The 56,822-nt window shown below is 70.3% G+C and carries 51 protein-coding genes (1 of these 51 cut by a window edge); 36 read left to right on the top strand and 15 right to left on the bottom strand.

Translation table 11 applies throughout. From position 1 onward, the window contains the following. Together AC3WXD_RS17445 and AC3WXD_RS17440 are read right to left on the bottom strand one after the other, a co-directional pair. Positions 1–587, bottom strand: partial view of an ABC transporter ATP-binding protein gene (locus AC3WXD_RS17445; protein ID WP_492324282.1) — the 5' portion only. Its footprint begins 121 nt before the window's first position; the window shows 587 of its 708 coding nt (coding positions 1–587); the start codon lies at positions 585–587; the stop codon falls past the left edge of the window. Position 588: 1 nt separating this feature from the next. Then, positions 589–1,797 (bottom strand): efflux RND transporter periplasmic adaptor subunit, encoded by a 1,209-nt coding sequence (locus tag AC3WXD_RS17440; RefSeq protein ID WP_492324281.1) that lies wholly within the window; start codon positions 1,795–1,797, stop codon positions 589–591. A gap of 368 nt (positions 1,798–2,165) precedes the next feature. Here AC3WXD_RS17440 and AC3WXD_RS17435 point away from each other — a divergent pair, with 368 nt between their 5' ends. Next, positions 2,166–2,939 carry an SDR family NAD(P)-dependent oxidoreductase gene (locus tag AC3WXD_RS17435; RefSeq protein ID WP_029043464.1) on the top strand — a complete coding sequence of 258 codons (774 nt, stop codon included), beginning with the start codon at positions 2,166–2,168 and terminating at the stop codon, positions 2,937–2,939. A gap of 22 nt (positions 2,940–2,961) precedes the next feature. On the opposite strand, the gene AC3WXD_RS17430 is transcribed toward AC3WXD_RS17435, so the two are convergent. Genes AC3WXD_RS17430 through AC3WXD_RS17420 form a run of 3 tightly spaced genes read right to left on the bottom strand, consistent with a single transcriptional unit; the run spans position 2,962 to position 6,169 of the window. Next, the gene (locus tag AC3WXD_RS17430; protein WP_492324280.1) at positions 2,962–4,401 is read right to left on the bottom strand and encodes an FAD-binding oxidoreductase; all 1,440 of its coding nucleotides are present in this window, start codon (positions 4,399–4,401) and stop codon (positions 2,962–2,964) included. Positions 4,402–4,430: 29 nt separating this feature from the next. Beyond that, entirely contained in the window at positions 4,431–5,279 is an 849-nt protein-coding gene (locus AC3WXD_RS17425) for a transporter substrate-binding domain-containing protein (protein ID WP_492324279.1), read from the bottom strand. An 8-nt stretch (positions 5,280–5,287) separates the two neighbouring features. Beyond that, entirely contained in the window at positions 5,288–6,169 is an 882-nt protein-coding gene (locus AC3WXD_RS17420; RefSeq protein WP_492324278.1) for a transporter substrate-binding domain-containing protein, read from the bottom strand. A 251-nt stretch (positions 6,170–6,420) separates the two neighbouring features. Here AC3WXD_RS17420 and AC3WXD_RS17415 point away from each other — a divergent pair, with 251 nt between their 5' ends. Beyond that, complete coding sequence (locus AC3WXD_RS17415; protein ID WP_492324277.1) at positions 6,421–7,635, top strand: hypothetical protein; 1,215 nt, start codon at positions 6,421–6,423, stop codon at positions 7,633–7,635. Between the two features lie 28 nt (positions 7,636–7,663). Here AC3WXD_RS17415 and AC3WXD_RS17410 read toward each other — a convergent pair whose 3' ends face one another. From AC3WXD_RS17410 to phnA, 6 genes are read right to left on the bottom strand one after another with little or no spacing between them, the layout of a single operon-like run. Continuing rightward, complete coding sequence (locus AC3WXD_RS17410; RefSeq protein WP_043366172.1) at positions 7,664–9,241, bottom strand: dipeptide ABC transporter ATP-binding protein; 1,578 nt, start codon at positions 9,239–9,241, stop codon at positions 7,664–7,666. Next, positions 9,238–10,161, bottom strand: coding sequence for an ABC transporter permease (locus AC3WXD_RS17405; RefSeq protein WP_020202401.1), 924 nt, complete (start codon positions 10,159–10,161; stop codon positions 9,238–9,240). Before AC3WXD_RS17405 ends, AC3WXD_RS17410 begins: the two co-directional genes overlap by 4 nt. 3 nt (positions 10,162–10,164) lie before the next feature. Then, positions 10,165–10,998: an ABC transporter permease gene (locus tag AC3WXD_RS17400; RefSeq protein WP_492324276.1), complete on the bottom strand. Its 834-nt coding sequence runs from the start codon at positions 10,996–10,998 to the stop codon at positions 10,165–10,167. Beyond that, positions 10,998–12,533: an ABC transporter substrate-binding protein gene (locus AC3WXD_RS17395; protein ID WP_029043469.1), complete on the bottom strand. Its 1,536-nt coding sequence runs from the start codon at positions 12,531–12,533 to the stop codon at positions 10,998–11,000. The genes AC3WXD_RS17400 and AC3WXD_RS17395 overlap by 1 nt, the downstream gene beginning before the upstream one ends. A 41-nt stretch (positions 12,534–12,574) precedes the next feature. After that, the gene (locus tag AC3WXD_RS17390; protein ID WP_492324275.1) at positions 12,575–13,861 is read right to left on the bottom strand and encodes an alkaline phosphatase family protein; all 1,287 of its coding nucleotides are present in this window, start codon (positions 13,859–13,861) and stop codon (positions 12,575–12,577) included. After that, a complete protein-coding gene (gene phnA, locus AC3WXD_RS17385; protein WP_059412412.1) occupies positions 13,858–15,111 on the bottom strand; it encodes a phosphonoacetate hydrolase in 1,254 nt (417 codons plus the stop codon). The genes AC3WXD_RS17390 and phnA overlap by 4 nt, the downstream gene beginning before the upstream one ends. 118 nt (positions 15,112–15,229) lie before the next feature. On the opposite strand from phnA, the gene AC3WXD_RS17380 reads away from it, so the two are divergent. Together AC3WXD_RS17380 and AC3WXD_RS17375 are read left to right on the top strand one after the other, a co-directional pair. Continuing rightward, positions 15,230–15,934 (top strand): FCD domain-containing protein, encoded by a 705-nt coding sequence (locus AC3WXD_RS17380; RefSeq protein ID WP_492324274.1) that lies wholly within the window; start codon positions 15,230–15,232, stop codon positions 15,932–15,934. A 267-nt stretch (positions 15,935–16,201) separates the two neighbouring features. Then, positions 16,202–16,687, top strand: a complete 486-nt coding sequence (locus AC3WXD_RS17375) for a hypothetical protein (protein WP_492324273.1) — start codon at positions 16,202–16,204, stop codon at positions 16,685–16,687. A 425-nt stretch (positions 16,688–17,112) separates the two neighbouring features. Here the strand turns inward: AC3WXD_RS17375 and AC3WXD_RS17370 are convergent, their stop codons facing one another. Then, positions 17,113–19,068 (bottom strand): hypothetical protein, encoded by a 1,956-nt coding sequence (locus AC3WXD_RS17370; RefSeq protein WP_492324272.1) that lies wholly within the window; start codon positions 19,066–19,068, stop codon positions 17,113–17,115. A gap of 333 nt (positions 19,069–19,401) precedes the next feature. On the opposite strand from AC3WXD_RS17370, the gene AC3WXD_RS17365 reads away from it, so the two are divergent. From AC3WXD_RS17365 to AC3WXD_RS17335, 7 genes are all read left to right on the top strand, one after another. After that, complete coding sequence (locus AC3WXD_RS17365) at positions 19,402–20,022, top strand: GbsR/MarR family transcriptional regulator (protein WP_059412402.1); 621 nt, start codon at positions 19,402–19,404, stop codon at positions 20,020–20,022. 4 nt (positions 20,023–20,026) lie between these two features. Continuing rightward, entirely contained in the window at positions 20,027–21,415 is a 1,389-nt protein-coding gene (locus AC3WXD_RS17360; RefSeq protein ID WP_492324271.1) for a cytochrome ubiquinol oxidase subunit I, read from the top strand. Continuing rightward, on the top strand, positions 21,412–22,434 hold the full coding sequence (locus AC3WXD_RS17355; protein WP_059412400.1) for a cytochrome d ubiquinol oxidase subunit II: 1,023 nt from the start codon (positions 21,412–21,414) through the stop codon (positions 22,432–22,434). Before AC3WXD_RS17360 ends, AC3WXD_RS17355 begins: the two co-directional genes overlap by 4 nt. Before the next feature lie 63 nt (positions 22,435–22,497). Further along, on the top strand, positions 22,498–23,475 hold the full coding sequence (locus AC3WXD_RS17350) for an oxygenase MpaB family protein (RefSeq protein WP_492324270.1): 978 nt from the start codon (positions 22,498–22,500) through the stop codon (positions 23,473–23,475). 123 nt (positions 23,476–23,598) lie between these two features. Further along, on the top strand, positions 23,599–24,051 hold the full coding sequence (locus AC3WXD_RS17345; RefSeq protein WP_492324269.1) for a GNAT family N-acetyltransferase: 453 nt from the start codon (positions 23,599–23,601) through the stop codon (positions 24,049–24,051). Next, positions 24,051–24,755: an FMN-dependent NADH-azoreductase gene (locus AC3WXD_RS17340; RefSeq protein ID WP_492324337.1), complete on the top strand. Its 705-nt coding sequence runs from the start codon at positions 24,051–24,053 to the stop codon at positions 24,753–24,755. The genes AC3WXD_RS17345 and AC3WXD_RS17340 overlap by 1 nt, the downstream gene beginning before the upstream one ends. A gap of 89 nt (positions 24,756–24,844) precedes the next feature. Then, on the top strand, positions 24,845–25,216 hold the full coding sequence (locus AC3WXD_RS17335) for a DUF190 domain-containing protein (protein WP_020202414.1): 372 nt from the start codon (positions 24,845–24,847) through the stop codon (positions 25,214–25,216). Between the two features lie 11 nt (positions 25,217–25,227). On the opposite strand, the gene AC3WXD_RS17330 is transcribed toward AC3WXD_RS17335, so the two are convergent. Further along, positions 25,228–26,712, bottom strand: coding sequence for an MDR family MFS transporter (locus AC3WXD_RS17330; protein ID WP_020202415.1), 1,485 nt, complete (start codon positions 26,710–26,712; stop codon positions 25,228–25,230). Between the two features lie 468 nt (positions 26,713–27,180). Continuing rightward, on the bottom strand, positions 27,181–29,238 hold the full coding sequence (locus AC3WXD_RS17325) for a methyl-accepting chemotaxis protein (protein ID WP_492324268.1): 2,058 nt from the start codon (positions 29,236–29,238) through the stop codon (positions 27,181–27,183). 956 nt (positions 29,239–30,194) lie between these two features. Between AC3WXD_RS17325 and AC3WXD_RS17320 the strand changes: the two genes are divergently transcribed. From AC3WXD_RS17320 to AC3WXD_RS17240, 17 genes are all read left to right on the top strand, one after another. Then, entirely contained in the window at positions 30,195–30,518 is a 324-nt protein-coding gene (locus tag AC3WXD_RS17320) for an RNA chaperone Hfq (RefSeq protein WP_029044221.1), read from the top strand. A 214-nt stretch (positions 30,519–30,732) separates the two neighbouring features. Then, positions 30,733–32,058, top strand: coding sequence for a FliC/FljB family flagellin (locus tag AC3WXD_RS17315; RefSeq protein ID WP_059412396.1), 1,326 nt, complete (start codon positions 30,733–30,735; stop codon positions 32,056–32,058). A gap of 138 nt (positions 32,059–32,196) precedes the next feature. Continuing rightward, positions 32,197–32,580, top strand: a complete 384-nt coding sequence (locus AC3WXD_RS17310) for a flagellar protein FlaG (RefSeq protein ID WP_059412395.1) — start codon at positions 32,197–32,199, stop codon at positions 32,578–32,580. A 47-nt stretch (positions 32,581–32,627) separates the two neighbouring features. Further along, positions 32,628–34,055, top strand: a complete 1,428-nt coding sequence (fliD, locus tag AC3WXD_RS17305) for a flagellar filament capping protein FliD (protein WP_020205899.1) — start codon at positions 32,628–32,630, stop codon at positions 34,053–34,055. A gap of 46 nt (positions 34,056–34,101) precedes the next feature. Beyond that, complete coding sequence (fliS, locus tag AC3WXD_RS17300) at positions 34,102–34,548, top strand: flagellar export chaperone FliS (RefSeq protein ID WP_020205898.1); 447 nt, start codon at positions 34,102–34,104, stop codon at positions 34,546–34,548. Between the two features lies 1 nt (position 34,549). Beyond that, entirely contained in the window at positions 34,550–34,891 is a 342-nt protein-coding gene (locus AC3WXD_RS17295) for a flagellar protein FliT (protein WP_020205897.1), read from the top strand. 9 nt (positions 34,892–34,900) lie between these two features. Further along, positions 34,901–36,232 (top strand): flagellar hook-length control protein FliK, encoded by a 1,332-nt coding sequence (fliK, locus tag AC3WXD_RS17290; protein WP_492324267.1) that lies wholly within the window; start codon positions 34,901–34,903, stop codon positions 36,230–36,232. A gap of 8 nt (positions 36,233–36,240) precedes the next feature. Further along, a complete protein-coding gene (locus tag AC3WXD_RS17285; RefSeq protein WP_059412393.1) occupies positions 36,241–36,552 on the top strand; it encodes an EscU/YscU/HrcU family type III secretion system export apparatus switch protein in 312 nt (103 codons plus the stop codon). Positions 36,553–36,784: 232 nt separating this feature from the next. Further along, a complete protein-coding gene (locus tag AC3WXD_RS17280) occupies positions 36,785–39,037 on the top strand; it encodes an O-linked N-acetylglucosamine transferase, SPINDLY family protein (protein ID WP_492324266.1) in 2,253 nt (750 codons plus the stop codon). Between the two features lie 3 nt (positions 39,038–39,040). Further along, entirely contained in the window at positions 39,041–41,266 is a 2,226-nt protein-coding gene (locus AC3WXD_RS17275; RefSeq protein WP_492324265.1) for an O-linked N-acetylglucosamine transferase, SPINDLY family protein, read from the top strand. Further along, positions 41,263–42,036: a glucose-1-phosphate cytidylyltransferase gene (gene rfbF / locus AC3WXD_RS17270; protein WP_492324264.1), complete on the top strand. Its 774-nt coding sequence runs from the start codon at positions 41,263–41,265 to the stop codon at positions 42,034–42,036. Before AC3WXD_RS17275 ends, rfbF begins: the two co-directional genes overlap by 4 nt. Before the next feature lie 50 nt (positions 42,037–42,086). Then, entirely contained in the window at positions 42,087–43,151 is a 1,065-nt protein-coding gene (rfbG, locus tag AC3WXD_RS17265) for a CDP-glucose 4,6-dehydratase (protein WP_492324336.1), read from the top strand. Continuing rightward, positions 43,148–44,413: a class I SAM-dependent methyltransferase gene (locus AC3WXD_RS17260; protein WP_059412389.1), complete on the top strand. Its 1,266-nt coding sequence runs from the start codon at positions 43,148–43,150 to the stop codon at positions 44,411–44,413. Before rfbG ends, AC3WXD_RS17260 begins: the two co-directional genes overlap by 4 nt. A gap of 10 nt (positions 44,414–44,423) precedes the next feature. Further along, complete coding sequence (gene rfbC / locus AC3WXD_RS17255) at positions 44,424–44,969, top strand: dTDP-4-dehydrorhamnose 3,5-epimerase (RefSeq protein WP_059412388.1); 546 nt, start codon at positions 44,424–44,426, stop codon at positions 44,967–44,969. A 62-nt stretch (positions 44,970–45,031) separates the two neighbouring features. Continuing rightward, on the top strand, positions 45,032–46,108 hold the full coding sequence (locus AC3WXD_RS17250; protein WP_492324263.1) for an FkbM family methyltransferase: 1,077 nt from the start codon (positions 45,032–45,034) through the stop codon (positions 46,106–46,108). Positions 46,109–46,137: 29 nt separating this feature from the next. Beyond that, the gene (locus AC3WXD_RS17245; protein WP_492324262.1) at positions 46,138–46,989 is read left to right on the top strand and encodes an NAD-dependent epimerase/dehydratase family protein; all 852 of its coding nucleotides are present in this window, start codon (positions 46,138–46,140) and stop codon (positions 46,987–46,989) included. After that, entirely contained in the window at positions 46,980–47,633 is a 654-nt protein-coding gene (locus AC3WXD_RS17240) for an LbetaH domain-containing protein (protein WP_059412385.1), read from the top strand. The genes AC3WXD_RS17245 and AC3WXD_RS17240 overlap by 10 nt, the downstream gene beginning before the upstream one ends. A gap of 149 nt (positions 47,634–47,782) precedes the next feature. Here AC3WXD_RS17240 and fliE read toward each other — a convergent pair whose 3' ends face one another. Next, positions 47,783–48,112: a flagellar hook-basal body complex protein FliE gene (gene fliE / locus AC3WXD_RS17235; RefSeq protein WP_020205884.1), complete on the bottom strand. Its 330-nt coding sequence runs from the start codon at positions 48,110–48,112 to the stop codon at positions 47,783–47,785. A 482-nt stretch (positions 48,113–48,594) separates the two neighbouring features. On the opposite strand from fliE, the gene fliF reads away from it, so the two are divergent. From fliF to AC3WXD_RS17195, 8 genes are all read left to right on the top strand, one after another. Beyond that, positions 48,595–50,304 (top strand): flagellar basal-body MS-ring/collar protein FliF, encoded by a 1,710-nt coding sequence (fliF, locus tag AC3WXD_RS17230; protein ID WP_020205883.1) that lies wholly within the window; start codon positions 48,595–48,597, stop codon positions 50,302–50,304. Then, the gene (gene fliG / locus AC3WXD_RS17225; protein ID WP_029044219.1) at positions 50,294–51,286 is read left to right on the top strand and encodes a flagellar motor switch protein FliG; all 993 of its coding nucleotides are present in this window, start codon (positions 50,294–50,296) and stop codon (positions 51,284–51,286) included. Before fliF ends, fliG begins: the two co-directional genes overlap by 11 nt. Beyond that, positions 51,273–52,172, top strand: a complete 900-nt coding sequence (gene fliH, locus AC3WXD_RS17220; RefSeq protein ID WP_492324261.1) for a flagellar assembly protein FliH — start codon at positions 51,273–51,275, stop codon at positions 52,170–52,172. Before fliG ends, fliH begins: the two co-directional genes overlap by 14 nt. Continuing rightward, positions 52,165–53,649, top strand: a complete 1,485-nt coding sequence (gene fliI / locus AC3WXD_RS17215; protein WP_020205880.1) for a flagellar protein export ATPase FliI — start codon at positions 52,165–52,167, stop codon at positions 53,647–53,649. The genes fliH and fliI overlap by 8 nt, the downstream gene beginning before the upstream one ends. Then, a complete protein-coding gene (gene fliJ / locus AC3WXD_RS17210; RefSeq protein WP_029044218.1) occupies positions 53,642–54,097 on the top strand; it encodes a flagellar export protein FliJ in 456 nt (151 codons plus the stop codon). The genes fliI and fliJ overlap by 8 nt, the downstream gene beginning before the upstream one ends. A gap of 17 nt (positions 54,098–54,114) precedes the next feature. After that, positions 54,115–55,632, top strand: coding sequence for a flagellar hook-length control protein FliK (locus AC3WXD_RS17205; protein WP_492324260.1), 1,518 nt, complete (start codon positions 54,115–54,117; stop codon positions 55,630–55,632). A gap of 158 nt (positions 55,633–55,790) precedes the next feature. Beyond that, positions 55,791–56,447, top strand: coding sequence for a DNA oxidative demethylase AlkB (alkB, locus tag AC3WXD_RS17200; protein WP_492324259.1), 657 nt, complete (start codon positions 55,791–55,793; stop codon positions 56,445–56,447). Between the two features lie 119 nt (positions 56,448–56,566). Beyond that, positions 56,567–56,822: glycosyltransferase (locus AC3WXD_RS17195; protein ID WP_492324258.1), on the top strand; the 256-nt coding region annotated here is incomplete at its 3' end.

Genomic DNA, 56,822 nt, shown 5'->3' with positions numbered 1-56,822 from the left:
CGCTGCAGCATGGCCAGGATCTCCGCGGCCGAGGTGCGGTCGAGGTCGCCGGTGGGCTCGTCGGCCACGATCAGCATCGGGTCGGTGATGAGCGCGCGGGCGATCGCCACGCGCTGCTGCTGGCCGCCGGACAGCTCGGACGGATAGTGGCTCATGCGGTCGGCCAGGTTCACCATCTCCAGCACCATGCCGACGCGCTCGCGCCGCTGGGCGCGGCTCAGGCGGGTCAGCATCAGCGGCAGCTCCACGTTCTCGAACGCGGTCAGCACCGGCATCAGGTTGTAGAACTGGAAGATGAAGCCGACGTGGGCCGCGCGCCATTCGGCCAGCGTGGCCTCGGCCAGCCGCGTGATGTCGAGCCCGGCCACCAGCAGCTCGCCGCTGTCGGGCCGGTCGATGCCGGCGATCAGGTTCAGCAGCGTGCTCTTGCCCGAGCCGGACGGCCCCATCAGCGCGATGAAGTCGCCCCCGGCGATGTCGAGCGTGATGTCGGTCAGCACCGGCACGGTCTGCGCGCCGCGCCGGTACGACTTGGCGACGTGGCGGATGGCGATGAGCGGGGCGGCGGCGGCGGCGGCGGAATGCATGCTACTTCTTCGCCACGGTGACGCTGGCGCCGTCGCGCAGCTTGTCGCCGGGCGCCAGCACCACCACGTCGCCCGGCGCCAGGCCGCCGACCGCGACCAGCTCGCCGAGCGCGGCGCCGGCCGTGACCGGGGTTTCCCGCACGGTGCCGTCCTTGCCGAGCACGTAGGCCACCTTGCGCCCGCCGCGCTCGACCAGCGCGGCGGGCTGCACCGCGACCACCGGCTTGCGGTCCTGCGCCGGCACCGGTTTCTCCAGGAAGGCGATCTTGGCGCTCATGTCGGGCAGCACGCGCGCGTCGCGGTCCACGAAGCGCACCTTGACCAGCACCGTGGCCTTGGAGCGGTCCACCGTGGGCACGATGCGCGACACGCGGCCTTCCATGCGCAGCGCCGGCAGCGCGTCGAGCTGCAGTTCGCAGGGCTGGTCCACGCTGATCTTGCCGATATTGGATTCCGCCACGTCCGCCTCGACCTCCAGCGTCTCCATGTCGGCGATGGTCACGACGGCGCCCTTGGTGTCGGAGGCCGACGAGAACGGCGTGATGTTGTCGCCCACGTTGGCGTGCCGGATCAGCACCACGCCGTCGAACGGCGCGCGGATCACGGTCTGGTCCACCGCCACCTGCGCGGCGCGCGCGTTGGCCTGCGCCGAGACGATGGCGGCGCGCGCGCTGCTGACCGACGCCTTCGCCTTGTTGTAGCGCGCGAAGTCGGCGTCGTACTGCGCCGTGGAGATGGCCTTCGGCACCAGCAGCGTCTCGGAGCGGCGCAGGCCGATCTCGGCGTCCTTCAACTCGGCGACCTGCAGTTCGTAGTTGGCCTGCGCCACGCTGACCTGCGCCGAGGCCTGCGCCAGCGACGCCTGCACGTCGCGGCTCTCGATGCGGGCGATCACCTCGTCGAGCTTCACGTGCGAGCCTTCCAGCACGCCCAGCCATTCGAGGCGGCCCTGCGCCTTCGAGCCGACCGCGGCCTTGCGCTGCGGCACCACGTAGCCGGTCGCGTTGAGCAGCGTGTAGGCCTGCGACGGGTAGGCGGAGGCGACCGTGACTGTCTCCACCGCGGGCGGCGCGGCCAGCCGGGCGCCGATGCCGAGCGCCACGGCGACGGCCACCGCCGCGGCCGCGTAGCGCAGCCACCTGCGCCGCCGGGGAACGGGAGCGAGCGGGCCGCGCTCGATTTTCAGCTTTGCCAGATCGTGATCAACCAATTTCGGGCCTTTTTCTGCCGTTGGACGGTAACGTCGGGGATGTCGCGGCGCGCCGGCGCGGGTGCCGCCGGACGAACGGCACGCCGCGGGGCACGCCGGGCGACGCATCGGACAACACATCGAACGACGCACCGGCCGGCATGCCCGCCGGCGTACCCGCGCGCCGCGCATGGGAAGGGCGCCCCAGTATAGTGCCGTGCCCGGGCGGTGCTGGCAACACCACATCGAACATCGCGGCGGCTTGTCACATCCTGTTGCACGGCGGCCGCTCCCCCTCCCTCCCCGGCCCCGCGCCGCGCCCGGCAAAGGGCGCGCCTAGCGGATACACTACGCGCCGGATGATTTCCGCAAAAACGGGAGGGGATGCGATGGATCTGGGATTGCAGGACAAGGTAGCGATCGTCACCGGCGGCTCGCAGGGCATCGGCAGGGCCGCCGCGCTGCGGCTGGCGCAGGAAGGCGCGGCCGTGGTGCTGGCCGCGCGCGGGCGCGAGCGGCTGGACCAGGTGGCGGAGGAAATCCGCGCGCTGGGCGGGCGCGTGGCGGCGGTGCGGGCGGACGTGAGCCAGGCCGGCGACTGCGCGCAACTGGTGACGGCCGCGCTCGACGCCTTCGGCCGCCTCGACATCCTCGTCAACAACGCCGGCACCTCGGCCACGGGCGCGTTCGAGAGCGTGTCCGACGAAGCCTGGCAGGCCGACTTCGAGCTCAAGCTGTTCGCCGCGATCCGGCTGGCGCGGCTGGCCATTCCCCACATGCGGCAGCAGGGCGGCGGACGCATCATCAACGTCACCAACATCGGCGCCAAGCAGCCGCGCGCCAGGTCGACGCCGACCACCGTCACGCGCGCCGCCGGGCTGGCGTTCACCAAGGCCCTGTCCAAGGAATTCGCGCCGGACAACATCCTGGTAAACACCGTGTGCATCGGCCTGATCCGCGCGGGCCAGCACGAGACCAAGGCCGCGCAGGCCGGCATCCCGGTCGACGAGCTCTATGCCCGCATGGCCGGCGACATCCCGCTCGGGCGCGTGGGCCATGCGGAGGAAGCGGCCAACGTCATCGCCTTCCTGGCCTCGCAGGCGGCCAGCTACGTGACCGGCACCAGCATCAATATCGACGGCGGCACCTCGGCGGTGCTGTAGCGGCCCGCCGCGCGGCGCGGCGCTACGCCTGCGGCGCCTGCCCGGCCTCGCGCAGCACCTTGCCCGGGTTGAGCAGGTCCAGCGGATCGAACGCCTGCTTGAGCCGGCGCAGCAGGTCCATCTCCACCGCGCTCTTGTAGCGCGGCAGCACGTCGCGCTTGAGCTGGCCGATGCCGTGCTCGGCGCTGATCGAGCCGCCGTGCGCGTGCGCGCTGTCGTGCACCACCTCGTGGATCTCGTCTTCCACCGCGAACACCGCGGCGGCGCTCTGGTGCGGCGCGTGCGAGACGTTGTAGTGCAGGTTGCCGTCGCCCAGGTGCCCGAACACCACCGGCCGCACGCCGGGAAAGCGCGCCTCCAGCGCCGCCGCCGTGCCGCGCACGAACGCCGGGATGCGCGAGATGGGCACCGAGACATCGTGCTTGACGTTGCGGCCGTCGCGGCGCTGCGCCTCGCCCAGCGCCTCGTCGCGCAGGCGCCACAGCGCCTGGCTCTGCGCCAGGCTTTCGGCGATGACCGCGTCGGTGACGAGGCCATCCTCGAACGCGCTGCCCACCACCGCCTCGAAGCGCGCGCGGGCGTGTTCCTCGCCCTCGCCGTCGGACAGTTCCAGCAAGGCGTACCAGGGATGGTCCAGGTCCGGCAGCGGGATCGGCTGCTCCGGCACGTGGCGCGCGATCAGGCCCAGCGCGGTGTCGGAGATCAGCTCGAACGCGGTCAGCGCCGCGCCGAAGCCGGCCCGCGCGTGCGACAGGAAGGCCACCGCGTTGCCGATGCACGGAAAGGCCAGCAGCGCGGTCTGCTGCGTGGCCGGCAACGGATACAGCCTGAGCGTGGCCGCGGTGATGATGCCGAGCGTGCCTTCGCTGCCGATGTAGAGATCGCGCAGCGCATAGCCGGTATTGTCCTTGCGCAGCCCGCGCAGGCCGTCCCAGACCGCGCCCTCGGCCGTCACCACTTCCAGCCCGAGCGTGAGCTCGCGCGCGTTGCCGTAGCGCAGCACCTGGGTGCCGCCGGCATTGGTGGACAGGTTGCCGCCGATGGTGCAGCTGCCCTCGGAGCCGAGGCTCAGCGGAAACAGCCGGCCCGCGTCGCGCGCGGCCTGCTGCACGCTGGCGAGCACGCAGCCGGCTTCCACGGTGATGGTGTCGTTGTCCGTGTCGATGGCGCGCAGGCGGTTCAGCCGCCCCAGCGACAGCAGCACCGCGCGGCCGCTCGCGTCCGGCGTGGCGCCGCCCATCAGGCCGGTATTGCCGCCCTGCGGCACCACCGGCACGCGGTGCGCGCGGCACAGCCGCACCACCAGCGCCACCTGCGCCGTGTCGGCGGGCCGCGCCACCGCGAGCGCCCGGCCGTGCAGGCGGCCATGCTGGTCGGTGAGATAGCCGGCCGCGTCGGCGCCGGCCAGGACATGCTGCGCGCCGAGCCCGGCGCGCAGCGCTTCCAGCAAAGAAGAGGTCATGGGCAGGCTTCCTTCGCGCCGCGGCTGGCTCAGCCCGGCGCCTTGCGGTACTTGTCGTGCAGCTGGTGCAGCAGCGGCGTGGGCGTCATGCCGTTCTTCTTCTCCACCTCGATCAGCCAGCCGGTGCGGTGCCAGTCCTGCACGATGCGATCGATCGCGGCCTGCGCGTCGGCCTCGCCCCGCCGCACCCAGATCACCGACGGCGACGGGATCAGGTCGCGCGGCGAGACGATCTCGTAGCCGCTCCAGTCCGCGTTGTGCTCCACCAGGTCGCGCAGGGTCGGGCTCACGTGCACCGCGGCCACGCAGTTGCCGCCGCGCAGCGCCAGCAGCGACTCGGGCTGGCCGCGGAAGGCCTTGATCTGCGCGCCGTACTGCTCGATCAGCGGCCTGGTGAAGTTGCTGCCCTGCGAGACGCAGACCGGCTTGCCGCGCAGGTCCTCCCAGCGGGTCACGCCGCTGCCCTTCCTGGCCACCGCCGCGCCGCCGACTTCCTCGAACGGCGTGGGCACGAAGGTCAGGATCTCGCTGCGCTCCTGCGTCCACTGCATGTTGGCGATCAGGATGTCGACCTTGCCCTGCTGCAGGAACTGCACGCGGTTGGACGGCTGCACCTGCACCGTCTCCAGCGCCACGCCGAGCCCCTTCGCCACGCCCTCGGCCAGGGTCACGTTGTAGCCGATGGGCTTCTGCGTGGCCGGGTCGAGCGTGCCGAAGGGCGGGCCGGAAAGAATCACGCCGGCCACGAGCTTGCCGCGCTGGCGGATCTTGTCGAGCGTGGCGTCGGCGTGGGCGGTGGCGGCGGCCAGCGCGAGGCCGGCCAGCAGCGCGGCGCGCAGAACGCGCGAGGTCGCGCCGGAACGGAAAAGCGTCGGCATCGGCAATGTCATTTCGTGGCCTGCGCCAGCGGCGCGTGATCGAACTCGCCCTGCTGCGCCCTCTGGTTGCGCAGCCTGATGTAGGCATCCGGCACGCCGTACTTCTGCGCGGTGCGCAGCAGCAGGCCGGAGCGGTGCCAGTCGCGGACGGCCCCGTCGACGAACGCCTGCGTATCGGCCTCGCCGCGGCGCATCCAGACCACCGTGGGCGACGGGATCAGCTGGTCCGGCGTGGCCAGCTCGTAGTCCTTCCACTCGGCGGCGCCGTCGCCGTGCAGCTTCTGGTAAAGCGCCGGCTGCACGTGCACCGAGGCCGCGCACGAGCCGCCCTTGAGCGCCAGCAGCGATTCGGGAATGCCGCGCAGCCCCTTGACGATGGCGCCGTAGGTCTCCTGCAGCGGCCGGGCGAAGTTGCTGCCCTGCGAGACGCACGCCACCTTGCCGCGCAGGTCTTCCCAGCGGTGGATGCCGCTCGCGCGCGACACCATCGCCGCGCCGCCCACGAGATCGTAGGGCGTCGGCGCGAACGACAGGATCTCGCTGCGCTCCTGCGTCCACTGGATGTTGGCGATCAGCACGTCCACCTTGCCGGTGTTGAGGAACTGCACGCGCGTGTTGGCCGTGACCGGCACGGTCTCCAGCTGCACGCCGAGGCGCCGCGCGAGATCGGCCGCGAGATCGGTCTGGTAGCCGCCGACCTTGCCGCTGGCCGTGTCCATGAAACCGAACGGCGGGCTCGCGCCGTCGATGCCGACGCTGATCTGGCCGCGCTGGCGGATCTTGTCCAGCGTGGCGTCGGCATGGGCGGCGCCGGCCATCAGGCAAAGCAGCGCAGCCAGCGCCACGGTGGCGCGGGCAGCGGGCGGAAAGCGGAAGACGGAAGAAGGCATGCGGGCCGCGCGGCGAGGCACGGAAAAAGGGGGGGAACGGACAGGCAAGCGGGCATCTTGCGGGATCGCGCCGGCGGCGACAACAAAGCGTTTCGGATATGGATATGCGCGCCGCCCCACCGCCGTGGGGAGCCGCCCCGGGCGGCATCCGCATACACTGGCGCACGGGTTTCGCGCCGGCCGCGGCCGGAACCCGGTCCCGCCTCTGCGCAGCCTCACGTGTTGTCCTTACCGCCAAGAAAGGAAGAACCATGAAGCGATCCGTCCGGGTGCTACTCCTCGGCTGTCTTGTCCTGTCCGCCTGCACCACGCAGCTCACCCACGAGCAACTGGCCAGCCCCGGCGCCCAGCCGGCCGAGCCGGGTTTCTCCTACTACCTGCCGCGCCAGCGCTACACCGTCACGGCGACCTACGAGCTGCAGGCCTGCCAGCCCAGGATCGAAGTCGTGCAGCGCGCCACCATCGTCGAAGCGTCGGTCGCGGATCCGGCGCAGCACTATTCGCTGCCGCTCCAGTCGCTGAGTTCGGGCTGGAAGACCACCACGCTGACCGCGACGGTCTACGACAACCAGACCCTGCACACGGTCGGCGCGCAGGCCGAGGACCGCTCCGCCGCGGTGGCCAAGGCCGTGGTCGGGACGGCGCTCGGCGTGGCCCGGATAGTGGCCGGCATCCCCACCGCGGCCGTGGCGCCGCAGCCCTGCAGCCCCGGCATCCTGGAAGCCCTGAAGACCGTGCAGGGCAGCACGGCCCAGCTCATCGACCCCGGCCTGGACGACAAGGGCCGGGCCAACGTGGCGGCCGCCGTCACCGCCGCGCGTGCCGTGCTGACCCTCACCCGGACCTACACGTTCGACCCCGACTGGAGCGAGGCGAGCCGGCGCATGGTCCATGCGCCGGCCGCGGGCGATCTCCAGGCCTGGTTCAGGAAGGACTATCTCGACAGCGCCGCCCGGCTGCCGGCGTTCACCACGGTGATCCGGCTCCGGGCCATGCCCCCGAAGCCCGCGGAGCCGGCCCCCGAGTGGAACGGCAAGGGCATCGTCTACCGCGAACCCGCCCCCATCGCCGTCGAAGTCGCCACCGGCAAGAGCGACGGCACGCCGGAACGCCTGCTCGCTTCCGTGGAAACCCGCGCCGGCCAGTTCGGGCGGCGTCTCGTCCTGCCGCTCAGGAACGGCCCGTTCCAGAAAAACAACCTGTCCCTGAGCTTTGCCGCCAACGGCCAGCTGGAGAGCTTCACCTACGGCCAGGAGAGCACCATCGAGAAGATCGCCTCGTCGGCCTCCGACACCTCGGCCTCGGTGGAAGGCTACCTCGCCAAGAAACGGGCGGCCGATACCGCCGCGGCCGCGGCGGCGGCCAGCGCCGAACTCGATGCGCTCAAGGCGCAGACCGCGCTGCTCAATGCCAGGAGCGACAAGATCGAAGCCGAGCAGCGGCTGACGGGACTGGGCGGGGACTAGCGCGCGCGGCCCGGAAAGCGCCGCCCGCTCACACCGTCGCGCAGCGCCCGGCGCGCAGCAGTTCCTGCGTGTAGTCATGGCGCGGCGAGGAAAACACCTCGCCGGCCGCGCCATGCTCCACGATGCCGCCCCGGCGCATGACGATGACCTCGTCGACCATCGACGCCATCACGTTCAGGTCGTGCCCGATGAAGATCAGGGTCAGGTCGCGTTCGCGGCGCAGCCCGGCCAGCAGCGCCAGGACCTGGTTGCGCACCGTGGCATCCAGTGCCGACACGGGCTCGTCGCAGACCAGCAGGCGCGGATTCATGGCGAGCGCGCGCGCAATGACGATGCGCTGCCGCTGCCCGCCCGAGATCTGGTGCGGAAAGCGCGCCAGCAGCGACGGCTCCATGCCGACCTCTTCCAGCATGGCGGCGCAGCGGCGCAGCAGCTCGCGGCCGGTCAGCGCGCGGTCCTGCGCGAGCAGCGGTTCCGACAGCGCCTGCAGCAGCGTGCGCCGCGGGTTCAGGCTGCCGGTGGTGTCCTGGAAGACATACTGGCAATGGCGGGCGAATTCCCGGCGCAGGCGTTTTTCGGCCGGGTTCATGCCGAAGACCCGGACCTGCCCGGCGCTGGGCGTCAGCAGCCCCATGATGGTGAGGGCCAGCGTGGTCTTGCCGGAACCCGATTCGCCGGCGATGCCCAGGGTCATGCCCGCGTGCAGCCGCAGCGCCACGCCGTCGAGCACGCGCTTGGGGCGGAACCGCCCGTAGTCCACGCAAAGGCCGGCGATATCGACCACGACGCCGCCGGCGGCCGGCATGCCGCGCCGGCTGACGGAGAGCCCGGCATGCGCATCGAGCAGGGAGCGGGTATAGGGATGGCGCGGCGCATCGATGATCTGCCGCGTGCCGCCCTGCTCGACCAGGTGCCCGCCGTACATGACGGCGACATGGTCCGACATTGCCGACACCACGTCCAGGTCGTGCGAGATGAACAGCATGGCCATGCCGCGCCGGCGCTGTATGTCGCGCAGCAATGAGAGGATCTGCGCCTGCGTGGTGACGTCCAGCGCGGTGGTCGGCTCGTCCGCGATCAGCAGTTCCGGCTCCGCCGCCAGCGTCATGGCGATCATGGCGCGCTGCTGCTGCCCGCCCGACAGCTCGAACGGGTAGCGGCGCAGCATGCCGGCCGGGTCGGGCAAGCCGACCTCCTCCAGCAGGCGCGCGGCCCTGGCCCGCCGGTCCGCCGCGCGCTCGCCGTCGACCGGCTTCAGGCTCTCCAGGATCTGGGACCCCAGCGTCATGATGGGGTTCAGCGACGTCATCGGGTCCTGGAACACGATGCCGATCTTTTTGCCCCTGATGTCCTGCCAGCCGGGCTCGCCCAGGTGCATGAGCTCGGTATCCCGATGGCGGATGCTGCCCGTGGCGGCGATGCCGTCAGGCAGCAAACCCATGCAGGCCAGCGCGGTCAGCGACTTGCCGCTGCCGGACTCGCCGATCAGGCCGACGGACTGGCCGGGATGGATGTCCAGCGTGACATCGTGCAGCACCGGCTTGCCGCCGTGATGCGCGCACAGGGAGCGGATGGATAGAAGGGGAAGAGAATGCACGTCGGTCATTGGCGGGAAACCTTGGCCAGACGCGGGTCCACCCAGCGCAGCAAGGCGTCCGCCGCGAGATTGGCAAGAACGATGAAGGCGGCGATGGTCATGATGGAGACTTGGATCACCGGATAGTCGCGGCTCAGGATCGCCTCGAGCGTCAGCCCGCCGAGCCCCGGCAGGGAGAACAGCGCTTCCATCGTCAGGGTTCCGCCCACCAGCCCTCCCAGGATCACGCCGGACAAGGCAATCACCTGCGACAGGCAGTTGGGCAGGACATGCCGCCAGGTGACGCGCCACGCGGACAGCCCCTTGGCGCGCGCGGTGCGCACGAAGCCGGAGCGCGTGGTTTCCTTGAGCTCCTCATAGAGCGGCTTGGCGATCTGGCCGGCGATGTCCAGCCCGAGAATGAGCACCGGCAACAGCATCTGGCCCCGGATGGGCAGCCACCGGAGCCAGATCGAGAACACCAGGATGCCCAGCGCGCCGGTGCAGAACGTGGGCACGGCAATGGACCAGATGTTGATCGCCTCGATCAGCGCGCCCAGGCCCAGGCGCTGCCAGGTCAGCGCCAGGATGGCCAGGCCGATGCCCAGCGCCAGCCCGACGGCCAGGCTCAGCAGCGTCAGGCGCAGGGTGCGCGGCAGCGCTTCGGCCAGCATCGTGGCGACCGGCGCGCCGTAGCGCATCGATTCCCCGAACTCGCCATGCGCCGCGTGCGCGAGCCAGCGCTCGAACTGCACGGCGGGGCTGCGGTCCAGCCCGAGGTCCTTGCGCAGCGTGGCGAGCTCCTCGGCCTTGTAGTCCCCGCGCGCGGCGTAGTAGTCGGTGATGTCGCCGGGCGTGGCGCGCACGAGAAAGAAGATGACGAACGAGATCGCCGCGACGGTGAGCAACTGGCGGCCCAGATGCGTGATGGCTTCGAGCATGGGATGCATGGTTCAGGCTCCCGACGCACGCATCCGGGCCAGCGGGTCGAAGCGCCGGCGCAGCTGGCTGCCCACGATCGACAGCGACAGCGAGGTCAGCGCCAGCGCCAGCACGGGAAACAGCAATGAATTCGGCGCGTCTTCCGCGTAGGGCACCGCCATCGCGATGATGCGCCCCCAGGTGGGCACGTCGGGCGCCACGCCGAGGCCGAAGAAACTCAGGACGGACTCGATGACGATGGCGCGCGGCACCACGATGGCGAGCTGGGTCAGCAGCGTGCCGGCGACGTTGGGAAAGATGTGCCGCCACAGGATGGTGGAGCGCGGGATGCCCAGCACGTGCGCGGCGCGCACGTAGCCCGAGGTCATCTCGCGCTCGCTGGCGGCGCGGGACACGTAGCCGAACAGCGGCATGAACGAAATGCCGACGGCCAGGATCACGGACTGCGTGCCGACGCCGAACGCAACCATCATCGCCAGCGACAGCAGGATTGGCGGCAGGGTCCGGATCATGTCGAAGACCATGTAGAGCGCGGTGCGGACCACGCCGCCGATCGAGCACGCGACCAGGCCCAGGCCGGCACCGCCGACCAGCGCGATGGCGCCCGAGAAGACCGCGACGATCAGCGTGAAGCGCGTGCCCGCGACGATGCGGGCCAGGATGTCCCGGCCGAGATTGTCGGTGCCCAGCCAGTGCGCCGCCGAGGGCGCGCCGTTGCGCGCCAGCAGATCCTGCGCGTACGGATCCTGGGCCAGCAGCATGGGGCCGAGCGCCGCGGCCAGCACGGCCGCGAGCAAGATGGCCCAGGGCCAGCACCGGCCCAGGCGGGAGAGTTGCCGGCGCATCAGGCGGCGAGCCACGTGCGGGCCAGTCCCCCGTCGACGCGGTGCTGGCTCCAGGTATAGCCGGTGGAATAGCCGCGCACCGACGGCGCGACGCCGATGGCGTCGGCCGCGTGGCCGATGCCCAGCGTGTACAGCTTGTCCATGACGTGCTGCCACGCCTGCAGGTAGCCCGCCTTCGCCTGCTGCGCATTGGGCGCGGTGACGGCGGCGTTGATCCTGGCGTCCAGCTCCTTGTCCTGGATGCCGCCCCAGAGCATCGGGCTCGGGCCGTCGGAGAGCAGGCGCGCGTAGCGCAGGTAGACGTCGGCGCGCGGGCCGGAATGGAACGGCGCCAGATCCCAGTCGTACTGGCCGAGCGCGCGCTGGGCGCCGATGTCGTCGAGCGCCTGGTGGTCGATCTTGAAGCCCAGCTGGCGCACCATCTGCACGGCGACCTGCGCGTAGTCGTTCTTCCACGAGACCACCTTCAGCGTGTGCGCCGCCGGGTCGATCCCCGCATCCTTGAGCAGCTTCCTGGCGCGCGCGAGATCCGGCCTGGCGTAGGGGTCCTTCTCCTCGATGGCGCGGTCCCAGTAGAACGTGTCCGGACGCATGGGCTGGTCGCTGGGCCAGGCCCCCTTGACGATGAAGTCCATGTACGCGCGCTTGTCGATGCACAGCGCGACCGCTTCGCGCACGCGGGCGTCCTGCATCAGCGCGCTCGGCTTGCGATTGTTGAACGACAGGAAATACCAGGCCGTGTCCTTGAGCGTCTGCACGCCGACCTTTTCCTGCCGCAGCGTGGCCAGCTTGTCGTTGCCGACGTAGGCGACCTGCAGGTCGCCGGAACGCAGCGACAGGCTGTTGTCGCGGTCGCCCTGCAGGTCGAACTCCACGACGTCCAGGTAGGGCAGGCCCGGCTGCCAGTAGTTCTTGAACGCCGGCGCGGTGAATTTCACGTCGGGCTGCCATTTCCCGAACATGAACGGGCCGGTGCCGATGGGCTGGCGGATGGTGTCCTCCCAGCCCGGCGACTCCGGCGCCACGATCCACAGCTCCGAGATCAGGTTGAGGAACGGGGCGTAGGACTTGCTCAGCTCCACATGCAGCGTGTTGGGCGCGCTGACCGTCAGGCTGCTGATGAGCTTCATCGCGCCACTCAGCCAGCCGCCCTTGACCTTGTCGCGCACGCGCTCGAAATTGGCCTTCACGTCCGCCACCGTCATCTCGCGGCCGTTGTGGAAGCGCACGCCCTTGCGCAGCGCGAAGGTGTAGCGCTTGCCGTCCGGGGAAATCTCGAAACGCTCGGCGAGAAACGGCTTGACGGTGCCGTCGTCGGCAATGCTGGTGAGCGTTTCCACGTAGACCTGCTGCACCGCGATGGAGCCGGCGTGGCGATGCGGGTCCGCCGTATCCAGGCCCAGCAGGGCGATCTTGAGGGTCCCGCCGCGGCGCGGCGTGCCCGCGGTCTGCGCGCTCAGCAGGCTGCTGTGCAGCCCGGCGGAAGTCATGACGGAGCTGGCGGCGGCGAGTTTCAATAGCGTGCGGCGTTTCATGCTTGGGTGTCCTTGCTTAAGTGACCAACGCGGATCGGTGATCAGTTGGAAGAGTCCGGGAAGGGAATGGCCTCGCCGTCCATGCCATCGGCGGGCAGTCCGAGATGCCGCAGGATGGTGGGGGCGTAGTCGACCAGACCGACGGGATGCCGGCTGACGCGCCCGGGGCCGAAGCCGCCGCCTTGCGCGATCAGGAACGGCGCCTGTTCGTTGACGCCGAGCCCGCCGTGCTGCCCGCGGCCGTCGTATGACTTGGGGTCGGCATGGTCGGCCACGATCCAGCTCGCGCCCGCGACGGCGTGCGCGTTGACGCTGTCGACGTGCCCCATCGTGACCGCGAGGGTGCACACGGACTGGTCCTGCGGCATGCCGATGCGCGCCAGCGCCTCGCCGTGGAACAGTTCCGCGCACCACGGCTGGCCGCGGAGGAATTCGACGATGGCCGGAATGCGCGCGGCGGCGGCGGGCATGACCCCGAGCACGAACGAGGTTCCGTTCGGCGCCACCACCACTTCGCGGCTTTCCCTGCCATCCTTGAGGCCGGCGTCGACCAGTGCCTGCTCGACGTCGATCTCGCCGAGCACGGTTTCCATGCCGTGATCCGAGCCGACCAGCAGCAGCACGTCCTCGCCGCGCTCGCGCAGCCGGCCCACGTGTTCGAGCACGCGCGCCAGGCAGGCCTCGGCATGCCCGATGGCGCGCAGGTGCGGCGGCGAGCCGAGTGCCTGCCCGTGACCGGAATGATCCGGCTCGGACAGCCACAGCGTGGCGAGCGTCGGGGCGTCGCCGGCGAGCAGCATGGCGCAGAAGCGTTCGGTCATCTCCGCGTCGCCCGCCGCGCCGCTGGCGATGTCCAGCGCCTGCGCGCCGGTGTGCGGCACGTGCCCCGGGCCGTAGGACCCCGCGCGGTGATACACGTGGCCGTGGGCGTCCGGGTCGTGGAAATAGGCCGCGCCCGGCGACACGTTGGAATAGATGCGCGCGCCGCCATGCTCCGCCAGGCGCTCGGCGAGCGTCGGCACCCACAGCGTGCGGCCGGTCGCGGCGCGCAGATGCTCGCGGAACGCCGGTTTGCCGACCGAGTGGTTGTGCAGGCCGTCGGGCTGCTCCAGCAGCATGCAGTTGCCCAGCAGCCCGTGGCGGCGCGGCCAGCATCCGGTTGCGATCGAGGCGGAGCTGACGCGGGTGGTCGACGGGAACACGCTGCGCACGTCCGCAAACCACGTGGCCCGCGCCGCCAGCCCCGTGAGCAGCGGGCTGTTCGCCGGCGTGACCAGGTCGCGGCGCAGGCTGTCGCAGATGACCACGACCGCTCGCCTGCGGTTCACGGCTGCACCCCGTTGAGCGCGAAGTCGAAGATGCGCCAGCTGTCGATCGGCATGCAGGCGGCCTTTTGCCGGTACGCCTCGTTGAGCGGACGGTTGAGGATGAACGGCACCTTCGTTTCCGCGAGCGCGCCGTGCGTGCGAAGCCGGTGCCCCCTCAGCCCGGCGAGATCGTGCAGCCTCGCGGCGCTGCCGATGCACACGTCCTTTCTTCCCACCACGACCACATCGGCCTCGCGGTCGGCGGGCTGGTCGAAGAGCCGGCAGGCGGCCTCCCGGCCCAGCGCCAGGTCGACCCCGTCGAGCGCCGAGACCGCGTCGATGATGGCCTGCGGCGCGACCTTGCCCTTGCTCCACACGCGCACGAATCCGCCCAGGGCGCCGTGGTGGGCCACGAACGCATCGGTGATCGGGCAGATCACGGTGGTTTCGCCGGCGCCGAACTTCGCGTCGAGCACGTCCTGCAGCCAGATCACGTTCGGTTCGCCGGCGGCATTGCTCTTGTCGCTCATGCCGTGATCCGCGGTCAGCGCCAGCACGATGTCCTGCCCCGCCAGGCGGCCGAACGCATCGTCGAGCTGGCGATAGAACGCGCGCGCCTCGGCATCCTCGGGGGCGAACTTGTGCTGCACGTAGTCCGTCAGCGACAGGTACATCAGGTCCGGGCGGCGTTCCGCCAGCAGCTTGATGCCCGCCTCCAGCACGAACAGCGAGAGCGCCGTGGAATACATGTCGGGCTTGGGCATGCCGACGTACTCCAGCACGTTCTCGATGCCGTTGTCGGCCAGCGTGCATCGGTCGGCGTGCTCGGAAGAGAACGACACGTGCCCCCGGGACACGTCCAGGTCCTTGCCCAGCTGGCGCCGCAGCTTGTCCTTCGCCGTGATCGACACGACCCTGGCGCCCGCGTTGGCGAAGGCCGAGAGAATGGTGGTGCTGCGCAGCAGCTCGGGCCCCGTCATGGCCACGGGCGCCCAGGTCGCCGCGTCCAGGTAGAAATTGCCCGAGATGCCGTGCACCGAAGGCGGCACGCCGCAGATGATGGACATATTGTTGGTGCAGGTGACGGAAGGCATCGAGCCATCGGCCACCGTGGCGAACCCTTCCCGGACGAAGCGCGCGATGTTCGGCACGCTGCCGTCGGCCAGGAACCGGCTCAGGTATTCCGGGTCGCCCCCGTCGATGCAGACGACCACGACAGGCCGCCCGGGCCACAGATAGGTATTGCCGTTCACTTCCACTGCGCGCTGCATCTTTTTCCTTGTGCTGACGTTTCGTTCGGTATGATGCCCTCGCTTTATTGCATATTGTTGACAATCTGCAGTTAGACGGAAGATCGGTATAATGCACGCCTGAACTTGCCAAATGCACATGAACTCGCCGAACGCACTTGAAGTGTTGCGCACGCAATCGTTGACCGGCCTGGTGTACGAAGAGCTGGAGAAGCGCATTGCTTCCGGGAAAATCCTGCCCGGCGTCCCCCTGCGCGAGGTGGCGCTGGCCAATGACATGGGCATCTCGCGCGGCCCGGTCCGGGAAGCGTTCCGCATGCTCGAAGAGCGCGGCCTGGTCGAATTCGAGAAAAACATCGGCGTGCGCGTCCGCAACCTGGACCTGCGCCAGGCCGAGTACCTCTATCAGGTGCGGATCCCGCTGGAAGGACTGATCGGCGAGACCGCCACGGACAACATGTCGGCGGCGCTCGAGGAGGCCATTTCACAAGTGCTGGACCGCATGCAGGACGCGGTGTCCCGGCTGGACGTGGAAGCCTATGCCGCGCTGAATTTCCAGTTCCACGACGAACTGGCCCGGGGCTCGGGCAATCCGGTGCTCTACGATGCGTACCGGCGCGTGGTGGTGCAGCTCAATCTCTTCCGCAGCTACTCGTTCCGGCACAACCCGGCGACGCTGGCCGGCTCGCTGCAGGAACACCGGATGATCTTCGACGCCATCCGCGGCCGCCAGCGCGAGCGCGCCAGCGAACTGCTGCGCCGGCACACGCAGGCCAGCCTGCAGAAGGTACGCGCGGCGATGGAGCACGCCGGGGACGACGAGGGCCACGAAGGCGCCCGGTAAGAACGGAAGACGCCGGCGCGGCCCGCGTGCCGGGTTTCGCGGAGCATGCCCGGCGTCGGGCTGGCACTGATGGCTACGCTCAGTGCGTGGTCGGCAAACGGCAGAGGCAACGGCCGACTGAGAATTCAACCGGTCAATGCAACGGACTGATGGAATCGTTCGGCCGGGGTGTCGAAGTCGATCGCCTTTCGCGGCCACTTCCACGCGGACCGGGCACCCTGCTACGCTCTTATGCCCATTTTGACAAATAACCTAAGTCCGATACGAATGAAAACGCTTGCTCTCGCTGCTACATTCGCCCTGGCCGGTTGCGCTGCTGTACCCGCCGACGCACCGGTCTACAGCCGCGCACCGGCAGCGCCTGAGGGGTACGCCACGGTCTACATTTACCGCGTTGGAACAGTTGCCCGCGCAAGGAGGCCTGATGTGACCGTTGACGGGACGATGATCTTCGAGCCACCCATGCACGCCTACACTTGGGCTCATATCAAGGCCGGTCAGCATCCTTTTGCCCTCAAGTGGGCAGCTGACATTCCACACTGGCCTTCCGTCAATTGGGATGCCGAACTGATTCCCGGTGAGTCGTACTATTTCCGGATTGAACCAAGCGCCTATGGCGTTGGATTGGTTGGATACCAAACTGTCGGCTATACCTTTAGGGTTGTGGTCAAACCAATGCCACGTAGCGACGCAGAGAAGGAATTGATGGAATGCTGTCGCTATATTCCCCCTGAGCAGCAGCGCTACCCTTGAAACATATAGCCTGACCAACAGCGTGCCCGTGCGCAGAGTCTGGCGCTGCAGTATGCCAAAGTCTGTACCTCCTGGAGAACCTGCCCGAGCACCGCCAACTGATCCACTGCTACATCGAGGTGACTGAGTACCCGGACGGTCGGATCGAGCTGTTGGCCGATGGAGCTTCCCTGCACTACACCAACTACGATCGCTTTCCTCAAATCCACGCTTCAGCCAGTCGTCGCACTGAAGAGCATAGCTTCCCGATAGCGCTACTGTCGCGATGCGGCGTCCCTCCGACATGTCCACCATCCGGTTAGGGAAGAAACTACCGCACCTTAGCAATCAGCTCTGAAGCGATTCTTTCCTGATCTTCGGATATAGGACGGCGCCTGTCTTGTTATATTCAATTCATCGGCCATGCCTGAGAAAACCTGACTCAATCAATAGTCGACCGACCTCACGCAGCGAGCGTTCACCAGGAAGGGCTTCCCCACCAGGATGGCCGTCACGGGATTCGACGAATAGTTCATGAGCCAGGCGAAGCTGGTCGGGTTGGACGAATATTCCGTCGACGTCCAGTAGAGACCGGTCAGATTGCCGAAACCCAGCCGCATCAGGTTGTCTTCGACATTGGCGATGCCTGCCGGGCAGTTGGCCGAGTTGCCGGTGGCGCCGACCTCGCAGGCCGCGGGCAGATACCACGTCCCCGGAGGCGCGCCGCCGGACGTGCGGGCGTTGCAGAGGTTTGCCGCGTAGGTCAACGATGTGCCGAGCGACGCGACGATGGCCGAGGTGTTCCCCGCTCCATCCGTCAGGCTCTGCGCGGATGCCCCGACCGCCGTCCCCATGTCACCCCACACGCCCGCGCCGGCGTCGATCGAACCCACCACCTTCGCGGTGGACGCGCTCGTGACCGCGAATACGAGATCGCCGCCGACACTGAACGCCAGCGCGGTCGTCGGATTGGGGCTGCCGACGTTATCCGCGGCGACAGCGATGCCGCCCTGCGCGACATAAGGCGTCGCCGACGTGAATCGCAGCATGCAGCTTGCACCGGAGGGCAGCATGGCGCAGTTGCTGGCGTCCTGCATCACGCCCGACCACGCGGACGGAAGCTGTGCTGCCACGTTGGGCGCCGCATTTGATCCGATGTTGGTCACCATGATCGTGCCCGTACCGCCGTTGACGGGGATGACGCCCGTGGCCGCCACCGAAAGCGTGGTGGTATTCGTGATGCACGACACGCCGACCGTCGTTACGTTATGCGCGGGCAGGGTGCCGCTGCCATTGGCCACCATGCATGTCTGGATGGCAGGCTGGGTCAGCACCGTCACGTTGTAGGGGCTGCCTTCGGCAGCCGGCGTGGCGAACGTGAAGGTGCCATTGCCCGTGACGGTCTGCGTGTCCGCGCCGTTGAGTTGCAGCTGTAGCTGCCCGGACAACCCCGAAACGGTGCCGCCAACGGTGTAGGTGTTCGTCGCGCAGGTAATCGAGACGTTCTGCACCGCGGCGCTCCCCATCAACCCGGTGCCATTGCCCACGGTGCAGGTCTGGCTGGCGGGCTGCGACTGCACGGTGACCGCGTACGCACCGCCCTCGGCGATCGCGGTGGGGAACGTGAACGGGCCATTGCCGGTAATGGCGAGCGTATCGCCGCCATTGTTCTGCACGGTCACGGTGCCCACGAGCCCGGATGCCGTGCCGCCGACGGTGTGCGTATTCGTCGCGCAGACGACAGCCACGTCCTGGACCGCCGTGGCGCCGACCGTCCCGGTGCCATGACTGACCGAACACGTCTGCCCGGCGGGCTGGGTGGCCACGGTCACCGCATACGCGCCGCCCTGTGCGACAAGCGTCGGGAAATTGAACGTGCCGTCGGTGCTGGTCGACAACGTCTCGCCACCATTGTTTTGCAGGACGACGGTCCCGGCGAGGCCGCTGACCGTGCCGCCAACGCTGCGCGCCGTGCCGGAGATGGTGTACGTGCGCGTCCAGATCGCGCCCTTCTGTCCGACCGTGCCGTCGAACGTCACCGCGTTGGGGTCCAGCGTCAGGATCACGGTCTGGCCGTCGTTGCAGCGGCTGCCGGCAAGCGTCACCGTGACGATCTTGCCGGAGGCGTCGACCGTCGGCGTGGCGGTCGGCAGCGTGCCGCAGGTGCCGCTGGTCTTGAAGAAGCTGGCGCCCAGCGCGGATACCTTCGCGTTGAACGTCGCCACCACGCTCGTGGGCAGCTCGGTGGGCGTGCTCGAGTTGGCGGCGACGGAGACCAGCGCGGCAGTCTCCGGTGTCGTGGGCGGGGTGGGGGTGGTGGCTGGATCGTCCCCGCCACACGCCGTCAAGAACGCCGCGCATAGCGCGGCCACCCAGCGCACCTCGATTCCCCGAGCCTTCATGATTGGATCCCTGCCGTTTTTTCGTTCGATAGTGAGCCGAATCCTACACAATCGGGGCCGCGCAAGCCATGCTCGTGAAGCGGGGTGGAGGGGTTACACGTCAGTTGCGGCCCGCCATGACCCCGCCGTCGATTATGGTACGGGCAGCAACTCATGCAATGCCCGCCACTCAGGATCTCTGAAAGTCTGTAGTTCGATGGGGTATCAAGAGCGCTGAGACGTGACTACGCTCCCTCGCCAGACGCGGCAGCGACGCGTTGCCGCACCGCTCCTCCGCCCCGCCGTTCCATACTAAACTTTCACAACTTACTAAAAATTCAAAAAAGACAAGCAATGCACCTGTCGCCCCTGATCCAGCGCTTCGTGCTCCATTTCGGCGAAATGGGCAGTCGCTGGGGAATCAACCGCACCGTCGGGCAGATCTATGCCCTGTTGTTCACCGCCTCGCGCCCGCTCAACGCGGACGAAATCGCCGAGGCGCTCGGGTTCTCGCGCTCCAACGTCAGCATCGGCCTGAAGGAACTGGAGTCATGGAGCCTGGTGCGGCTGTCGCACCAGCCGGGCGACCGGCGCGAGTATTTTTCGGCGCCGGACGATGTCTGGGCCATCTTCCGCACGCTGGCCGAGGAGCGCAAGCGCCGCGAGATCGACCCCACGCTGTCGATGCTGCGCGAGGTCCAGCTGGAGTCGCCAGCCAGCGCGGAGGACCGCCATGCGCAGGCGCGCATGAAGGAAATGTACGGGCTGATCGTGCTGGTGACGAGCTGGTTCGGCGACATCCAGAAGCTCGACGTGGCCACGCTGGAAAAGCTGATGAAGCTGGGCGCCAAGGTCAACAGGCTGCTCGAGATGAAGGACAAGCTCGGCAGCGCCATCGGCGGCAAGCCGCGCGCCGAGACCCCCGCCCCCGGGACGAAGTCGAAGGCCCGGCCCGCCCGTCCCCGCAAGGAGTAGTCGCATGTCTTTCCCGCTCGACCCGGTGGTGCTGGCGCGCGTGCAGTTCGGCACCAACATCACCTTCCACATCCTCTTTCCGACCATCAGCATCGCGCTGACCTGGGTGCTGCTGTTCTTCAAGCTGCGCTTCAACAAGACCGGCGACGACCGCTGGATGGCGGCCTATCGCTTCTGGGTAAAGATCTTCGCGCTGACCTTCGCGCTGGGCGTGGTCAGCGGCATCACCATGAGCTTCCAGTTCGGCACCAACTGGCCGGGCTACATGGAAACCGTGGGCAACATCGCCGGCCCGCTGCTGGCCTACGAGGTGCTGACCGCGTTCTTCCTGGAAGCCACTTTCCTCGGCATCATGCTGTTCGGCGCGCGCCGCGTGAGCAACCGCACGCATACCGTGGCAACGCTGCTGGTGGCGGGCGGCACCACGCTGTCGGCATTCTGGATCCTGGCGCTGAACTCGTGGATGCAGACGCCGGCGGGCTTCGAAATGATCGATGGCCGCGCCCACGTGACGAGCTGGATCGCGGTGATCTTCAACCCGTCGTTCCCCTACCGCCTCGTGCACATGCTGCTGGCGTCGGGGCTGACGGTGGCGTTCCTGCTGGCGGGCATCTCGGCCTACCGCTGGCTGCGCGGCGACCGCGCGCCGGAGGTGCTGTCGTCGCTGCGCACCGGGGTGGTGATCGCGGCGGTGCTGATCCCGCTGCAGATCGTGGCGGGCGACCTGCACGGCCTCAACACGCTGCACCACCAGCCGGCCAAGATCGCCGCGATGGAGGGCATCTGGAAGACGGAAAAAGGCGCGCCGGCGGTGCTGTTCGGGCTGCCCGACGCGAGCACGCAAAGCAATGATTTCGAGATCGCGATCCCGAAGCTGGCCTCGCTCTACCTCACGCACAGCATGGACGGCGAGATCAGGGGCATCGACGCCTTCGCGGGCAAGCACCCGCCGGTGGCGCCGCTGTTCTACGCCTTTCGCATCATGGTGGGCGTGGGCCTGCTGATGCTGGCGGTCTCGTGGAGCGCGGCCTGGCAGTTGCGCCGCCGGGGCCAGCCGTCGCGCTGGATGGCGCGCGCGCTGCTGGCCATGACGTTTTCGGGCTGGGTGGCGCTGGTGGCGGGCTGGTACGTCACCGAGATCGGCCGCCAGCCTTACCTTGTGTACGGCGTGCTGACCACGGCGCAGGCCGCCTCCAAGGTGCCGGCCGCGATGATCGGCGCCACGCTGGCGATGTACCTGGCGCTCTACGCGGCGCTGATCGCGGCCTACATCTCGGTGGTGTTCTACCTGGCGCGCAAGGCGGGCACGGACGCCGGCGAGCCCGGCATCGAAACCGCCGGCATCGAACCCCCTCAAGCCGCGCTGCCCGGCGCGCTGCGGAGCGCGCAATGAACGACCTGACCCAACCCGCCGGCTGGATGCCGCTGGTGTTCCTGGCCCTGATGGGCATCTCCATGCTGGTCTACGTGATCCTGGACGGCTACGACCTCGGCGTGGGCGTGCTGCTGCGCCGCGCCGGCGATGCCGACAAGGACACCATGATCGCCTCGATCGGCCCGTTCTGGGACGCCAACGAAACCTGGCTGGTGCTGGGCGTGGGCCTGCTGCTCACGGCCTTCCCGATCGCGCACGGCATGATCCTGACCCAGCTCTACCTGCCGGTGGCGCTGATGCTGGCCGGACTCATCATCCGCGGCGTGGCGTTCGACTTCCGCGTCAAGGCGCGCGCGCACCACAAGCCGTGGTGGAACCGCGCGTTCTACGCGGGCTCGCTGCTGGCCGGCTTCTCGCAGGGGCTGATGCTGGGACTGTACGTCACCGGCTTTCGCCACGACTGGCCGGACATCGTCTTCGCGGTGGTGGTGGGGCTGTGCCTGGTGGCCGGCTACTGCCTGCTGGGCGCGGGCTGGCTGATCATGAAGACCGAAGGCGCGCTGCAGCGCCGCGCGGTGTACTGGGCAAGGCGCAGCCTGTGGCTGACCGGCACCGGCGTGACGCTGATCTCGGTGGTGACGCCGCTGGTGAGCCAGCGCATCTTCGACAAGTGGTTCTCGCTGCCGAACATCATCCTGCTGGCGCCGATCCCGCTGGTGACGGTGGCGCTGTTCGTGATCCTCGACCGGCTGCTACGGCGCATGCCGGCCATGCTCGAACGCGGCAACGACCGCTGGTGCTGGGTGCCCTTCGCCGGCACCGCGGTGATCTTCCTGATGGCGTTCAATGGCCTGGCCTACAGCCTGTTCCCGTATCTGGTAGTGGACAAGATCGACGTCTGGCAGGCGGCGAGCGCGCCGGAATCGCTGGGCGTGATCCTGGCCGGCGCGGCGGTGGTGCTGCCGACCATCCTGGGTTACACGCTGTACGCCTACCGTGTATTCTGGGGCAAGGCGACCGACCTGCATTACTACTGAGGCCAGCGAGGCCCGGCGGGCGGCCGCACCCATACTCGCACCGACCAAGGTACAGACCGCCCCATGAACGGCTCGCAAGGCCAGCAACCCGGCACGCCACCCGCCTCCCCGCCGCCCGCCCCGCTGCCGCGGCGCCTGCTCGACCGCCTGCGCGCCGGCGCCGGCGCGCAGGTGCGCGGGCTCACGCGCAGCAACTCCGGCCTCAGCCTCGACTACGACAACCCGCCCGGCGATCCCGGCCTGTTCGGCCCGGACGCGGTCTGCTGGCGCGTGCACGCGGATTTCCCGGCGATGCTGGCCGGCGGCGTCAGCGCGCTGCTGCTGCAGACGCTGCACCCGCTGGCGCTGGCCGGGGTGTGGGACCACTCCACCTTCCGCACCGACATGCAGGGCCGCCTGGGCCGCACCGCGCAGTTCATCGCCGGCACCACCTACGGCAGCCGCGCCGACGCGCTGGCGCTGATCGAGCGCGTCAGGCGCATCCACACCACGGTCAGGGGCATCGCGCCCGACGGGCGCCCCTACGCGGCCGACGACCCGGCGCTGCTGACCTGGGTCCACGTGGCCGAGGTGTCGAGCTTTCTCGGCGCCTACCTGCGCTACGTGGGCCCGCTGCCGGCGGCCGACCAGGACCGCTATTACGCCGAGGTGGCGCAGATCGCGCGCCTGCTCGGCGCCACGGAAGTGCCCGACAGCGCCGCCGCCGTGGCCGCCTACCTCGAACGCCTGCGCCCCGAGCTGGTGGTCAGCGAGCGCACCCACGAAGTGGTGCGGCTGGTGATGGCCATGCCGGTCGCCAGTCCGCTGCTGGTGCCGGCCGTGCGCATCATGGGCGATGCCGGCATCGCGCTGCTGCCGCGCTGGGCCCAGCGCGAGCTTGGCCTGCACGGCGCGGCCGCGCTGCGCCTGCCGGTGTCGCTGGCGGGCATGCGCATGCTGGCGCCGACGCTGCGCTGGGCGCTCGGCAGCGGGCTGGCGGCGCGCGCGCGCCGGCGCGCCGGGAAGCCGGCGCCGGCGGCGCCGGTGGCGCCCGTTTCCTGATCCTGGCCGTCCGCCGCGGGCGCGGCATGGCCTAGTCGCTTTTCCATTTCTTGGCTCTGCGGGATATGCCGCCGCGGCGCTACATTGGGTGCTCCCGCGAACCGCGACAGGCACACGACCCGCATGCACGCACCCATCGAATTCAGGCACCTGGAAAGCCGGCAGGACTTGCTGGCCGCCTTCCCGGTCATGAAAGAACTGCGCCCCCACCTGGACAGCGCGCCGGCCTTCGCCAGCCAGGTGCGGCGCCAGCACGCGCAGGGCTACCGCCTCCTCGCCGCCTGCCGGCACGACACGGTGCTCGGGCTGGCCGGCTACCGCCTGCAGGAAAACCTGATCTACGGCAGGTTCGTCTACGTCGACGACCTCGTGGTGAGCGCCGCCCTGCAGCGCGGCGGGTTGGGCGCGCAACTGCTGGAGGCCGCGCGCGCGCAGGCTGTGGCGCTGGGCTGCGCGCATTTCGTGCTCGATACCGGCCTGCACATGGCGCTGGCGCAGCGCTTCTATTTCCGCCAGGGCCTGCTGGCGCGCGGCCTGCATTTCGTCGCGCCGCTGGCGCCGGGAGCGCCGTCATGATGCGGGTCCTGCACGTCAACGGCAGCCCGCACGGCGCGGCCAGCCACGCCAGCCGGCTGGCGGAGGAAATGATCGCCGGGCTGCGCGGCCCGGACGGCGAGGCAAACCGGGATTTCCGCCTGGTGCGGCGCGACCTGCTGGCCGAGCCCTTGCCGGCGATCGGCCAGGCCTATGCCAGCGCGATCACCTCGCCGCCGCCGGGCACGCCGGGCGCGGCCGACGCCGCCACCCTGGCCGCCGCGTTCGGCTGGTCCGAGCGCCTGATCGGCGAACTCGAGCAGACCGACCTGCTGGTGATCAGCACGCCGATGCACAACTTCACCGTGCCGGCCTCGCTGAAACTGTGGATCGACCACGTGCTGCGCATCCACCGCACCTTCGCCGCGACGCCGGCCGGCAAGGTCGGGCTGCTGCGGGACCGGCCAACCTTCGTGCTGGTCGGCTCGGGCGGCTTCCACGCCGGCGAGCGCGCGCGCCAACCCGATTTCCTCACGCCCTACGTGCGCCACGTGCTTGCCACCATCGGCATCCATGACGTGACCTTCGTGCTGCTGCAGGGACTGGTCGGCGGCGATGCCGCGGTGGCCGGGGCGATGGCCACCGCACGCCGGCAGATCGCCGGCGAGATGGCACGGCTGCGCGGCATGCCGTGGCCGAAAAGCGCGGCGACGGAGACCGGCGAGATGCCATCGCGGCTGGCCTAGACTTCAGTCAGGCACCCTTGCCCGGATGCGGGCGTCCATGCCGCGGGCGCGGCACGCGCCTGGCGCCGCGGGGCGCATGGGAGGCTGCCATGCAAGGCTTCCAACTCACGTTGTTCACCATAGAAAACCGCCGCCACCACGGCAAGCAGTTGTCGCACTGGCTGCTGCAGGTCCTGCGCGAACTGCATATCCGCGGCGCCACCCACCTGGTGGCGGCCGAGGGCATCGGCCACGACCGCCGCTTCCATAGCTGGCATTTCCTGGAGCTGGCCGACCGGCCGGAAGAGATCACCGTGATCGCCACCGGCGAGGAGGTGGCGCGCCTGTTCGCGCGGCTGGCGGAGGAAGACGTGCAGGTGTTCTATGCCAGCACGCCGGTGGAGTTCGGCTTCCTCGGCAAAGGGGCGCCCGCGGGGCAGGGGCAGTGTGAAGGTCAGGGTCAGGGACCGCCCGCCCCCTGACGCCGCCGCCGTCAGTCGAGGCTGGCGGCCACCGTGGGGGCCTTGCTGCCGCGCAGGGTCGTCTCGGGCAGGCGCGCCACCAGGAACGGCGCCACCAGCGACACCGCCGCGCTGAAGAGGAACAGCACGCGGAACGCGGTTTCCGCGGCGGCGCGCACCGCGCCCGCGTCGGCCGCGTCGCCGCCCACCATCGCGCGGTGGAACATGCTCATCAGCACGTCCTCGCCGCCGCCCAGGTCGGACACGCCCATGCCGCCGTGGCGCAGCAGCCCGATCAGGACCGTGGTCAGCACCGCCACGCCCACCGCGCCGCCCAGCATGCGCGAGAACGCCGTCAGCGCGGTGGCCACGCCGACCTGCTGGGGCGGCACCGCGTTCTGCGTCGCCACCAGCCCGCTGGGCAGTTGCAGCCCGATCGACACGCCCAGCACCACCATCACCAGCGCGGTGAGCGCCACCGCATGCGGCTCGACGAAGGCCAGTACCACGATAGCCAGCGGCGCGACCAGCGAGCCCGCCAGCTGCAGCGGCTTGTAGCGCCCGCTCCAGGACATGGTGCGCCCGGCGATGAAGGCGCCGAACGGGATCGCCAGCGTCAGCGGCACCAGCCGCAGCGCCGCGCTGTCGGCCTGCGCGCCGCCCACCACCTGGAAGCGCAGCGGCAGCAGCACCGACATGGCGATCAGCTGGAAGAAGCACAGGAACAGCGTGATGCAGCAGATGGTCACGGTCGGCACGCGCAGCATGCCCAGCGGGATCATCGGATCGGCCACGCGGCCTTCCTGCCAGACGAACAGCGCCAGCCCGGCCAGCCCGGCCACCAGCAGGGCCAGCGTCTGCGGCGCCAGCGGCGACTGGCCCTGGCCCAGGCGCGTGAGGAACACCAGCACGCCGGTCAGGCCGCCGCCGAACAGCAGCGCGCCGAGGTAGTCGATGCGGTGGCGGCGCCCGCCCGCGGGCAGGTGCTTGAGCGCGCGGCGCACCACCACCAGCGCGAGCGCGGCCAGCGGCAGGTTGATCCAGAAGATCCAGCGCCACGACAGGTAGTGCGCCAGGTAGCCGCCGATCACCGGGCCGGCCATGCTGGCCACGGCCCACACGCCGCTCACGTAGCCCTGGTAGCGACCGCGGTCGCGCAGCGGCACAACATCCGCGATGGTGGCCTGCGAGACCGAGATCAGCCCGCCGCCGCCGAGGCCCTGCAGGATGCGCGCGACGATCAGTTGCGGCATGGTCTGCGCCAGCGCGCACGCCACCGAGGCCAGGAAGAACAGCACGATGGCGAAGGACAGCACCGAGCGCCGCCCGAGCAGGTCGGACAGCTTGCCGTAGATCGGCGTGACCACGGTGGAGGCCACCAGGTAGGCCGACACCACCCACGCCATCACCTCGAAGCCGTTGAGCTGTAGCGCGATCTCGGGCAGCACCACGGCCACGATGGACTGCTCCAGCGCGCCCAGGAACATCGCCAGCATGATGCCGAAGATGACCTGCATGACGGGCACCGGCGGCGTGGCGAGCGGCGCGGCGCCGCCGCCGGGCGGCCGGGCCGCGCCCTGCGCGGGCGGCGCGGCGGAGGCCGCCGCCGATGCGGCAGGGGAAGAAGAAGAAGGCAAGGCGGAAACCGGCGGGAACGACGTCTGGGAGGCGGCGGGCATGGGCGGGCGGGAGGAGGGAAACGCGGAAAAAGGACAACGATTGGCAGGCTGGGGGGCCTCGCACATCGCTGTTTTTTGTATACAAGGGGCATATTGTAGGCCGAAGCCCGCCGCCTTGCAGCGCCCTTTTCGGGCTGATTTCCGGCGGCTTTCCGGTGGCTGCCCGATGTTTTCCGGCGGCCCTTTCAGCGCGCTTTCATTGGCCTTTCAGCCCGCTTTCACCGCCATCGCGCCACTGCGCCGCCATCACCCGGCGCCCCTTCGGTGCCGCGCCCGCCTGTCTTCGCGGGCGGCACCGCGCCCGCGTCAGAAGGATTCCCAGTCGCCGTTGGCCACCGCCAGATTGCCGGCGGGCACCGCGCGCGGCGCGCGCCGCGCCGGGGCCGGCGCGGCGGCCTTGGCCGGGCGCGCGGGCAGCGACTTGGACGACAGCACCGGCTCGCGTCCCAGGCGCACCACCGGCGCGCGGGCCTTGCTCGGCAGCACCGGCGCGCGCGTGCCGCCCACGGCGGCCAGCGGCGCGGCGGACCTGGCCGGGGCTGCGGGAGTGGCCAGGGTCTTGGCCGGCGCGGACGCGCGGACGGCGGGCGCCGCGCGCGGCGCCTCGGCCGGGGCCGCGGGAGCCGGCGCGGACGCCACCGCGCGCAGCGGCGCGGGGCTGTTGGCGCGGGTGGCCGCCGGGCGCGCGGCCGGGGCACGTGCCGCCGGGGCACGCGCCGCGGGCTGCCGCGCCTTCACGGCGGCGGCGGCGGACGCGGCGGCAACCGGCGCGCGCGCCGGCGCCGGACGCGCCGCGCCGGTCTGCTCCTGCGTCACCTGGAAGCGCGACACCTCGCTCACCAGGCCGGCGGCCTGCTGCTGCAGGCTCTCGGCCGCGGCGGCGGCTTCTTCCACCAGCGCCGCGTTCTGCTGCGTCACGCTTTCCATCTGGGTGATGGCGCGGTTGACCTGCTCGATGCCGGAGGACTGTTCTTCGCTCGCTGCGGCGATCTCGCCCATGATGTCGGTCACGCGCTTGACCGCGCCGACGATGTCGTCCATCGTGCGGCCGGCGTCCTCGACCTGTTTCGCGCCATGCGCCACCTGCCCCACCGAGCCGTTGATGAGCTGGCCGATTTCCTTGGCCGCCGACGCCGAGCGCTGCGCCAGGCTGCGCACCTCGGCCGCCACCACGCTGAAGCCGCGGCCCTGCTCGCCGGCGCGGGCGGCTTCCACCGCCGCGTTGAGCGCCAGGATGTTGGTCTGGAAGGCGATGCCCTCGATCACGCCGACGATCTCGGCCACCTTGGCCGACGACTGCGAGATGTTCTGCATGGTCTCGACCACGCCGCGCACCGCGCGCCCGCCCTCGGTGGCCACGCCCGAGGCGCTCACCGCGAGTTCGTTGGCGTGGCGCGCATTGACCGCGTTCTGCCGGACCGTGGAGGTAAGCTGCTCCATCGAGGCCGCGGTCTGCTCGAGCGACGCGGCCTGTTCCTCGGTGCGCTGGGACAGGTTGGTGTTGCCGCTGGCGATCTCGCGGGTGGCGCCGTCGATCGAGCGCGACGCGCCCTGGATGCCGTGCACGAGCGCCGCGAGCTGGCCGAAGGCCCGCTCCAGCGCGCCCAGCATGCGGCCCATTTCATCGTTGCTGCGCGTCTTGATGGCGTAGGTCAGGTTGCCCTGCGCGAGCGCCTGGGCGGCGTCGAGCGCCTGGCGCGCCGGGCCGGTGATCGAGCGCGTGATGCCGAGGCCCAGCGCCGCCGCCAGCGCCACCGCGACCGCGGCCAGCCCCACCAGCAGGTTGCGCGCCATCTCATAGCTGGCGTTGGCTTCGTCCACCGAGGCCACGGCCACCTTGCGCCCGGTTTCGGCCAGCTCGGTCAGCTTGTCGAAATAAGGCGCCTGGGCCGCCGGCAGCGTGGCTACCATCGCGCTGCGGGCGCCGTCGAACTCGCCGTTCTGCAGCTGGCGCAGCACCGTGTCGAGCTGGCCGTTGTAGACGTCGCGCGCCTCGATCAGGCGCGTGTAGTTTTCCTGCGCCGCCGGCGAGGAAGCCTTGGCCATCCACTTGCCGAGCGCATCCAGCGCGGTGCTCATGTCCTCGCGCAGCGCGCCGATCTTCTCGGCGTTGCGCCGCACCGCGACCGGATCCTCGTTGAGGGTGGCGTCGCGCGCCAGGATGCCGACCCACAGCGCGTCCTGCTTGACGCGCTCGATCTCCATCACGCGGAACATCCGCCCTTCCACCGTCAGGCGCATCGATTCGTTCATGGTGCGTAGGGACATCGCCCCCAGCACGGCCACCGCAACCAGCAGCAGCGCCACGACCGAAAACGCCACGGTCAGGCGCGCCCCAATGCCAAAGTTTCGCAACCAACGCATTTCCCGGCTCCTTTTTTGCTTTTTCATCGCGGGCGGCACCCTGGTGCCGGACGAACCTCCGGACCGACGCCGCATCGCAGCCTTAACGGCACGCACCGGGCAAGCTTGAGGATATTTCCGCGGTTTGTTGAAATAAGGCAAAAACGCGCCGGTTAGCGGAGATATGCAGGGAAAAAGCGGGGCAATTCGGGGAATTGACAGCGGGCGTCCTGTCGTCTAATGACGGCACGCACGCGGGGGGGGGCGCCGCCGCCGGCCGCTGCCGGCGACATCCGGTGGCACCCAGGCGGGCGCGCAAAAAAAGAAGCCCACGCGCGGGGTGCTCGTAGGCTTTCCAGGACTGCTAGGAACCGAAAGGTCCAATAGCGAATATAAACCTGCTTACATGAGGTGTAAATCCAATTTCTATCAGGGAAACCTCTGATATAAAAGTGCCGGCCACGCCATATCGATGGTATCGGGGCGGCGCGAGGAACCTCGGCCGGAACAAGCCAGGGCTGCGCGGCAGCCCGCAGACCTCATGTTGCACCTTGGGGCTGCGGTCGGACAGCATTGGGATTTGCCACACAAGTGTGCATGAATCCACATTCGGCCACTGTGATGCAATCGATTTTTTAGAGGTTTACCTCTAGGCCAGGTGCGCTCTCCCAACCGTCCACATTTGTAAAATTTTGTTACCCTCGCGCCTGAAGTCTTCCCCTTCTCTTCCGGCGGCGGCACTCGCCACCGGTGGCGGGGCGGTATCATCGGACCCGTCTCCCGCGTACCAGCCGCGGCTGGCCGCGCTCCGTGCCGCCAGCCCCCTGGCCGGTCCCGGGAGCGGATGTTTCATTCCCGGTTCCGCCAAGGCCAGGCCGCAGTCCGCGCTCCGCAGTGCGTCACACCCCAGTTGCCCAGGCCTGGCCATCGAATCCCTGCCAGCCGACAGAACCCGCGCGGGCTCTTCCGGAGAAGTTGTGAACAAGAAGGAAATCAGGGTGGACCGCCCTAGCCGCAGACTGCAGCACCAGCAGTTGTCCACCCATAGCGCGAGCCGGAAGCCCGTGGTCGTGCACCTGTCCAGCGGTACCCGCCTGCATGGCGTGATCGTGGCCGCGGACAACTATATGGTATTGCTCGCGGAGGACGCCGGCGATCCGCTGCCCCAGGTCGTCTACAAGCACGCCATCGCCGTCATCACGCCGGCCCATGCGCCCGAAGCCCAGGCCAGCGTGCCGGGCGCGGAGAGCTCGCCGGAGTTCGTCAGCCCGTACGTCCCGCGCACGCGCAAGCGGCGCTGACGACCGGTTCCGCGCGCCCACCATGCTGTTTACTAATAGCACCGCCAAATATGCAGGACAGTTTGAGCCCATCGCAAAAGTCACTCTAAATCTTTCCCGGCCCCAACCGATAACCCAAACAACGGTGGCACTTCTCGCCCTGCATTGCCAGGCAGCCAACGTTGCGGCAACAGCCGGATTGCACAACTCACTGTAAAAGAATAGGAGTCGTACCATGTCGATGGTCATCAATACCAACACGTTGTCCCTGATGACGCAGAACAACCTGAATTCGTCGCAATCGTCGCTGAACAGCGCGATTCAGCGTCTGTCTTCGGGCCTGCGTATCAACAGCGCCAAGGACGACGCAGCGGGCCAGGCGATCGCCAACCGTTTCACCGCCAACATCAACGGCCTGGGTCAAGCCCAGCGCAACGCCAACGACGGCATCTCGCTGTCGCAAACCACCGAAGGCGCGCTGACCGAAGTCAACAACAACCTGCAAGCCATCCGTACCCTGGCCGTGCAAGCCGCAACGGGCTCCAACTCCGCTTCGGACCTGCAATCGATCCAGGACGAAATCACCCAGCGTCTGGCTGAAATCGACCGCACGTCGCAACAAACCGACTTCAACGGCGTCAAGGTGCTGTCGTCGGCTGCTTCGTCGCTGAAGGTGCAAGTCGGCGCGCAAGACGGTCAGACCATCTCGATCGACCTGAAGGAAATCAGCACCACCACCCTGGGCATGACCGGCTTCACGGTTGCCAAGAACTCCCTGGCCACCAGCGCCCCGATCACGACCGTCGTGGCCGGCACGGGTTCGGCTCCGAACGCCGTGGACCTGAGCGCCGCCGCCACCTCGCTGTCGACCGCCACCGGCAGCACCGTCAACGCCAAGGACCTGCAACTGAGCAACGTGCTGGACACGGCCGGCAACGCCACCTCCAACTACGTCGTCAAGTTCGGCAGCGACTACTACGCCGCTTCGGTTGACGCGGCTTCGGGCGCTGTCACGCTGAACACCGCCGACATCAGCGTCGGCGACGCCGCCAACGGCAACACCGGCAGCAGCATCGCCGCCCAGCTGGTCAAGGTCGGTGCCGACTCCGCCGGCGCAGCCGTGGCCTACGTGACCCAAGGCGGCAAGAACTACGCCCTGGACGCAGCCGGTCAAGGCGCGCTGGCCAACGGCGGCTCGACCACCACCACGATCTCCAACGCCACGCAGATCGAACTGAGCACCAAGGGTGCCACCACCGCCACCACCGAATTCACCGGCGTGGGCAGCTCCAACCCGCTCGACACGATCGACAAGGCCCTGGCTACCGTGGACAAGCTGCGCAGCTCCCTGGGTGCCGTGCAGAACCGCTTCAACTCGGTGATCTCGAACCTGGGCTCGACCGTGACCAACCTGTCCGCTTCGCGCTCGCGCATCCAGGACGCCGACTACGCCACGGAAGTGTCGAACATGTCGCGCGCCCAGATCCTGCAACAAGCTGGTACCGCTGTGCTGGCCCAGGCCAACCAGACCACGCAGAACGTGCTGTCGCTGCTGCGTTAATCGCAACAGTAGCCGCACCCCTGGCGGCGCCGGACCTTCGGGCCCGGCGCCGCCGGGAATGCTTCCAGAGCGGTCTCCGCTCTGAAAGCGTTTCCACCGGAGCCACCCGCTCCGACCGTCCCTTGCGAGAGACAGACCATGATCAGCCCGACCGAACAGCTAGCCAAGTTGCCCGCCGCGCCGTTGCCCGCCACCCCTCTCGCTGCGGCACCTGCGGCCCAGGCAGGCGTGCCGGCCGGGAGCCTGCCGGGCGCCATCGCGGCGGGCAAGGCGCCGGGCGACAAGGCGCACGCCGAAAGCTCGAAGGAACTGGCCAGCGCGCTCACCAGCCTGACCGAGGCGCTGCGCGCCACGCCGGTGGAAGTGCGCTTCAGCATCGACGGCGACACGCACCAGATCGTGACCACGGTGGTGGACAAGTCCACCGGCGACACCATCCGCCAGTTTCCCTCCGAAGAAGTCCTGCGCATCACGCGCGCCATCGACAGGCTGCAAGGCCTGCTGATCCACCAGACCGCATAGGCGGCCCGCAGTCTCTCCCTCGAACAAGACAACACAGGCAGCAAATCATGAGCACACCGATTTCGTCGATTGGCGTTGGTTCCGGACTGGACCTCAGCACCCTTCTGACCAACCTGCAGTCGGGGGAGGAAACCAAGCTGCAGCCGATCACGGACGCGCAGACCGCGGCCACCACCAAGCTGTCCGCCTACGGCCTGCTGCAGGGCGCGCTGGCCTCGTTCCAGAATGCCGCCGCCGCGCTCGGCGCCGCCAGCCTGTACAACAGCACCACCACCTCGTCGAGCAACACCGGCGTGCTGACCACCAGCGCGGACAAGACCGCGGTGGCCGGCAACTACGCCGTCAACGTGAGCCAGCTCGCCACCTCGCAGACGCTGGTGTCGAACGGCATCACCGACGCCACCGGCCAGCTGCTGGGCAGCGCCAGCATCAAGATCGAACTCGGCACCACCGCCGCCGACGGCACCTTCACGCCGGGCAGCGGCACGCCGACCACGATCAACATCAACGGTACCAACAACACGCTCACCGGCATCCGCGACGCGATCAACGCATCGAACGCCGGCGTCACGGCCAGCATCGTCAACGACGGCAGCGGCACGCCGTACCACATCGTGCTGACCTCCAACACCACCGGCGCCAAGTCCAGCATGCGCATCTCGGTGGGCAGCAACGGCAGCGGCGACCCGTCCACGATCAGCGGCCTGCTGGCCTACGATCCGGCCGGCACCAAGTCGATGACGGAGAACATCAAGGCGGTCGACGCCAAGCTGACCGTCAACGGCCTGGCCATCACCAGCGCCAGCAACACCGTGCAGGGCGCGGTGCCGGGCGTGACCATGACGCTGACCTCGCTGGGCGCCAGCAACGTCGGCGTGAGCACCGACACCTCGTCGATGGCGGGCGCCGTGCAGAGCTTCGTCACCGCCTACAACACGCTGCAGAGCACCGTGGCCAAGCTCGACAGCTACGACGCCGACACCAAGACCGCCGGCACCCTGCTCGGCGACAGCACCGTGCGCACCATCGAGAGCCAGCTGCGCGGCGTGTTCAACACGGCGCCGACCGGCAGCAACGCCATCAACCTGACGCAGGTCGGCATCGGCTTCAACGCGGACGGCAGCATGTCGCTGGACACCTCCAAGCTGAACGCGGCGCTGACCAGCAACCGCGCCGGCGTGCAGCAGCTGTTCAGCGGCAGCGACGGCAAGTCCGGCTACGGCAACCAGCTCTCCAGCCTGGCCGCCAGCTTCACCGCCACCAACGGCGTGCTCACCACCGCCACCGCCGGCGTCAACACGCAGCTCAAGTCGCTGGGCGACGACTACACCAACATGTCGAACCAGATCGACGCGACGATGGCACAATACCGCGCCCAGTTCCAGCAGCTCGACACCATCATGGCGCAGATGACGTCCACCAAGAACTACCTGACGCAGCAGTTCGCCTCGATGAACGGAACGTCGTCGAACTGAACGCGCCGGGATCATTGCCGACACAGCTTCAAACCCAGGGATCGTCATGTACGCACGCACCGCCGCCAATGCCTACGCCAACGTAGGCGTCCAGACCGGGGCCATGAGCGCCTCGCCGCACCGGCTCATCGTCATGCTGTTCGACGGCGCGCGCGCGTCGATCGCCCGCGCCCGCTTCCACATGGAAGCGGGCAAGGTCGCCGACAAGGGCATGGCCATCTCCAAGGCCATCGAGATCATCGAAAGCGGCCTGCGCGCCTCGCTCGACCATACGGCGGGCGAGGAGCTCGCGGCCAATCTCGACTCCCTCTACGAATACATGGCGCGCCAGCTCATGCTCGCCAACCTGCACAACGACGACGCGCGCCTGCTCGAAGTGGACAAGCTGCTGGCCGACATCTCGGCGGCCTGGGGCCAGATCGACCCCGCGCGCGAGCCCGAGCCGGAGCATCAATTGCTGCGCCCCAGGGACGCCGTCTCCATCGGTGCTTGACATGCTCACGCAAAAGAACCACCTGATCGCCTGCTATGAAGCCTTGCTGGTCCTCTCCGGCCAGATGTGCGAGGCTGCCCGCGCCGGCGACTGGGATGCGCTGAGCGCCCTGCAGGCGCGCTACGTGGCGCAGGTCAACGTGCTGCGCAACAACGACGACGTGGTGCTGCTGTCGCCGCAGGAGCGCCGCTACCGCTACCAGATGCTGGAGACCATCCTGTCGCAGGATGCCGCCATCCGCAACCTGGTGATGCCCCAGATCGAACGGCTCGGCCACCTGCTCAACAACTCGCGCCGCCGCCAGGAACTGCATCACGCCTACGGCGCCGACGCCCGTTACTGATCGCGCCGAATGGTCGGCATCCATCTTCCGCCAGATCCCGCGCTGGCGCTGCGCAACACGGACCCGCAGGGACTCAAGTCCGCGCTGAGCGTGGCCAAGCTGGCCGCGCTGATGCCCGCCGGCGCCGTCACCGAGACGGTGGCGCCGGCCGACAGCGGCGCCACGGTGCAGCAGAACCGCCCCGGCATAGTCACCGGCGGCACGCCGAACCCCGCCGACGGCGCCGCGCCGGCCTCCGCGCGCGAGACCTTCAGCTCGGCCGCGCGCGTCATCCTGGACATCCTCGAAGGCACCGAGCCGGCCCCGCTGCGCGGCGCGGCCCCGCTGCTGCCCAGCACGCCGGCGCCCGGCAGCACCGGCGCGCTGGCCGCGGCGCTGGCGCAGCAGGTCGGGCAAAGCGGCCTGTTCTATGAATCGCACCTGGGCCAGTGGGTCAACGGCACGCAGCCGCTCGACGCCCTGATGCGCGAGCCGCAGGCCGCGCTCGGCCCCGGCCCGGCCGCGCCCGCCAGCGCCCCCGCGCCCGGCGCCGACGACGGCGCGCCGGTCCTGCAGCTGACCTACCAGCCGGCCCCCGTGGCGCCGCCCACGGCGGCCCAGGCCGCCGCGGCGGACGCCCGCGCGGTGGCCGCGGCCACGGTCGCCATCGTGGCCCAGCCGGACACCCAGGCGCCCGCCGACGACGCGCCGCCCCCCGCCGCCAACGCGGCCACCGCGGCCAGCCATGCCGCGCAATCCAGCGCGCCGCCGGCCACGTCCGGCCTGCCGGTCCCGCAGGGGCCGTCGGCCCATCTCGCGCAGCAGGCCACGCAGGCCTACCAGGCCGCCTCCGCCCCGCTGCCGCAGGCGCGCCACGTGGACGCCGACGGTGCCGTGGCCGATGGCCGCGGCGGCGACGCCCGCCTGGGCGCGGCCTCGGCCACCCCGGCCGCCGGCCCGGCGGTCCACCCGGACGCCGCCGCGCTGGTGCGCCAGCAGCTCGACACCCTGGCCACGCAGCAATTCCGCTGGATCGGCGAGGCCTGGCCCGGCACGCCGCTGGACTGGCAGATCCGCCGCGAGACCGAGGAGCGCCACGCGGGCGGCCACGGCCAGGCGCCCGACCCGGCGCGCGCGCCGTGGTCGACCAAGCTGGTGCTCCAGTTCCCGCACCTGGGCACCGTCGAGGCGCGCCTGAGCGTGGCCGGCAACCGCATCGAGGCGCGCCTGGCCGCGCCCGACTCGGTCAACCGCCTGCACGCGGCCCGCGCGCAGCTGCAGGAGCGGCTGGCCGCCACCGGCCTCGATCTGTCCGCGCTGGCCGTCAACGGCATCCTCTCGCCCGGGGAGAACCTGCCTTGAACCAGCCCATGCCGCAGGACGACGCGCGCGGCAGCGCGGTCGCGCTGGCCTACGAAGAAGGCCGCGACGGCAGCCCGCGCGTGGTGGCCAAGGGCTACGGCGAGATCGCCGACGCCATCATCGCGCGCGCCCGCGAGAGCGGCGTGTACGTGCACAACTCCCCCGCGCTGGTGACGCTGCTGATGCAGGTCGACCTGGACTCGCACATCCCGCCGCAGTTGTACGTGGCCGTGGCCGAGCTGCTGGCCTGGCTGTACCAGCTCGAAAAGGCCGCCGCCGGCGAAGGCGCGGCCGGCGCGAAGCCGGCCCGCGGCGCCTGAGCCGCGCGCCGGCGCCCGATCCGGCACACCCCGGCCGCGAGCGCCCCCGGCGCGCCGCCAGCCACCGCCACAGGCCATGAATTGGCCCCGTTTTGGCCTTGTATTCCCGCCTCTGAAGAAAACGCCGCCCTGATACGGTTGAGGGCGTCGGATATTGTCATTTCTCCTGTACGCGCGAGGCGTCGTGGGCGATCGGAATGCCAGCTCCGGCATGCCTGGAAATCCACTCACGATGAAACGACCCCAGCACGCTCCCACCTTGCCGCCGCCGATCGCCAGGGCCCAGACGCTCTATGAAGCGGGGAAGTTCCGCGAATCCCTGGCGCAGGCCGACAAGGCCGAGAAGCTGCTGGGCCGGCAGGCCGAGATCCGCTACTGGCAGGCCGCGGCCTACCTGGGGCTGCACGACACCATCCGCGCCGGCGAGGTCATCGACCAGGCGCTGCGGGAATTCCCCGAGCACACGCGCCTGATGGCGCTGGGCGGCGCCATCGCCATGCGCAACGGCGACCACGCGCGCGCGCGCGCCTGGCTGGAGCGCTGCATCGAGCTGGCCCCGGGCCAGATCCACGGCTGGATCAACTACGGCGCCCTGCTGGCGGAACTGCGCGAGTACGCCGGCGCGCGCGACGCCGCGCAGAAGGCCCTCGCGCTCGATCCGCACGAGCCGGTGGCCTACGCCAACTACGCCAGCGCGCTCAAGGAAACCGGCGAGATGGACGCCGCCATCGTGGCCCTGCGCCGCGCGGTGCAACTGTCGCCGCGCGACGCCGCGATCCGCGCCAACCTGCTGTTCGTGATGCTGTTCGACCAGGCCACCACCGCGCAGGACCTGCTGCGCGAGGCCAAGGCCTTCGGCCGCCAGCTCGCCCCCCTGCTGCGCCCTCAGCCGGCGCGGCCGCAGCGCCCCGGCGCGCCGATCCGCCTCGGCCTGCTGTCGAACGACCTGCTGCGCCATGCCTGCGCCTATTTCATCCTGCCGCTGCTGGCCAACCTCGACCGCAGCCGCGTGGAGGTGGTGGCGCTGTCGCTGAACCCGGTCAGCGACCACGTCACCGACAAGATCCGCCTGAACGCCAACCGCTTCGTGCCGCTCGCGGGCATGTCGCGCGAGCAGCTCATCGACACCGTGCGCGCCGAGCAGCTCGACGTGCTGATGGACCTCGGCGGCCATACCGGCAATTCGCCGCTGCAGCACATGGCGCACGGCCTGGCGCCGGTGCAGATGACCTGGCTGGGCTACCCCGGCAGCACCGGCATGGAGGCCATCCGCTACCGCATCAGCGACTGGACCTGCGACCCGGCCGGCTTCGAGTCGCACTACACCGAGACGCTGCTGCGCGCGCCGCAGGTCTCCTACGTGTACGCGCCGCTGGTGCAGGACCCGCTGTCGGTCTACTCGCCCAAGTACCGCGTGCGCGAGACGCCCGCGCTGCGCAACGGCTTCGTCACCTTCGGCTCGTGCAACAACCTCGGCAAGATCACCGCGCGCACGCTGGCCCTGTGGGCCGCGGTGCTGGCGCGCTGCCCCGGCAGCAGGCTGCTGCTGGAGCTGCGCGAGATCGACCAGGAATCGGTGCGCGCGCCGCTGCTCGCGCGCCTGGCGCAGGCCGGCATCGACCCGCAGCGCGTGACCTGCGTGCCGCGCGCCAGCGCCAACCAGTACCTGACCTACCACGACATCGACATCGTGCTGGACACCGCGCCGCTGACCGGCGGCACCACCACCTGCGACGCGCTGTGGATGGGCGTGCCGGTGGTCACGCTGGCCGGCAACGCCTACCACGCGCGCATCTCGGCCACGTTCCTCAAGGCGCTCGGCCTCGACGGGCTGATCTGCGCCGACAAGGACGCCTACGTCGACGCCGCCACCACGCTGGCCGGCGACGTCGACGGGCTCAACGCGCTGCGCCTGGGCATCCGCCAGCGCTTCGAGCAAAGCCCGGTGGCCGACGGCGCCGGCTTCGCGCGCTGGCTCGAGACCGAGCTGGCGGCGCTGGTCGACCCGCGGGGGCTGCGCGGTCCGGCGCCCGCCGCCCAGCACGACGGCATGTTCTTCGCCGGCGCCTGGCACGGCATGGGCGAGATCGTGGTGGCCATCGCCGGCCTGCTCGAGGCCGGGCGCTTCGGCGAGACCCGCAGCCTGCTGGAAAACCTGAGCGCCAAGTGGAGCAAGCACTGGCTGGTGCCCTACGTGCTGGCCGAGATGGAATACCGCGGCGGCAACAAGGAGGCCGCCATCGACCTGCTGATGGAAAGCGTCGGCCTGCGCGCCTACCACGTGCCGCTGTACCGCCTGCTGAGCGCGCGCATGGACGAATGCGGCTACGACAAGACCGTGCTGGCCGACTTCCTGCAGCAGCAGTTCGGCATGAGCCTGGACTATCTCGGGCAGCAGGCCGTGCCCACGGTGTTCGACGTGCTCGGCATCGAAGTCGTGCCGGCGCAGCCGTCCGCCACCACCACCGAACACGCGCCCGCCTGAGCCATGAAGAAAACCCTCGCCACCCCCAAGGCCAACCAGCACATCCAGAAGGCCGACGCGAGCTATTTCGCCGGCCGCTACCAGGAGGCGATCGAACATGCGGCCAAGGCCCGCAAGCTCGACCCCGGACTGCCGCAGCCCTACTATTGGCTGGCCTTCGCGCACCTGGCGCAGCACCATGACGAAGAGGCCTACCAGTGGATCGCCAAGGGGCTGGCGGTGGCGCCGGACAACCCCGACCTGATGACCATGCGCGGGCGCATCCTGAACAAGATGGGCCGCCTGCAGGAAGCGCGCGAGCAGCTCGAGACCTGCGTGGCGCGGCACCCGCAGTCGCTGGGCGGCTGGGCCAACTACGCCATCGTCCTGCGCGTGCTCGGCCTGCACGCGCAGGCCCTCGAGGCCTCGGTCAAGGCGCTGGCGCTGGCGCCGGACAACGCCTCCGTGCTGGCCAACTACGCCAACGACCTGCGGGACACCGGCAACGCCGAGGAAGCCGTCGGCATCCTGCGCAAGGCTGCCCGGATCGAGCCCGAGAACCGCAGCATCCGCACCAACCTGCTGTTCCTGATGCTGTTCCGCGAACAGACCACCGCCGCCGACCTGCTGGCCGAGGCGCAGGGCTTCGCCCGCCTGCTGGCCGCCAAGCCGATCCCCGGCGCGGCGCGCACGCCCGCGCCGGCGGCCGGCGGCCGCATCCGCCTGGGCATCCTGTCGAACGACCTGTACCGCCACGCCTGCGCCTACTTCCTGGTGCCGTTCCTGGCCAACCTGGACCGCGCGCGCTTCGAGGTCGTGCTGCTCGGCCTGCACGCGTACCGCGACCAGATCACGCACAAGCTCGAGATCTATTCGGACCGCTTCGTGCAACTGGCCAACAAGAGCGACGCCGACGTCGTGCAGGCCGTGCGCGACGAACACCTCGACGCGCTGATCGACCTCGGCGGCTACACCGGCACGCCGCCGCTGCAATACATGGTCCACGGCCTGGCGCCGGTGCAGGTCACCTGGCTCGGCTATCCGGGCAGCACCGGCATCCCGGCCATCCACCACCGCGTCACCGACTGGACCGGCGATCCGGCCGGCTTCGAGGCGCACTACACCGAGAACCTGCTGCGCGCGCCGGTGTTCGCCGCCTACCAGCCGCTGGTGCACAGCCCGCTGCTGGCCTACCAGCCGCAATACCAGGTGCGCGAGACGCCCGCGCTGCGCAACGGCTTCATCACCTTCGGCTCGTGCAACAACCTCGGCAAGATCACCGGCCGCACCCTGCGCCTGTGGAGCGCGGTGCTGGCGCGCGTGCCCGGCAGCCGCCTGCTGGTGGAAGCCGCCGAGCTGGACAAGGACAGCGTGCGCGAGCCGCTGCTCGCGCGCATGGCGCAGGCCGGCATCGATCCGCAGCGCGTGACCTGCATCCCGCGCGAGGGCAAGAACCAGTACCTGACCTACCACGACATCGACATCGCGCTGGACACCTCGCCCGTGACCGGCGGCACCACCACCTGCGACACGCTGTGGATGGGCGTGCCGCTGGTGACGCTGGCCGGCCCGGCGTTCCACACGCGGGTGTCGGCGCCGTTCCTGCACGCGGTGGGGCTCGACGGCCTGATCTGCGAGACCGAGGCGGACTACGTGACGATGGCCGCGCAGCTGGCCGCCGACGCCGAACAGCTCAACGCCCTGCGCCTGAGCCTGCGCCACCGCTTCGAGAAAAGCGCGATCTTCGACGCGGCCGGCTTCACGCGCTGGTTCGAGGACCAGCTCGCGGAGCTGGTCGGCCGGCACCGCGACGTCGGCCACCTGGCGCCGCGCGCGCAGGACGGCGTGTTCTGCGCCGGCGCCTGGCATCCGATGGAGCACCTCGTGCTGACCATCGGGATGCTGCTGGAAGAAGGCCGCCACATCGAGCTGAACAGCCTGCTGGAGAACATGTCGGCCAAGTGGAGCAAGCACTGGCTGATCGCCTTCGCGCTCGGCGAGATGGCGCAGCGCACCGGCGACCACGAGCGCGCGCTGGAGCTGCTGATGGAAGCCGTCAACCTGCGCCCGTACCACCTGCCGCTGTACCGGCTGCTCAGCGCCCGCATGGAAGCGGGCGGGCACGACAAGACACCGCTGGCCGAGATCCTGCGGCAGCAGTTCGGCCTGGACCTGGCGCTGATCGACAGCCAGGGCCGTCCTTCCACCCACGAGATCCTGGGCATCCAGGTGTTGGAGAAAGCCGCATGAAAGCCGTCATCCTGGCGGGCGGGCTGGGTACCCGCATTTCCGAAGAGTCGCACCTGCGGCCCAAGCCCATGATCGAGGTCGGCGGCAAGCCGATCCTGTGGCACATCATGAAGATGTACGCCGCGCACGGCATCAACGACTTCGTCATCTGCCTGGGCTACAAGGGCTACGTCATCAAGGAGTACTTCGCCAACTACTTCCTGCACATGTCGGACGTAACCTTCGACATGTCGGAAAACCGCATGGACGTGCACTGCCGCAAGGCCGAGCCGTGGCGCGTGACGCTGGTCGACACCGGCGAGGAATCGCAGACCGGCGGGCGCCTGCGCCGCGTGCGCGACTACCTCACGCCGGGCGAGCCGTTCTGCTTCACCTACGGCGACGGCGTGTCCGACATCGACCTCACCGCCGAGATCGCCTTCCACCGCAACCACGGCCGCTGGGCCACGGTGGCCGCGGTGCAGCCACCCGGGCGCTACGGCGCGCTGGAGCGCACCAGCGAGGGCATGGTGGCCGGCTTCGCCGAGAAGCCGCGCGGCGACGGCGCCTGGATCAACGGCGGCTTCTTCGTGCTGCAGCCCGAGGTGATCGACCTGATCTGCGACGACAAGACCAGCTGGGAACAAGGCCCGATGGAAGAGCTCGCCACGCGCGGGCACCTGCTGGCCTTCGAGCACCAGGGCTTCTGGCAGCCGATGGATACCCTGCGCGAGAAAAACATGCTCGAGCAGTTGTGGCAGTCGGGCGCGGCCCCGTGGAAGACGTGGTGAGCACGGCGGGCGCGATGAGCGCGATGAGCGCGATGAGCGCGACGAACCCGATGGCGGACAGGCTCGGCCACTACGCGGGCCGCCGCGTCTTCCTGACCGGGCACACCGGCTTCAAGGGCGCCTGGCTGGCGGTGTGGCTGGCGCGCCTGGGCGCGCGCGTGAGCGGCTACGCGCTGCCGCCGGAGCAGCCGGCCGGCCTGTTTACCGCCGCGGGCGTGGCCGACACGCTGCACGGCCACCACCTGGCCGACATCCGCGAGGCCGATACGCTGGCCCGCGCGCTGCGGGACGCGCAGCCGGAAATCGTGTTCCACCTCGCGGCGCAGCCGCTGGTCGGCGCCGGCTACCACGACCCGGTGGCCAACTGGGCCACCAACGTGATGGGCACCGTCAACCTGCTCGACGCCGTGCGCCAGTGCCCGGGCGTGCGCGCGGTGGTGGTGATCACCACCGACAAGTGCTACGACAACAAGGAGTGGGTCTGGGGCTACCGCGAGACCGACCCGCTCGGCGGCCACGACCCCTACAGCGCCAGCAAGGCCGCGGCCGAGCTGGTCGCCGCCAGCTACCGCAATGCCTTCCTGGCCGAGCGCGGCGTGCTGGTGGCCACCGCGCGCGCCGGCAACGTGATCGGCGGCGGCGACTGGGCGGACAACCGCCTGGTGCCCGACGCCGCGCGCGCGGCCGCCGCCGGCGGCGTGCTGGAGATCCGCAACCCGCACGCCACGCGCCCGTGGCAGCACGTGCTGGAGGCGCTGAACGGCTACCTGCTGCTGGGCGCGCGGCTGATGGGCGGCGAGCCGGCCCTCGCGCGGGCCTTCAACTTCGGCCCGCAGGCATCGGACAACCTGGCCGTGGGCGCGGTGCTGACCGCGCTCGAACGGCACTGGCCCGAACTGCGCTGGCAACTGGCCGACACCGGCGCCGGCGCGCCGCACGAAGCGCGCAACCTGCACCTGGACTCGTCCCTGGCCAGGGACATGCTCGGCTGGCAGCCGCGCTGGGCGCTCGACCAGGCGCTGGCCGCCACCGCCCACTGGTATCGCGCCGTGCAGGCGGACCCCGCCGCGGCCCGCGCCGTGACCGAACGACAAATCGATCAATTCCGCGTATGACAGACGCTGTCCAAGCCAACCACGCCGCCACGCAGGCGCCCTGCCGCGCCTGCGGCGCGCCGCTGGCGCAAACCGTGGTCGACCTCGGCCTCTCGCCGGTCTCCAACGCCTTCATCAAGGCCGGCGACGCGGCCCGCGCCGAGACCTTCTACCCGCTGCACGCGATGGTGTGCGAGCACTGCTGGCTGGTCCAGCTGCGCGACGCCACGCCGGCGGAAACCCATTTCCACGACGACTACGTGTATTTCTCCTCGTATTCGTCGTCCTGGCTCGAGCACGCGCGCCGCTACGTCGGCGCCATGACCGCGCGCTTCGGCCTTGGCGCCGGCAGCCGCGTGATGGAGCTGGCCAGCAACGACGGCTACCTGCTGCAGTATTTCGTGCAGGCCGGCGTGCCGTGCCTGGGCGTGGAGCCCACCGCCAACACCGCCGCCGCGGCGCGCGCCAGGGGCGTGGACAGCCGCGAGCTGTTCTTCGGCACGGCCAGCGCGCGCGCCCTGCGCGAGGAAGGCTGGCAGGTCGACCTGCTGCTGGGCAACAACGTGCTGGCGCACGTGCCGGACATCAACGACTTCGTCGGCGGCATGCCGGTGGTGCTCAAGCCGCAGGGCGTGATCACGCTGGAATTTCCGCACCTGCTGCGCCTGATCGAGCAGAACCAGTTCGACACGCTGTACCACGAGCACTACTCCTACCTGTCGCTGGCGGCGCTGCAGCCCGTCTTCGCCCGGGCCGGCCTGCGCGTGTTCGACGTCGAGCACCTGCCCACCCACGGCGGCAGCCTGCGCGTGTTCGCCTGCCACGCGGGCGCGGCCCACGCCGCCACGCCGGCGGTCGCCGCCGCGCTGGCCGAGGAGCACGCCGCCGGCCTGACCAGCACGGCGCTCTACGCGGGCTTCGCCGAGCGCGTGCGCAAGGCCAAGCGCGACCTGCTGTCCTTCCTGATCGAGGCGCGCAACGCCGGCAGGCGCATTGCCGCCTACGGCGCCGCGGCCAAGGGCAACACGCTGCTCAACTACTGCGGCGCGGGCACCGACTTCATCGACTACGTGGTGGACCGCAACCCCACCAAGCAGGGCCGCCTGCTGCCCGGCACGCGCATCCCGGTGGTGGCGCCCGAGCACGTCTTCGGCGACCGCCCCGACTACCTGCTGATCCTGCCGTGGAACATCAAGGACGAGGTGATGGCGCAGATGGCCGGCATCCGCGAGTGGGGCGGGCGCTTCGTGGTGGCCATCCCGGAAACCGCGGTGCTGCCATGACGGAGCTGCCATGATCTTCACGCCGACTCCCATCGAGGGCGCCTGGCTGGTGGACCCGGAGCCGCTCGCCGACGAGCGCGGCTTCTTCGCCCGCACCGTGTGCGTGGACGCCTTCGCCGAGCGCGGGCTCAACGGCCGCTTCGTGCAGCAGAGCGTGTCGCGCAACACGCGCGCGGGCATCGTGCGCGGCATGCACCTGCAATACGAGCCCGCCGGCGAGGACAAGCTGGTGCGCGTCACCACCGGCGCGGTGTTCGACGCGCTGCTGGACCTGCGGCCCTATTCGGCCAGCTACCGCCAGTGGTTCTCGGTGGAGCTGTCGGCGCACAACCAGCGCGCGCTCTACATCCCGCGCGGCGTGGCGCACGGCTTCCAGACCCTGACCGAGCTGTCCGAGGTCTTCTACCAGATGACCGTGCCGTTCGCGCCCGCGCACAGCGGCGGCGTGCGCTGGGACGACCCGGAGACCGGCATCGCCTGGCCGCCGTGCGCGTCCCGGCTCGTCTCCGCCAAGGACATGGCGCTGCCGCGCCTGGCGGCGGCCCGCGCGTACTGAACCCTCATCCATACCGCATTCAACCGGTCACCGACCAACAAGCCAAACTTCGGAGCCAATCCATGAGTACCGACACCTTGCAGAAACTGTCCCAAGCCCTGCGCGAAGTTGGCAACAGCGAGGCCGCGCGCGACCGGCTGGTCGCCCTGTGCAAGTCCATCGAGGCCGACCTGTCCGGCTACGCGGGCAGCGTGCGCGACGACATCACCGGCCCCATCGTCGACGCCATGTACGACGACGACTCGCGCCTGCGCAAGACGCTGGCCGACGGCACCGTGTTCGAATTCCTCTACCGCACCAAGATCGCGCGCGACTTCCTCATGAGCACGCCGGCGCAGCCCGACCACGTGTGGGAGCCGCAGACCACCAAGCTGCTGGTCAAGCTGTGCCAGCGCGGCGGCAACGCGGTGGTGGGCGGCGCCTACTTCGGCGACCAGGTGATCCTGATGGCCCGGCAGCTGGCCGCCGCCGGCGGCACCTGCCACGCCTTCGAGCCCAATGCCGACCAGCTCGGCATGCTGCGCAACAACGCGAAGCTTAACGCGGTGGAGAACATCAAGAGCTGGCGCCTGGGCCTGTGGTCCGACAGCAGCACGCAGCTGCGCCTGGTCGGCAACGACTCGTTCGCCCACGCCGAGCGCGCCGAGGCCAGCACCGCCACCGACGACAGCAGCTTCGCCACCATCACCATCGACGACTACTGCGCGCAGCAGAAGCTCGACAAGCTCAGCCTCATCATGCTGGACATCGAGGGCGCCGAGCTCGACGTGTTCAAGGGCGCGAAGAACCAGTTGTCGCGCCCGGCCCCGGACGCGCCCAACATCGTGTTCGAGGTGCACCGCCACTACGTGGACTGGAGCAACGGCCTGGAAAACGCCGAGATCATCCGCATGCTGCAAGGCTTCGGCTACAGCGTGTTCGCGGTGCGCGACTTCAACTCCAACGTGGACATGGCCGGCCGCCCGATCGAGCTGATCCCGGTCGACGAGGTCTACCTGGAAGGCCCGGCGCACGGCTTCAACATGGTCGCGGTCAAGGACCCGGCGCTGCTGCAGGGCGCGGACTTCTCGGTCTGCCACCACGTCAGCCCCAAGCTGCTGTGGCACCGCGACCCGGCGCTGCACCACCCGCTGTCGTGAGCGGCGTGGGCGACGACGCGAGCGATGACGTGAGCAACGACGTGAGCGCCTCCACACCCGGCGGCCCCGCCGCGCCGTGCACCGTGATCGGCGGAGCCGGCTTCGTCGGCCAGCGCCTGGTGCGCGCGCTGCGCCACGCCGGGCATGAAGTCTACGTGCCGCGCCGCGACGACGCCGGCCTGTTCGAGCGCGACCTCGGCCGCGTGTTCTACTGCGCGGGCCTGACCGCCGATTTCGCCGCGCGCCCGTTCGACACGGTGGAAGCCCACGTCGGCCTGCTGGCGGCGCTGCTGCGCGCGGGCCGCTGGGACCACCTGATCTACCTGTCCTCGACCCGCCTGTATGACAGTTCCGCGCTGCCGGTGGGCGACGAAGCCGGCGCGCTCACGCTGCAGCCGGCCAACCCGCGCCACCTCTACGACCTGTCCAAGGCGCTGGGCGAGAACCTGTGCCTCACGCTGGCGCCGCGGCGCACCGCCGTGGCGCGCCTGTCGTGCGTGTTCGACTGGTGCGCCGGCGCGCCGGGCTTCCTCTCGGAATGGCTGCAGCGCGCCGCCGCCGAGCGCGCGTTCCGCCTCGACAGCGACGCCGCCTTCGTGCGCGACTACATCCATCTCGACGACGTGGTCCAGGCGCTGGCCGCCATGTCCGCGCAGGGCGCGCAAGGCATCTTCAACGTGGCCAGCGGCGCCAACGTCTCCAACGGCGAACTGGCCGAAGTGTTCAACCGCGCCGGCTGGCAGATCGAGCTGGCCCGCGCCACCCGGCCCCAGCCGGCCGCGGTGTGCAGCGTGGCGCGTCTGCGCGCGCTGGGCGTGGCGCCGCGCGACGTGCGCGACGTAGTGGCCGCTCACCTGCAAGGAATCCGAACGTGGAACTGATCGACCAGACCCCGCAGAGCCTGGCGGCCTATACCTGCGCCCAGGTGGCCGCGCTGGTGCCGGACGGCAAGGCCGACGCCCTGCTGCCCGTGATCGCCCGCCACCAGCCCGAAGCGCTGGCCCGGCTCGAGCGCTGCATCGCCGCCGTGCGCATGTGGCAGCCCGGACGCTTCAACTACCTGCATTCGAGCCAGTACTGCCAGTATCTCTATTACCTGGCCAACACCATCTGGCGCAACGAAGGCAACGCGCAGGCCTGCACGCGGCTGTTCCTGCTGAACAAGGCGCTCAACGGCATCGACATGTTCTACGAGGTCGAGCTGCCGGAAGTCTTCTTCATCGGCCACTCGGTCGGCATCGTGCTGGCAAAGGCGACCTACGGCAATTATCTGGTGCTGTACCAGAACTCCACGGTCGGCAAGAACCACGGCGTGGCGCCGGTGATCGGCGACGGCGTGGTGATGTATCCCAACACCGCCATCATCGGCCGCAGCCACGTGGGCGACGGCTCGGTCATCGCCCAGGGCGTGAGCGTGGTCAACCGCGACACGCCCGGGCATTGCCTCGTGTATGCCGGGCACGGCGGCGATCTGGTGTGCAAGCCGGCCCGCGAGCCGGGCGCGGCGGAGTATTTCCGGATATAAGGCAAAGGCCGCGGCGCCGGGAAATCCGGCACGGCGGCATTCGCCAGCCCCCGCCCAAAAAACGCGAAAACCCCCGCCCGCGCCCGCGAACGGAGGTCTTCTTCCGGCAAACGAACCATCCAGGACCGGCGCCGCCGGCCCGGCGGCCGTTACACCGTCATGCTCATGATTTCCTGGTAGGCGCCGGCCAGCCGGTTGCGCACCTGCACGGCGGTCTGAAACGACACGTTGGCCTTCTGCATGTCGATCATCACGTCGTTGAGCGACACGCCGGGCTTGCCCAGCTCGAAGGCGTCGGCCTGGCCGTAGGCGTGTTCCTGCACGGCGCTGACGCGCGCCAGCGAGCGCTGCAGTTCGCTGGCGAAGCTGCCCGGGCCGGCGGCCGCGGCCGTGGTGGCCTGGCTTTGCGTGCCGGTGGCGCTCTGGGCCAGCCCGCGCAACTGCTGCAGCATGCCGTCGATGGAAGAGATGGTAGTCATGGCGATCCGCTCGGAACCCGCCGCGCCCGCTCGGGGCAAGCCGGTCCCGCAAAGAGTCAAGTCGTTGAACATGGCGCCGGACCCTCCCCGCGCCGCTGCCGGCAAATCCGCCGGGGTGCGCGCGCATGCCGCAAGACCGCATCCGCGCACGCCACCTGTGCCAGCCCCCGAAGCGTACCTGCCCCGCCGGGCGGCCCATTGCGGGAAATCGGGTGGAAAACGAGGCTTATTCCCGTGATTGTCGGCACCGCGCCTGGACGATGATCGATACCGTGCCGGATCTGGGGCGCTGCCGCGTTGCCGCGCCCGCTCCGGGACCCGAATCTTGATCAACTATCGCGGGGAGTACGCGTGTTTTGTCAGCAGCGTGATCTTAGCCATGCCGTAGCCGGGATGCTCCAGGCCAGCCGGGGTGGACAGGGCAGCCAGAGCGCCGCCCGCCATCCGGCCCTGCCCATCCTGGCCATGACCGGGGCGCGCGCATGAACGCCGTGGCCGCCCTGTCGGGCAAATCCGAGCTGTTCGAGCGCCTCAAGGCCAATCCGCGCCTGCCCATGATGCTGGGTGCCGCGGCGCTTGCCGCGGCCATCGCGGTGGGCGTGCTGTGGTCGCGCGCGCCGGACTACAAGGTGCTCTACAGCAACCTGTCCGAGCGCGACGGCGGTGCCGTCATCGCCTCCCTGCAGCAGATGAACGTGCCGTACAAGTTCGCCGAGGGCGGCGGTGCGGTCATGGTGCCGTCCGACAAGGTCCACGAGACCCGCCTGCGCCTGGCTTCCCAGGGCCTGCCCAAGAGCGGCACCACCGGCATGGAGCTGATGGACTCGCAGAAGTTCGGCATCAGTCAGTTCGCCGAGCAGGTCAACTACCAGCGCGGCCTGGAAGGCGAGCTGGCGCGCTCGATCGAGTCGATCGGCGCGGTGCAGTCCGCGCGCGTGCACCTGGCCATCCCCAAGCCCACGCTGTTCGTGCGCGAGCGCCAGAAGCCGACCGCCTCGGTGGTGCTGCAGCTCTACCCGGGCCGCGCCATCGACGACGGCCAGGTCGCGGCGATCAGCTACCTGGTGTCGTCCAGCGTGCCGGAACTCACGCCCAAGTCGATCTCCATCGTCGACCAGCACGGCAACCTGCTGTCGGGCAACGGCACCAACGAGCGCATGCTCGACGCCAGCCAGATCAAGTACGTGCAGGCGCTGGAGCGCAACTACGCGCAGCGCGTGGAAGCCATCCTGGCGCCGCTGGTCGGCCAGGACAACGTCAAGGCGCAGGTCACGGCCGACGTGGACTTCGCCATCGTCGAGCACACCGACGAGTCGTTCAAGCCCAACCAGGACCCGACCCGCGCGGCCATCCGCAGCCAGCAGTCGAGCGAATCGAGCCAGCAGGGCGCCGCGCCCGTCGGCGGCGTGCCCGGCGCGCTGTCCAACCAGCCGCCCGCGCCCGCCACCGCGCCGATCGCCACGGCCCAGCCGCCGCGCCCCGGCCAGCCCAACCAGCCGGGCCAGCAGCCCGGCCAGCAGGGCCAGGCCGGGCAGCCGGCTCAGACCGGCGCCACCAGCACGGCCCAGACCGGCCCGAGCAGCAACCGCAAGGACTCCACCACCAACTACGAGCTCGACCGCACCGTGCGCCACGTGCAGCAGGCCCCGGGCGGCGTGAAGCGCCTGTCGGTGGCGGTGGTGGTCAACTACCGCCAGAAGGCCGGCGCCAACGGCAAGATGGTGGCCGAGGCGCTGCCCGCCACGCAGCTCACCCAGATCGAGAACCTGACCAAGGAAGCGATGGGCTTCTCCGCCGAGCGCGGCGACTCGCTCAACGTGGTCAACAGCCCGTTCACCGCCGAGGTCGACATCAAGCCCGAACTGCCGCTGTGGAAGCAGCCGGACATGATCGCGCTGGCCAAGACCGTGGCCGGCTACCTGATGCTGGCCCTGCTGGCCGCGTTCGTGTGGTTCAAGATCGCCCGCCCGGTGCTGCGCAAGTACACCGCGCCGCCGCTGCCGCCGCCACAGGAGAAGACCGCCGAAGAGCAGGCCGTGCTGCTGCCCGCCGAAGAGCCGTCCAATCCGGAAGTCCTGCGGCTTGCCGCCAAATACGAAAGCGATCTCGCCCTGGTGCGCGACGCTGCGCAGCGCGACCCGCGCCTGGTCGCCAGCGTGATCAAGAACTGGATGTCCAAAGATGAACGATGAAGGGTTGCAGAAGAGCGCCATCCTGATGATGTCGCTCGGGGAAGACGCCGCGGCCGAGGTCTTCAAGCATCTCGGACCGCCGCAGGTGCAGGCCCTGGGCCAGGCGATGGCGGCGCTCACCTCGGTGACGCGCGAGCAGATGGCCGAGGTGCTGGCCGAGTTCCGCTCCGAGACCGAGCAGTACATGGCGCTGGACGTGGACTCGAGCACCTTCATCCGCAGCGTGCTGAACAAGGCGCTGGGCGAGGAACGCGCGCTGTCGGTGATCGAGGACATCCTGGAATCGCGCGACCCGGGCAGCGGCATCGACTCGCTGAACTGGATGGATTCCACCTCGGTGGCCGAGCTGATCCGCGACGAGCATCCGCAGATCATCGCCACCATCCTGATCCACCTGGACCGCCAGAAGTCGTCCGAGATCCTCGGCATGTTCACGGACCGCCTGCGCAACGACGTGATCCTGCGCATCGCCACCTTCGGCGGCGTGCAGCCGGGCGCGCTGCAGGAGCTGACCGACGTGCTGACCAAGCTGCTGGCGGGCCAGAGCCTCAAGCGCAGCCGCATGGGCGGCGTGCGCACCGCGGCCGAGATCATCAACCTGATGAGCACGGCCCACGAGGAAGCGGTCATCGAAGGCGTGCGCCTGCACGACGGCGACCTCGCCCAGAAGATCATCGACGAGATGTTCCTGTTCGAGAACCTGATGGAAGTGGACGACCGCGGCATCCAGCGCGTGCTCAAGGAAGTGGCCACCGAATCGCTCATCGTCGCGCTCAAGGGCGCGCCGGTGGAACTGCGCGACAAGTTCATCCGCAACATGTCTACCCGCGCCGGCGAAATGCTGCGCGAAGACCTCGAGGCGCTGGGCCCGGTACGGGTCTCGCAGGTCGAGGCCGAACAGAAGAACATCCTCCAGGTGGTGCGCCGCCTGGCCGAAGCCGGCGAAGTTGTAATCGGTGGTGGCGACGATGCCTACGTCTGAACGTGCCCTCGGCCAGTTCCGCGGTTATGCCGCGGACCCGGCCTACACGAATGCCCGCGGCGACCGCCAGGGCAGCAACAGCGGCGGCGGCGACGGCGGCGATGGCCGCCGCGCGGGCGGCCGCGGCGGCCCGCGCCAGAATGGCCAGGGCAATCAAGGCAACCAGGGCGGCCAGAACGAATTCACCAGCTTCGCCCCGCCGGGCGGCCGCACCCCGCAGAAAAGCGGCTGGCAGCGCTGGCAGATGGTGTCGCTCGACCCGCGCGACGCCGAGCCGGAGCCGTCGGCGTTCATGCCGTTCGAGCCGGCCCCGCCCCCGATCGACTTCGCCGCGCTCGACGCCATGCGCGAAGGCGCGCGCAAGGAGGGCTACGCCCAGGGTTATACCCAGGGCCAGACCCAGGGCTACGGCGACGGCCACCGCGAGGGTTATGCGCGCGGCCTGGAAAGCGCGCGCGCCGAAGCCGGCCGCCTGCAGGAGCTGGCCGCCACCTTCAGCCACGCGCTCGGCCGCGTGGACGAGGAAGTGGCCCAGACCCTGATCGCGCTGGCGCTCGACGTGGCGCGCCAGCTGGTGCAGCAGACCGTGGCGGCCGATCCCGCGGTGCTGCTGCCGGCCGTGCGCGAGCTGCTGGCCGCCGAGCCGGCGCTGTCCGGCTCGCCCTGCCTGCTGCTCAACCCCGAAGACGTGGCGCTGGTGGAAACCCACCTGGCCGGCGAGCTCGAAGCCGCCGGCTGGAACGTGCGCGCCGAACCCGCGGTGGCGCGGGGCGGCTGCGTGGCCAGCGCCGCCAGCGGCGAACTCGACGCCACGCTGTCCACGCGCTGGAACCGCGTGGTCAAGGCGCTCGGCCGCGACGACCCGTGGGAGCCGCCCCATGCCTGACAACAGCGCGGCCAAGCCCGACCACGCCGCGCCGGCGCCTGCCGCGCCCGCGCTGCCCGGCCTGCACGGCCAGCGCTGGCGCGACGCGCTGGCCAGCGCCTCGGCCGGCCTCGCCGAGCTCGACAGCAAGCGCAGCTGCGGCCGCCTGACGCGCGCCGCCGGCCTGGTGCTGGAGGCCGTGGGCCTGCGCATGCCGGTCGGCAGCGACTGCCTGATCGAGCTGCCCGGCGGCCAGTCGCCCGGCGGCAAGGGCACCGGCCCGCGCATGGCCGAGGCCGAAGTGGTCGGCTTCGGCGCCGACCGCCTGTACCTGATGCCGCAGTCCGACGTGGTCGGCCTGGTGCCCGGCGCGCGCGTGTACCCGCTCGAACCCACGCCGCGCCCCAGCGGCGACGCCGCCCCGCGCGAGCCCGGCTCCAAGCGCCTGCCGGTCGGCGAAGGGCTGCTCGGCCGCGTGCTCGACGCCGCCGGCCGCCCGCTCGACGGGCTCGGCCCCATCAGCGCCGCCACCGAGGTCACGCTCGGCGGCACCCAGATCAACCCGCTCGAGCGCGCGCCGATCGAGACCGTGCTGGACGTGGGCGTGCGCGCTATCAACGGCATGCTCACGGTCGGCCGCGGCCAGCGCATGGGCCTGTTCGCCGGCTCCGGCGTGGGCAAGAGCGTGTTGCTGGGCATGATGGCGCGCTACACCAGCGCCGAGGTCATCGTGGTCGGCCTGATCGGCGAGCGCGGCCGCGAAGTGAAGGACTTCATCGAGAACATCCTCGGCGAGGACGGCCGCCGGCGCTCGGTGGTGGTGGCGGCGCCCGCCGACACCTCGCCGCTGCTGCGCATGCAGGGCGCCGCCTACGCCACGCGCCTGGCCGAGTATTTCCGCGACCAGGGCCGCCACGTGCTGCTCATCATGGACTCGCTCACGCGCTACGCGATGGCCCAGCGCGAGATCGCCCTGGCCATCGGCGAGCCGCCCGCCACCAAGGGCTATCCGCCCTCGGTGTTCGCCAAGCTGCCCACGCTGGTGGAGCGCACCGGCAACGGCCCCGAAGGCGGCGGCTCGATCACCGCGTTCTACACGGTGCTGACCGAGGGCGACGACCAGCAGGACCCGATCGCCGACTCCGCGCGCGCCATTCTCGACGGCCACATCGTGCTCTCGCGCAGCCTGGCCGAGTCGGGCCACTATCCGGCCATCGACGTGGAAGCCTCCATCAGCCGCGCCATGACGGCGCTGGTCGAGCCGATGCAGTTCGCCTCGGTGCGGCGCTTCAAGCAGCTGATGTCGCGCTACCAGCGCAACCGCGACCTGATCAGCGTGGGCGCCTACGTGCCCGGCAACGATCCGGAACTGGACCTCGCCATCCACCTGCACCCGCAGATGGAAGCGTTCCTCCAGCAGGACATCCACGAGCGCGCCGGCTACGACGCCTCGATCGGCCAGCTGCACGGCATCTTCCAACGGAGCGAACATGGCTAAGCCATCTGCATTGAATACCTTGGCCGACCTGGCCCAGAACGATACGGATGCGGCCGCGCGCGAGCTGGGCCGGCTGCAGGGCCTGCGCAACCAGGCCGAGCAGCAGCTTGCCGCGCTCACCCAGTACCGGCAGGAATACCGCGAGCGCATGCAGGCCATCGCGCAGGACGGCATGACCTCCACGCGCTGGCAGGACTTCGCCCAGTTCCTGGCCTCGCTCGACACCGCCATCCGCCAGCAGACCGAGGCGCTCGCGCGCGCCGAGGCGCAGCTGCTGGCCGGGCGCGCCAACTGGCAGCAGCAGAAGCGCCGCCAGAACTCGTTCGACACCCTCATCACCCGCGCCGAGACGCGCGAGCAGCAAGCTCTCTCGCGCCGCGAGCAGCGCGACACCGACGAATACGCCGCGCGCGCCGCCCGCCTGCAAGTCGCCGACCGCCACCGCTAAGCCGCCAGACACCGACCATGATCGATATCACCCAGATTGTCAGCAACACCGCCAGCAGCGCGGCCGCCTCGCGCAGCGCCGGCAGCACCGACGCCGCGCAGCAGGGCTTCGGCGACGCGCTGGCGCGCGCTCGCGACGACGGCGCCGGCAATGCCAATGGCGCCAATGGCACCAGGAACGCCGGCAGCCAGGCCGCCGCCCCGGCACAGGACACGCAGAACACGCAGAACGCCCAGAACGGCAACGCCGCGCAGAACAGCGCCGCCCAGGGCACGCAAGGCAATACGGTGGCCGGCAAGCCCGCGCGGCCGGGCGGCAAGGACGGCGCCAGGAACGGCGGCAAGGATGGCGACAAGGACGGCGAAGCGGCCGACGCGCAGGCCGTGAACCCGGCTGCCCAGGCCGCCGCCGCCGCGCTGGCCGTGTTGCTGCCGGCGCAACCGGCCCAGCCCGCCGCGCCGGCCACGGCCGGCGATGGCGCCCTGCCCGGCGTGGCCGCGGCCGCCCTCGGCGGGCAGGCCGGCCTGCCCGGCCTGAAGGACCCCACGCTGCCATCGGCCGCCGCCGCCGGCACTGCCGCGGCCGACGCCGCGGCGGCGGCCTCGAGCGCCGCCGACACGCTGGCCACCATCGCGTCCCAGCGCGCCGCGCTGCAGCCCGTGCCGCAGCACACCGCCGCCACACAGGCCGCCGACCGGCCCGCCACCGCCGCCACGGCCGATGCCGCCAAGGCCGGCCCCGACCTGGCCGCCAGCCTCAAGACCGCCATCGCCGGCCAGCAAGGCGGCGGCGCCAGTGGCGGCGGCCAGTCCGCCGGCCAGCAGGGCACGGCCGGCCAGCAGCACAAGGCGCCGCTCCAGCCTGGCGAAGCCACCGGCGCCAGGAGCCCGCTGGCGCCCGCCGCCGACACCGCCGCGGCCGCCGCCCCGACCAGCGCGTCGCAGTTCGCCGCCGCCCTGCGCGCGGCCGAGCCCGCCGCCACCGAGGCGGCTCCCGCCGACACGGCGGCCAGCACCCTGGCCGCCGCCGGCACGATGGCCGCCGGCCCCGCGCCGACCAGCAGCGGCCTGTCGCCCGCGACCTCGCTGCCGGTGGCGCCGCCGGTCGGCGACGGCCAGTGGCCGCAGGCGCTCAGCCAGCAGATGGTGCGCCTGTCGACACAGGGCAACCACACCGCCGAGCTGCAGCTCAACCCGCCCGACCTCGGCCCGCTCAAGGTCGTGCTCAGCGTGGTCAACGACCAGGCGCAGGCGCAGTTCGTCTCCCCGCACGCCGCCGTGCGCGCGGCGGTGGAAGCCGCGCTGCCGCACCTGCGCAGCGCGATGGCCGACAGCGGCATCCAGCTCGGCCAGGCCTCGGTCGGCGCCGACAGCTTTGCCGGCCAGCCCGGCAGCGGCCAGCCGCAGCAGCAGCGCCAGCCCGGCAGCCAGCAGACCGCCTTCGGCGCGCCGGCGGGCAGCCAGCCGGCCCCGGCCGGCGCCGTTGCCGCGCCCGCGCGCACCCTGGCCCGCGGCGAGGTCGACACCTTCGCGTGATCCCGGCCGCGCACGGCGGGCCGGCGCGCACCAGCGCCCCGCCCGCCGGCGGCCATCGCGGACCACGCGCGCCGTCGCGCGCCAGCGCGAGCCAGCGCGCGCGATCGCGCCTACCATGTGGTTTGAGCGCAGGCCCGCCGCCTGCGTCCCCGGCCACCATGACCTTCGATCTCTTCGATTCCCTGCCGCAGCTGGACCCGCCCCACGCCGAGCCGATCGTGCCCGGCGCGACCGTCCTGCGCGGCTTTGCCCGCGCCCATGAGCAGGCGCTGCTCGCCGCCGTGCGCGAGGTCGCCGCGCGGGCGCCGTGGCGCCACCTGATCACGCCGGGCGGGCAGCGCATGTCGGTGGCGATGACCAACTGCGGCCGGTTCGGCTGGGTCTCCGACGCCAGCGGCTACCGCTACGAGCCGGCGGACCCGCTCGGCGGCGCGCCGTGGCCGCCGATGCCCGCCAGCTTCCTGGCGCTGGCGCGCGCGGCCGCCGCCGAGGCCGGTTTCGCGGGGTTCAGCCCGGACGCCTGCCTGCTCAACCGCTACCTGCCCGGCACGCGCCTGTCCCTGCACCAGGACCGCGACGAACTCGACCTGCGCGCGCCCATCGTCTCGGTCTCGCTGGGCCTGCCCGCGGTCTTCCTGTTCGGCGGCCTGCGGCGCGCCGACCCGTGCCAGCGCGTGCGCCTGGCCCACGGCGACGTGGTGGTGTGGGGCGGCCCGGCGCGGCTGGCCTTCCACGGCATCGCGCCGCTGGCCGACGGCGACCACCCGCTGACCGGGCGCGAGCGCATCAACCTGACGTTGCGCAAGACACGCTAGCCGACGCCGCCGCCATTGCCGAAAACGCGCGACTGCGCGTATGCTGCTCGCGCCGCCGGCATCTCCCGGCAGCGGCATCTCCCGACAGCGCTCCCGACCCTCCCGACAGGACATCCGAATTGCCCCGCATCTGCCTGAACATGATCGTGAAGAACGAGGCGCCCGTGATCGCGCGCTGCCTCGCGTCGGTCAAGCCGTGGATCGACCGCTGGGCGATCGTCGACACCGGCTCCACCGACGGCACCCAGGCGCTGGTGCGCGCGTGCATGGACGGCCTGCCCGGCGAACTGCACGAGCGGCCGTGGGTGGACTTTGCCCACAACCGCAACGAAGCGCTGGCGCAGGGCCCGGGCCCCCCCCCCCCCCCCCCCCCCC

The sequence above is a fragment of the Cupriavidus sp. FW216-B1 genome (assembly GCF_058789195.1).
The sequence above is the reverse complement of the archived record's forward strand: the minus strand, read 5'-3'. Positions and strand labels throughout refer to the sequence as shown.

Coding starts and splice junctions, on each gene's coding strand:
- AC3WXD_RS17315 (WP_059412396.1), top strand. CDS start 30,733: ATGTCGATGGTCATCAATACCAACACGTTGTCCCTGATGACGCAGAAC.
- phnA (WP_059412412.1), bottom strand. CDS start 15,111: ATGCAGCGCGCAGTGGAAGTGAACGGCAATACCTATCTGTGGCCCGGG.
- AC3WXD_RS17275 (WP_492324265.1), top strand. CDS start 39,041: ATGAAGAAAACCCTCGCCACCCCCAAGGCCAACCAGCACATCCAGAAG.
- fliF (WP_020205883.1), top strand. CDS start 48,595: ATGAACGCCGTGGCCGCCCTGTCGGGCAAATCCGAGCTGTTCGAGCGC.
- AC3WXD_RS17285 (WP_059412393.1), top strand. CDS start 36,241: ATGCCGCAGGACGACGCGCGCGGCAGCGCGGTCGCGCTGGCCTACGAA.
- AC3WXD_RS17295 (WP_020205897.1), top strand. CDS start 34,550: ATGCTCACGCAAAAGAACCACCTGATCGCCTGCTATGAAGCCTTGCTG.
- AC3WXD_RS17380 (WP_492324274.1), top strand. CDS start 15,230: ATGAACTCGCCGAACGCACTTGAAGTGTTGCGCACGCAATCGTTGACC.
- fliD (WP_020205899.1), top strand. CDS start 32,628: ATGAGCACACCGATTTCGTCGATTGGCGTTGGTTCCGGACTGGACCTC.
- AC3WXD_RS17410 (WP_043366172.1), bottom strand. CDS start 9,241: ATGACCGACGTGCATTCTCTTCCCCTTCTATCCATCCGCTCCCTGTGC.
- AC3WXD_RS17405 (WP_020202401.1), bottom strand. CDS start 10,161: ATGCATCCCATGCTCGAAGCCATCACGCATCTGGGCCGCCAGTTGCTC.
- AC3WXD_RS17335 (WP_020202414.1), top strand. CDS start 24,845: ATGCAAGGCTTCCAACTCACGTTGTTCACCATAGAAAACCGCCGCCAC.
- AC3WXD_RS17325 (WP_492324268.1), bottom strand. CDS start 29,238: ATGCGTTGGTTGCGAAACTTTGGCATTGGGGCGCGCCTGACCGTGGCG.
- fliK (WP_492324267.1), top strand. CDS start 34,901: ATGGTCGGCATCCATCTTCCGCCAGATCCCGCGCTGGCGCTGCGCAAC.
- AC3WXD_RS17375 (WP_492324273.1), top strand. CDS start 16,202: ATGAAAACGCTTGCTCTCGCTGCTACATTCGCCCTGGCCGGTTGCGCT.
- AC3WXD_RS17420 (WP_492324278.1), bottom strand. CDS start 6,169: ATGCCTTCTTCCGTCTTCCGCTTTCCGCCCGCTGCCCGCGCCACCGTG.
- AC3WXD_RS17355 (WP_059412400.1), top strand. CDS start 21,412: ATGAACGACCTGACCCAACCCGCCGGCTGGATGCCGCTGGTGTTCCTG.
- fliS (WP_020205898.1), top strand. CDS start 34,102: ATGTACGCACGCACCGCCGCCAATGCCTACGCCAACGTAGGCGTCCAG.
- fliJ (WP_029044218.1), top strand. CDS start 53,642: ATGGCTAAGCCATCTGCATTGAATACCTTGGCCGACCTGGCCCAGAAC.
- fliH (WP_492324261.1), top strand. CDS start 51,273: ATGCCTACGTCTGAACGTGCCCTCGGCCAGTTCCGCGGTTATGCCGCG.
- AC3WXD_RS17330 (WP_020202415.1), bottom strand. CDS start 26,712: ATGCAGGTCATCTTCGGCATCATGCTGGCGATGTTCCTGGGCGCGCTG.
- AC3WXD_RS17415 (WP_492324277.1), top strand. CDS start 6,421: ATGAAGCGATCCGTCCGGGTGCTACTCCTCGGCTGTCTTGTCCTGTCC.
- alkB (WP_492324259.1), top strand. CDS start 55,791: ATGACCTTCGATCTCTTCGATTCCCTGCCGCAGCTGGACCCGCCCCAC.
- AC3WXD_RS17260 (WP_059412389.1), top strand. CDS start 43,148: ATGACAGACGCTGTCCAAGCCAACCACGCCGCCACGCAGGCGCCCTGC.
- AC3WXD_RS17340 (WP_492324337.1), top strand. CDS start 24,051: ATGCGGGTCCTGCACGTCAACGGCAGCCCGCACGGCGCGGCCAGCCAC.
- AC3WXD_RS17395 (WP_029043469.1), bottom strand. CDS start 12,533: ATGAAACGCCGCACGCTATTGAAACTCGCCGCCGCCAGCTCCGTCATG.
- fliI (WP_020205880.1), top strand. CDS start 52,165: ATGCCTGACAACAGCGCGGCCAAGCCCGACCACGCCGCGCCGGCGCCT.
- AC3WXD_RS17280 (WP_492324266.1), top strand. CDS start 36,785: ATGAAACGACCCCAGCACGCTCCCACCTTGCCGCCGCCGATCGCCAGG.
- AC3WXD_RS17425 (WP_492324279.1), bottom strand. CDS start 5,279: ATGCCGACGCTTTTCCGTTCCGGCGCGACCTCGCGCGTTCTGCGCGCC.
- AC3WXD_RS17430 (WP_492324280.1), bottom strand. CDS start 4,401: ATGACCTCTTCTTTGCTGGAAGCGCTGCGCGCCGGGCTCGGCGCGCAG.
- AC3WXD_RS17370 (WP_492324272.1), bottom strand. CDS start 19,068: ATGAAGGCTCGGGGAATCGAGGTGCGCTGGGTGGCCGCGCTATGCGCG.
- AC3WXD_RS17365 (WP_059412402.1), top strand. CDS start 19,402: ATGCACCTGTCGCCCCTGATCCAGCGCTTCGTGCTCCATTTCGGCGAA.
- AC3WXD_RS17205 (WP_492324260.1), top strand. CDS start 54,115: ATGATCGATATCACCCAGATTGTCAGCAACACCGCCAGCAGCGCGGCC.
- AC3WXD_RS17435 (WP_029043464.1), top strand. CDS start 2,166: ATGGATCTGGGATTGCAGGACAAGGTAGCGATCGTCACCGGCGGCTCG.
- AC3WXD_RS17250 (WP_492324263.1), top strand. CDS start 45,032: ATGAGTACCGACACCTTGCAGAAACTGTCCCAAGCCCTGCGCGAAGTT.
- AC3WXD_RS17310 (WP_059412395.1), top strand. CDS start 32,197: ATGATCAGCCCGACCGAACAGCTAGCCAAGTTGCCCGCCGCGCCGTTG.
- AC3WXD_RS17350 (WP_492324270.1), top strand. CDS start 22,498: ATGAACGGCTCGCAAGGCCAGCAACCCGGCACGCCACCCGCCTCCCCG.
- AC3WXD_RS17400 (WP_492324276.1), bottom strand. CDS start 10,998: ATGCGCCGGCAACTCTCCCGCCTGGGCCGGTGCTGGCCCTGGGCCATC.
- AC3WXD_RS17345 (WP_492324269.1), top strand. CDS start 23,599: ATGCACGCACCCATCGAATTCAGGCACCTGGAAAGCCGGCAGGACTTG.
- rfbG (WP_492324336.1), top strand. CDS start 42,087: ATGGCGGACAGGCTCGGCCACTACGCGGGCCGCCGCGTCTTCCTGACC.
- fliE (WP_020205884.1), bottom strand. CDS start 48,112: ATGACTACCATCTCTTCCATCGACGGCATGCTGCAGCAGTTGCGCGGG.
- fliG (WP_029044219.1), top strand. CDS start 50,294: ATGAACGATGAAGGGTTGCAGAAGAGCGCCATCCTGATGATGTCGCTC.
- rfbC (WP_059412388.1), top strand. CDS start 44,424: ATGATCTTCACGCCGACTCCCATCGAGGGCGCCTGGCTGGTGGACCCG.
- AC3WXD_RS17360 (WP_492324271.1), top strand. CDS start 20,027: ATGTCTTTCCCGCTCGACCCGGTGGTGCTGGCGCGCGTGCAGTTCGGC.
- rfbF (WP_492324264.1), top strand. CDS start 41,263: ATGAAAGCCGTCATCCTGGCGGGCGGGCTGGGTACCCGCATTTCCGAA.